This window comes from Natronohydrobacter thiooxidans, assembly GCF_001884735.1.
GTDB classification, from domain to species: Bacteria; Pseudomonadota; Alphaproteobacteria; order Rhodobacterales; family Rhodobacteraceae; genus Roseinatronobacter; species Roseinatronobacter thiooxidans_A.
The window spans coordinates 57,672-113,062 of the sequence record NZ_MJAP01000012.1 but is presented as its reverse complement, the minus strand read 5'-3'; the positions used below and the strand labels follow the sequence as shown (position 1 = coordinate 113,062).

Genomic DNA, 55,391 nt, shown 5'->3' with positions numbered 1-55,391 from the left:
GCCAGCGCCCGCGTCTATGGACCGGCACCGGGCAGTTTCGGGTTGGGGATGGGGCAGTTGATGACCGATTACACCGAGGATGCGCGGGCCCGCGCTGGGGCAGCCTGGCTTGCGGCCTCGGCCTATGCGCTGGACGGGGATCAGGCGCAGCAGGATATGGCGGGTTTGCGCGCGCGGGTGGCGGGTGCGGCAGCTTTCGTCCATGCGCAGGATCTGCCCGAAACCGATCTGCTGCTGGCCGAGGATTATGCCAGTCACGAGGCCGGGTTTGCCGCCGCGCAATCCGTCGCGGGGGGCAAGGCCGCACTCTATCATCTGGACAATACCGATCCCGCCCGCCCGCGCCTGCGCGGTCTGAGCGAGGAAGTGGCGCGTGTGGTGCAGGCGCGTGCGGCGCATCCGGGCTGGATTGCGGGCATGAAGCGCCACGGGTTCAGGGGTGCGGCAGAGATCGCGGCGACGCTGGAGAACATGGCCGCTTTCGCCCAGCTTGCGGATGTGGTGGGCGCGCATCTGTTCGATCAGTTCTTTGACGCGACATTGGGCGATGCGGCGGTTGTGGAGTTCCTGCAAGACGCCAACCCGCAGGCCCTTGCGGCGATGCGCGCGCGCTTTGCGGCCTTGCACGCCGCCGGGCTGTGGCAGTCGCGGCGCAATTCCATCCGCGCGGCACTGGAGCAGACACAATGAGCGGGCCGGTGATTCAGGGCTGGTGCCCCGGGGCGCATCGGCCAATGGCTGCGGCTGACGGGCTGGTGGTGCGCATGCGCCCCGCGCTGGGGCAGATCACGCCCGCGCAGGCCCGAGGCATCGCGGATCTGGCGCTGCGGTTTGGCACCGGTCTGATCGAACTGACCAGCCGCGCCAATCTGCAATTGCGCGGTGTTGCGGATCATGCCGGGCTGATGCTGGCGCTTGATGGGCTGGGTCTGATCGATGCCGACCCCGCTTTCGAGGCGCGGCGCAACATCACGCTTACGCCATTTCGCGCGGCAGGCGGGCGCGAGGAACAGATCGCAGCCGCGCTGGAACAGGCCTTGCGCGATCCGGGATTGGCGTCGCTGCCGGGGAAATTCGGTTTTGTCGTGGATACCGGCGCTGTTCGCAGGCTGGCCGCCACGAGCGGCGATATCCGGCTGGAGGCGGCAGGCGGGGATCTGGTGGTTCGTGCCGATGGCAGCGATACCGGCATGGCTGTTGCCAGCATTTCTGACGCCGTTGAGGCCGCTGTGGCGCTCGCGCGCTGGTTTCTCGGCAGTGGGGGTGTGGGTGCGGATGGGCGCGGGCGGATGGCGCGGCATCTGGCGAGCACACCCTTGCCCGAGGCATTGAAGGGCGCGGCCCAGCCCAATGCGCCCGAAGTCCCGGCCCGGCCCGGTTTTCACGATGGGCTGGCCCTCTTTGCCGCCCCCTTCGGTCAGATGGCAGCGCAGGATTTGCGCGCGTTGGCCGATACCGCCCCCGAAAGCTTGCGGGTGACGCCGTGGCGGATGCTTGCCCTGCCCGGTCTGCGCCATATGCCCGCATTGCCCGAAGGGCATGAGCTGATCGTGAGCCCTGACGACCCGCGCCTGCGGGTTCTGGCCTGCACCGGGGCGCCCGGATGTCCGCAAGCCAGCGTCGAGACCAGACAGCTGGCGGCACGGCTTGCGCCATATCTGCCCGATGGCGAACTGCTCCATGTTTCCGGCTGCGCGAAAGGCTGCGCGCATCCGGCCCGCGCCACGGTCACGCTGGTCGGGCGCGCAGGCAAATTCGACCTTATCCGCGATGGCGCCCCCTGGGGCAGCCCAGACCAGACCGGGCTTGCGCCCGAAACCCTCACAGACATGATCCGGTGACACCCTATGCCCTATGAATATGAAACCGATGGCGCGGCCATCTATCTGGAAAGCTTCGCCACGATCCGCGCAGAGGCGGATCTGGCACGCTTTTCGCCAGAGGAAGAGCGCGTGGCGGTGCGTATGATCCACGCCGCAGGGCTGGTCGGGCTGGAAGCGCATCTGCGCTTTTCCCCCGGTATGGTCATCGCCGCGCAGACGGCCTTGCAGGCCGGTGCGCCCATCCTGTGCGATGCGCGTATGGTCAGCGAAGGCGTCACCCGCAAACGCCTGCCCTGTGACAACGATGTGATCTGCACTTTGAATGACCCGCGCGTGCCGGATCTGGCCGCGAAACTGGGCACCACGCGGTCCGCCGCAGCGCTGGAACTATGGCGCCCCCGGCTTGAAGGCGCAGTTGTCGCCATCGGCAATGCCCCCACGGCCCTCTTTCATCTGCTGGAGATGCTAGAAGATCCCGATTGCCCGCGCCCGGCCGCCATCATCGGCTGCCCGGTGGGTTTTGTGGGTGCGGCGGAATCCAAGGCTGCGCTCTGGCAGGTTCAGCCCGTCCCTTGCGTGATCGTTGACGGGCGGCTTGGGGGCTCGGCTGTCACGGTGGCGGCGATCAACGCGATTGCGAGTGTGGCGGAATGAGCGCGGGTACTGTCTGGGGTGTGGGGCTGGGGCCGGGGGATCCTGACCTGATGAGCCTGCGCGCCGCGCGACTGTTGCAGGAGGCGCGCCATGTGGCCTTTTTCCGCAAACCGGGGCGTATGGGGCATGCGCGCAAGATCGCAGATGGTCTGTTGACGGGTGCTGCGGTCGAATTTGCCATGGAATACCCTGTGACCACGGAAATTCCGGTCACGGATCCGGCCTATAACCGGGTCTTGTCGGATTTCTATGCCCATTGCGCCGATCATCTGGCAACGCTCGCCCTTGCAGGCGAGGATGTGGTGGTACTCTGCGAGGGGGATCCCTTTTTCTATGGCTCGTTCATGCATCTGCATAACCGCCTGAAAACGCGGGTGCCGGTGCAGGTTGTTCCGGCAATCACCGGCATGTCGGCGGCCTGGACCGCGACAGATATGCCGATCACCTGGGGCGATGACGTGCTGACCGTGCTGCCCGCGACATTGCCCGAGGACGAGCTGGTCGCGCGGATCACGGATGCCGATGCTGTGGTGGTCATGAAGATCGGCACCAATATGCCCAAGCTGCGCAGAGCGCTGGCCCGGACCGGGCGCGGGCCGGAGGCGTGGCTCGTGCGATATGCCAGCATGGCGCAGCAGCAGGCCACGCCCTTCGCCACAGCAGGGGACGGCCCTGTGCCCTATTTCACCATTGCGCTGATCCATGGGCAGGGGCGGCGGCCATGACGGGATGGGTTGTCATTGCCGGTCTGGGGCCGGGCGCGGAAGGGCTGATCACCCCCGAGGTCAGCGCCGCGCTGGATCAGGCCACGGATATCGTGGGCTATATCCCCTATGTGCGCCGTGTGGCCCCGCGCGCGGGCCTGGTACTGCATGAAAGCGACAATCGGGTGGAGCTGGACCGCGCGCGCCATGCACTGGAAATGGCGCGGGCGGGGCGTCGGGTGGTGGTTGTCAGCTCCGGCGATCCGGGCGTTTTTGCCATGGCCTCGGCGGTGTTCGAGGCGGTTGAGGAAGGGCCGGAAATCTGGCGCGCGCTTGATATCCGCGTGCTGCCCGGCATCACTGCGATGCTGGCCGCAGCCGCCAGGGCCGGTGCGCCGCTGGGCCATGATTTCTGCGCGATCAACCTGAGTGACAATCTGAAGCCATGGGCCGTCATCGACAGGCGCTTGCGACTGGCGATAGAGGCCGATTTCGCAATGGCCTTTTACAATCCGCGCTCGAAGGCACGACCTGACGGATTTGGCATGGTGCTGGACCTGCTGCGCCAATGCTGTGCCCCGGATCGCGTGATCATCTTCGCCCGCGCCGTCAGCACAGCAGAGGAGAACCTGCAGATCTGCAGATTGGAGCAGGCCCGCCCCGAAATGGCGGATATGCGCACGGTGGTACTGGTGGGATCATCGGCCACCCGCATCATCGAACGCGCAGGCCAGCCTTTCGTCTATACGCCCAGATCGGTGCCCGCATGATCGAGCCATGCCATGACGCCCGCGACATCATGCACCTCATGGCGCGGCGGCACATGGGGCCGGTCGATCATGATCACCGGCAGGCCAAGCTGTCGCGCCGCGATGATCTTGGCATAGGCCCCGGTGCCGCCTGCATTCTTGGATATGATCAGGTCGATCTGATGCGCGGCCATCAGCGCCTGATCCTGCTCTGCGGTGAAGGGGCCGCGATCAACGATCACATGGGCTCGCGGCAAGGGCAGTGGCGCGGAGGGCGCATCGACCAGCCGCAGCAGATAGAAATGCTGCGGGCAGGCGGCAAAGGCGGGCAGGTTCTGCCGCCCGATGGCCAGCATCACGCGCCGGGGCGCGCCGTCCAGCGCCGCGACAGCACCGGGGATGTCGGCCACATGCACCCAGAGATCACCCTCCTGCGCGACCCATGGCGCGCGGCTCAGGGCCAGCAGCGGCACGCGCGCGGCACTGCAGGCGGCGACCGCATTGCGGCTCATCTGCGCGGCAAAAGGATGGGTCGCGTCGATCACATGGGTAATGGCATTGTCGCGCAGATAGCTGCGCAGCCCTTCAACCCCGCCAAACCCGCCCACGCGCTGCGGCAAGGGCTGGCGCAGGGGGCGCTCGACCCGGCCCGCAAGCGAGAGCGTGCCCTGCCAGCCGCGCGCCGCAATCGCAGCACCCAGTTCGCGCGCCTCCAGCGTTCCGCCCAATATCAGAAGGTTGCGCGTCATGGCTGATCCCTGGCTGACGATCATCGGTCTGGGCGAAGATGCACCGGATGGTCTGCCCCCTGCAAGCCTTGCCGCGTTGCAGGAGGCCCAAATCATCATGGGGGCCGCGCGGCATCTGGCGCTGTTGCCCCCCGTCACGGCGCGGCTGATCACCTGGCCGGTGCCTTTCGCCGATGGTCTGCCGCTGCTGGAAGAGTTGCGCGGGGCGCGTGTGGTGGTGCTGGCCTCGGGCGATCCGTTCTGGTTCGGGGCAGGCAGTGTCATCGCGCGCCGCCTGCAGCGGGATGAATGGACGGCGCTGCCCGCGCCTTCCAGCTTCGCGCTGGTCGCGGCGCGGCTGGGCTGGCCGCTGGAGGCGACGATCTGTCTGGGCCTGCATGCCGCGCCTCTGCAGCGGTTGCGGCCCCATCTCGCGTCGGATCAGCGCGCGATTGTGCTGTTGCGCGACGGCGATGCCGTGGCGCAACTGGCGCGCTATCTGACCGATCAGGGCTTTGGGGACAGCCAGCTTCATATCTGCGAGGCGCTTGGCGGGCCGCGCGCGCGGCTGCGCGTGGCATTGGCACGGGACTACAGCTTCGGCGATGTGCAGCATCCCGTGGCCGTCGGGGTGGAATTCGCGGGTGATGGCCAAGTCCTGACTCTGGCCAGCGGGCGGGCGGACGCGCTGTTTGCCCATGACGGCCAGATCACCAAACGCCCGATCCGCGCGCTTGCCCTGTCCGCTCTGGCCCCGCGCCCGGCAGAGATGCTGTGGGATATTGGCGGCGGTTCCGGCTCGGTCGCCGTGGAATGGTGCCTGTCCCATCCCAGCCTGACCGCCTGCTGTATCGAACCGCGCGAGGATCGTGCCGCCAATATCCGCGCCAATGCCGCGCATTTCGGGCTGGACAAGCTGCAGGTGATCGCGGGAAGCGCCCCCGATAGGCTGGCCGGTCTGCCCCGGCCCGATGCGATCTTTATCGGCGGGGGGCTGTCGCAGGATTTGCTTGAGGCGCTGGCGCCCCTGCGGGGGGTACGGATCGTGGCGCATGCTGTCACGCTGGACTCCGAGGCCCTGCTGACCACGGCCCATGCGCGTTTCGGCGGCAGTCTGATGCGGATCGAGATTGCCCATGCCGAACCGCTGGGGGCGAAACAGGCCTGGGCCTCGGTTCGGCCCATCGTCCAGTGGCAGGGGATATTATGATCGTTGCAGGGTTCGGGTTTCGGGGGAGCGCGCGGGCGGAAAGTCTGGCCTCCGCGCTGGCGCGGTGTCGGGGTGCGGTGCCCGATATGCTGGCCAGTGCGGACGACAAGGCGCAAAGCCCGGTTTTTCGCGCCTTTGCCGCGCGACTGGGCCTGCCGGTGATCGCCGTCACCGAGGATGCTCTGGTGGCCCAGAGCACGCTCACCCAATCCGCGTTCAGCCTGCGCGCGCGCGGCACCGGATCTGTTGCAGAGGCCGCAGCCCTTGCCGCCGCTGGTCCGAATGCGCGGCTGATCGGCCCGCGCGAGATCTCGGCGGATGGTCTGGCGACCTGCGCGCTGGCAGAAGGAGACACGCCATGACAGTGCATTTCATCGGCGCAGGCCCCGGCGCGCCCGATCTGCTGACCCTGCGCGGGCGCGATCTGATCGCCGCCTGTCCGGTCTGCCTCTATGCCGGGTCATTGGTGCCAGAGGCTGTTCTGGCGCATTGCCCGCCCGGGGCGCGGATCATCAATACCGCGCCGCTGGATCTGGACGCGATCATGGCAGAGATCGCGCAGGCGCATGCGCAGGGGCAGGATATCGCAAGGCTGCATTCAGGGGATCTGTCGGTCTGGTCGGCCATGGGCGAACAGTTGCGCCGCCTGCGCGCGCTGGACATCCCTTATACGGTCACCCCCGGCGTTCCCGCCTTTGCCGCAGCGGCCGCCGCATTGGGGAGCGAGTTGACCCTGCCCGGCGTGGCGCAATCGCTGGTGCTGACGCGCACCTCTGGCCGTGCCTCGGCCATGCCGGAGCATGAAACACTCGCAGGTTTCGCGGCCACGCGCGCAACATTGGCCCTGCATCTGTCGATCCAGAACCTTGGGCAGATCGTCGCGGAACTGACGCCCTATTACGGGCCGGATTGCCCGGTGGCGATTGTCTGGCGGGCAAGCTGGCCCGATCAGCGCATCATCCGCGCGACACTTGCCAGTGTTGAAGCCGCCTTGCCCGACGGGGTGACGCGCACCGCACTTATCCTTGTCGGGCCTGCCTTGGCCGCGACAGGATTTGCAGAGAGCTGCCTATATGCGCCGGATTATGACCGCCGCTATCGTCCGCAAACTGCGCAAAGCCCCTGGTCGGAATGGAAGGACGGAGATGACTGAGAGTTTCCCACCCGGACTGATGATCTCGGCCCCGGCCTCTGGCACCGGCAAGACCACGGTGATGCTGGGCCTGCTACGCGCATTGGCCGAGGACGGGCTGAAGGTTCAGCCGTTCAAATCCGGCCCGGATTATATCGACCCGGCATTCCACCGCGCGGCCTGTGGGCGGGCGTCCTATAATCTGGACCGATGGGCGATGGGGCCGGACCTGTTCGGCGCCATCGCCTCGCAGGCGGAAGGCGCGGATATCTGCGTGGCCGAAGGGTCCATGGGGCTGTTTGACGGCGTGGCCTCGCGCGGGCTGTCGGGCTTCGGGTCATCGGCGGAAACCGCGCAGGCGATGGGCTGGCCGGTGGTGCTGGTGATCGATGTCAGCGGTCAGGCGCAATCGGCGGCGGCCACCGCCCTGGGGTTCGCGCGCTATGATCCCGACTGCCATGTGGCGGGCGTGATCCTGAACCGCGTCGCCAGCCCCCGGCACGAGCGGTTGACGCGGCTGGGCATGGAACGCGCGGGCATGCCCGTGCTGGGCGCCCTGCCCCGCCGTGGCGATCTGGTCCTGCCCGAGCGGCATCTGGGGCTGATACAGGCGGTCGAGCACCCCGATCTTGATGCGGCGATTGCCGGATATGCCGAATTCCTGCGCGCCCATGTCGATCTGCGCGCCTTGCGTGATCTGGCCCGCGCCGGGGCGATACCGGCAGGCGGGCTCCTGCCCACCCCACCCGCGCAGCGGATCGCTTTGGCACAGGATGCTGCCTTTTCCTTCACCTATCCGCATGTGCTGGAAGGCTGGCACCGCGCAGGCGCAGAGATCCTGCCTTTCTCGCCCTTTGCGGATCAGGCCCCGGATCCGAGCGCCGATCTGGTCTGGCTGCCCGGAGGCTATCCTGAACTTCACGCGGGCAAGATTGCTGCGGCAGGACAATTCCTTGACGGGCTGCGCGCCCATGCAAGGAGCAAACCGGTGCATGGCGAATGTGGTGGCTACATGGTGCTGGGGGCCGCGCTGATGGACAAACAGGGCCTGCGCCATGAGATGGCCGGGCTGCTGGGGCTGGTCACAAGCTATGCGCAGCGCAAGCTGCATCTGGGCTACCGGCAGGCGCGACTTTTGTCACCGCTGCCCGGCCATGCGCCGGGGGCACGGCTGCGCGGGCATGAATTCCATTATTCGACAATTCTGGAACAACCCGATGCGCCCCTTGCCGAAGTCTGCGACGCGGATGGCGCCCCCGTGCCCGAGACCGGCTCGCACAGGGGCCATGTCAGCGGCACCTTCTTTCACCTGATTGCCGCGGAGGGGGTATGAGCGGATTTGTCAGTTTCGTGGGCGCGGGGCCGGGCGATCCGGAATTGCTGACGCTCAAGGCGCTCGACCGGCTCGGGCGCGCGGATGCGGTGCTCTTTGATGATCTGGCGGCGGGGCCGATCCTGTCGCATGTGCGCGCGGGCGCGGATCTGGTGGGGGTGGGCAAACGCGCCGGGCGGCCATCCCCCAAGCAGGACCATGTGAGTCGCCTGCTGGTGGATTATGCGCAATCCGGAGGGCGCGTGGTGCGGCTGAAATCGGGTGACGGGGGCGTGTTCGGGCGGCTGGAAGAGGAAATCACCGCGCTGAAGGCTGCGGGCGTGGCATTCGAGATCATTCCCGGCATTCCCTCGCCGCTTGCGGCTGCAGCCTCTGCCGGTATTCCGCTGACGCGGCGGCTGACGGCGCGGCGGGTTCAGTTCGTGACCGGCCATGACGTGACAGGACAACTGCCGCCCGATCTGAACATGGCCGCGCTGGCCGACCCCAATGCCTGCACTGTGGTCTTCATGGGCAAACGCACTTTTCCGCAACTGGCCAAGGCACTGGTCGCGCATGGGCTGTCGCCCGACACCCCGGCGCTGCTGGCGGAATCCGTGGCCAGCCCTGACCAGAAGCTGACCCGCAGCACTGTGGCGGGTTTGGCGGAAGTGCTGGCGCAGGATCCGGGGGTGACACCTGCACTGATCTTCTATGGCCCGCTGGCGGAGGGTACGGATGATTGATCTGTGGCTCATCGGCATCGGCACCGGCAACCCCGATCATGTCACGCTGGAGGCCCGCACTGCGCTGCGACAGGCCGCGCTGATCATGGTGCCGCGCAAAGGGCCGGGCAAGGGGGATCTGGCAGATCTTCGGCATCAGATCCTTGCGGCCCTTGAGTGCCAGGCCCGCGTCGTGGAATTCGACATGCCGCTGCGTGACGAAAGCTTGCCCTATGGCGAACGTGTCCAGCGATGGCATGATGAAATCGCCGCGCTCTGGGCCGCGACGCTTGCGCGCGAAACCCCTGACGGGCCGGTCGCGCTGCTGGTCTGGGGCGATCCGGGGCTCTACGATTCAACCCTGCGCATTGCCGCGCGGCTGAGCCCTGCGCCGCGCCTTCGGGTGGTGCCCGGCATTACCGCGCTGCAGGCCCTGACCGCTGCCCATGCCATTCCGTTCAACACGGTGAACGGCACGGTCATCGTCACCACAGGACGCCGGCTGCGCGATCAGGGTTGGCCCGACGGGGCCGAAACCGTGGTGGTGATGCTGGATGGGGAGTGCAGTTTCCAGCGACTGGAGGTGCCGGGGCTTCATATCTGGTGGGGCGCCTTTCTGGGCATGCCGGAACAACTGCTGGTCAGTGGCCCTTTGGCGGAGGCTGCACCGCGTATTGTCGCTGCCCGCGCAGAGGCGCGTTTGCAGCATGGATGGATCATGGATACCTATCTGCTTCGAAGCGTTTGACCGAGGCGCAGTTGCGACAGGTGAGGGCAGTTTTCCCGCGCTCAGGCCCGGAATGTGCTGCTGACATTGTGGATGATCTCGCGCAGCCAGATATGCTTGGGTGACATATGTGTGCTTGAGGCCCAGACGAGCGACAAGCGAAACCGGCTTCTGACCGGGCAATCCATCAGGGTCAGTCCGCCCGCGATCTTGCGCCCAAGGCGCGACGGGATCGTGGCGACGAGGTTCGAGCCTGAAATCAGTTCCGGCAGACCCGCAGGGCTGGGCACGGTCAGGGCCGGTGTGATGCTCAGCTTTGCGGCTTCGAGTTCCTCCAGATAGGCGGATTTCCAGTTGCCGCCATAGTTGATCAGGACATGCTGGAACGCGAGATAATCGTCCAGCCCGACCGGCTTTGCGGCGAAGGCATGGGCGGGGTCCATCAGACAGGCATAATGTTCAACCAGCAAAAGCCGGCTCTGAAACCCCGTTTCAGTGCGGGCAAAAGGACCGATCAGCATATCGGCCTGACGGTTGAGAAGCAGGGAATGCCCTTCGGCAAAGGCATTGATGATCTTGACCTGAAGGCTGTCGCTCTGGCGGCGGATTTCGGCGAGGATGGCGGGGATCAACAGGATCCGCTCGTAATAGTTGCAGGCGATGGTGACGCTTTGACCCGGCTCTCTCGGGTCGAACTCTGCGGGTTGCGCCATATGCTCCAGCAGGTCCAGAATTTGCCCTGACGCTTCCAGAAGTTGACGGCAGCGCTCGGTTGCCGCCTGTTTGCCCGCTTCACGCACGAAAAGCGGATCGCCAAATGCCTTGCGCAGTTTGGAAATCGTGTAGCTGACGGCGGATTGGTTCACATCCAGCCGCTCGGCAGCGGCGGTGAACGATCCAAGCTGGTGCACCAGTTGCAGCGTTTCCAATGACAGAAAATCGAGTGTTCTGGGATCGGGCTTCGCGCCCATGGCACAACTCCATCAAATTTTTTGATGGCATATAGTAATTACATCGTCTGGAGTGACAATAGGGCGCGGGCTATTCTTCCCATCACTGTTTGGGAGGAAGATATGCCACTGGCCCCGCTGGACGAGACAATCACGATCACGCAACTGATCGACGATCCCTATCCGATCTATCGCAGGCTTCGTGCCGAAGCGCCGGTCATGCGTGTGGCCTCGGTCAAGCGCACGCTTCTGACCAAGGCCGACCTCACCCGCGCGGTGAAGGACAACCCGCTGCTGTTCAGCAGCAACGATCCGAATACACCGATGCGCCCTGCGCTGCGGGCGCATACGCTGATGCGCAAGGACGGGCCGGAGCATATGGCCGAGCGCATGGCCATGATGCCCGCTTTCTCGCCCAAGCGGATTCAGACGGATTGGGCACCGCTTTACGAGCAACTGGCGCAGGATTACATCGCGCGGCTGCCGCGCGGCGAAGTGGTGGATCTTTTCGCCACGCTGTGCGGCCCGCTTGCCGCGCGCATTCTTGCCCATATTCTCGGGATTCCCGAGGCGACGGATGCGGAAATGCAGCGCTGGTCGCAGCGGATCATTGACGGCGCGGGCAATTTTGGCTGGAAACCCGAGCTGTTCGCCCTGTCGGATGAGGCCAATGACGAAATGGATGCGCTGTTCGACCGGCTTGCGCCGCAGCGGATCGCGGATGCGGACGGGACGGCCTATTCGGTGATGCTCACCGCCGCGAACCCGATTCCGATGAGCCAGATCTACGCCAATCTGAAGATCGCCATCGGCGGCGGGATCAACGAGCCGCGCGACGCGCTGGCGACCGTGCTCTTCGGGCTCTTGGACAATCCTGACCAGCTGGCCGAGGTACGCGCGCAGGAAGCCTGGGGCAAGGCATTCGAGGAAGCCATCCGCTGGGTCGCGCCGATTCAGGTCAGCTCGCGCCTTGTGACCGAGGATACGGAACTGGGCGGTTTCGACATTCCCAAGGGCGAGACAGTGATGACCGTGCAGGCTTCGGCCAACCGCGACGAAGACCTCTACGAGAATGGCGAAGAATTCTTCGTTTTCCGCGACAAGAATCCGCATCAGGCTTTCGGCAACGGGCCGCATCATTGCGCCGGGGCCCATATCGCGCGGCGGACGGTGGGCAAGATCATCCTGCCGATGCTCTTTGACCGCTTTCCTGACATGCGGCTGGTGGATCGGGATCTGGTCGCTTGGAAGGGCTTCGGCTTTCGCGGGCCGATCAATCTGCCGGTCATCTTGAACTGAAGGCAATGCAGGGAAGACAGAAATGGTAAAAGTCATCTATATCGCCGCTGACGGCACACGCACGGAAATCGATGCGCCGGAAGGCGAAAGCGTCATGCGCGTGGCATTGGCCAACGATGTCGAGGGGATTGTCGGCGAATGTGGCGGGGCGATGATGTGCGCAACCTGTCACTGCTATGTCGAGCCCGATTGGGCCGGGCGCACCGGTGAGCGCGTATCCGGCGAGGAAGACATGCTGGAAGGGGCCGCATCAGAGGTAACGCAATATTCACGCCTCTCGTGTCAGATCCCGCTGACCGGGGCGCTGGATGGTCTTGTCGTGCGCCTGCCCGAGGATCAGATTTGACCCTCGCGTCGGTCATCATCATCGGTGCGGGTCAGGGCGGGTTGCAGGCGGCGATCAGCCTGCGGCAAGAGGGGTTTTCCGGCGCGATCACGCTGATCGGTGCTGAACCCGGCCTGCCCTATCAGCGTCCGCCCCTGTCGAAAGCCTATCTGCTGGAGGGCAAGGCAGAGGCCCTGACGCTGCGCCCGGAGAGCTTCTTTCGCACGAAGGATATCACCTATCTGACCGAGACGCGGGTCGAAGGGATCGACCGGGCGGCAGGCCAAGTGATCGCGTATGGCCCGCAAGGGACGATGCGGCTGGGCTATGACGCGCTCGTGCTGGCGACCGGCGCGCGCAATCTGCGCCCCCCCATCGAAGGGCTGGAGCATGCGCTGGATCTGCGCACTCTGGCGGATGCCGCGCGATTGCGTGCAGCCCTTGCCACCAAGCGCCGGATCGCTGTGATCGGGGGCGGGTTCATCGGGCTGGAATTTGCCGCCATGGCCCGCAAGCTCGGGCATGGCGTGAGCGTGATCGAGGCCGCGCCCCGGCTGATGGCGCGGGCGGTGTCGCCTGCGATCTCGGCGCATTTCGCGCGTCTGCATCAGGATTGGGGCACAGAGCTAATCCTTGGTCACGCCGCCACCCGGATCGCGCCGGATGCGGTCACATTGGCCAATGGCGGAACGGTTCCGGCCGATCTGGTGCTTCTGGCCGCCGGGGTGCGCCCGAATAGCGATTTGGCGGAAGCGGCAGGGCTGGTGGTGGAGAACGGCGTCCGGGTTGACGCGACGCTGCGCAGCTCGGATCCGGCCATCTTTGCCCTGGGCGATTGTGCGTGTTTCCTCGATCCGCGTACGGGGGCGCATATCCGGCTTGAAAGCGTGCAGGCGGCAACCGATCAGGCTAGGCTGATCGCGGCCAATCTGGTGCGGGGGACAAGCACCGCATATGGCGCCTTGCCGTGGTTCTGGTCTGATCAGGCCGATATCAAACTGCAGATCGCCGGATTGGGCGGGAATGATTGCACCGATATCCTGTTGCAGGACGGGGTGGTCGCGCGCCTGCGCGGGCCAGATGTGGTGGCTGTCGAAACCCTCAACAAACCGGGTATCCATATCAGGGCGCGCAAGCTTCTGGCCGGGAATGACCCTGTTGCGCTTGATCAGATCAGCGCAATCGCCGCGCCTCAGGCAGCGGGCGCAGCCTGACACGGACCAGAGGATGATAGCCATGATCGCCGCCCGGACAGGTACCTGTCCGGGCGTTTTGCCTTGGTTGGTCAGAGAACCCGGCTCACCTGAATGCGTCCAGAACCCAGACCAGCCCCAGCGTGATCGAGGGGAAGGCCACGAGGATGACCACCCGGATCAGATCCGTCGCCACGAAGGGCAGCGCCCCGATGAAGGTTTCGCGGATCGGCGTGGCGCGGTCCATCGAGTTGATGATGAAGAGATTCATCCCCACCGGTGGCGTGATCAGCCCGACCTCGACCACGATCAGAACAAGGATACCAAACCACAGGCCGAATTCTGCCGGGGTCATCCCGAAATCGAGTGCCAGCATGATCGGGAAGATGATCGGCACAGTCAGGAGTACCATGGACAGCGAATCCATGACGCAGCCCAGCAGCAGATACATCACCAGCACGAGGGCCAGCACCAGCCAGGGCGACAACCCTTGTCCCGCCATCCAGGCCGAAGCCAGACTGGGCAATTGCGTCAGCGACAGGAAGCTGTTGTAGAGCGCGGCGCCAAGGATGATCAGGAAGATCATTGCCGTGGAGGAGGCCGTTGACAGGATCGCATCACCGAGCCGCGCCCAGGTCATCTGTCCCGAGGCCAGCGCGATTATCCCCGTGCCCGCCGCGCCGATTGCCGCAGCTTCTGTCGGGGTGAAAATACCGGTATAGATGCCGCCTACAACCGCCACAAAAACCACCATGACCGGCCAGATTCTGGCCAGCGCGCGCAACCGCTCTGGCCAGGCGACGCGTTCGCGTACGGCGGCGCTGTTCGGATAAACCCGCACCCAGACCGAAATCGCAAGGATGTAGCCCAGTGCCGCCAGCAGCCCCGGCACGATGGCGGCGATGAAGAGCTTCTCGATATTCTGTTCGGCGAGGATCGCATAGATGACCAGAATCACCGAGGGCGGGATCAGGATACCCAGCGTGCCGCCTGCCGCCAGCGTGCCGGTGGCCAGCGAGCCGGGATAGCCGTAGCGGCGCAGTTCTGGCAGGGCGACCTGCCCCATTGTGGCCGCTGTGGCCAGTGACGAGCCGCAGATCGCCCCGAACCCGGCGCAGGCGCCGATAGATGACATCGCCATACCGCCTTTGCGATGGCCCAGAAAGCTCTCTGCGGCGCGGAACAGTGCCGAGGACATGCCCGAGATCGTCGCGAATTGCCCCATCAGCAGGAACAGCGGAATGATCGAGTAGGAGTAATTGGAAAACGTCCCGAAGGTCAGCGTCTTGAGCTGGTTGAGCGTCATCAGCGGTGTGCCCATGACCATCCAGGTGCCGCCGATGCCCAGCGAGATCATCGCCAGTGCGATCGGCATGCGCAGGAAGACCAGAATCAGCAGGACCGGAAAGGACCACAGCGCGAGTTCGATATTGGACATGAGTCTTTCCTAATCCGGCAGACCGGCCAGCCGACGCCCTGACCGCAGCACGCAGAAAGCGGCTACAAGCACAAAACCGCAGCCCCCCAGCAGACTCAGCGCATAGGCCTGCCAGATCGGGATCTGCGCGATAACCGAGGTATCACCAAAGCGCATACGGTCCAGCATCCCCAGATAGAGCCGCCAGGTGCCGACCGCAGCCACGACCAGCATGCCGATATTGAACAGCAGATCGAAGAACCGGTTGAGCCGGTCCGGCATCGCCTTCTCGAACAGATCGACGCGGGCATGGATCTCGCGCATCTGTGCAATGGGCAGAAAGGCGAAGATCGCCACGGCCATGCCGATCTCGGTATAGTCATAGATGCCGCGCAGGGGCCGCAGCCCGATATCGAGCCACATCAGCGCGCGACCGGCGATCGACACGCAGGTAAGCACGATCAATACCAGAAGGACGGCGCCCCCCAGCAATGCCAGCCCGCGCGCCAGCCCGTCAACAACTCGCGTGAGATGCCGATACATGCCTCTCTCCCCGGCACGAGGACGCGCGACAATGCCGCGCGTCCGGCTTCTGCTCAGCCTGGCTTAGCCGCCATGCGCCGCGATCAGTTCGCGCGCCCGCTCGATCAGCGCGGCCCCGTCGATGCCCTGACGCTCCATATCCGCCACCCAGCGATCATAGACCGGGGTTGCCGCTTCTTTCCAGCGGTCGATTTCCGCATCATCCAGTGTGACAATGTTGTTACCCTGCTCCACCGCGGCCTCGCGGGCGGGCGCATCCATGTCCCACATCACCTGCGACGCGAATGCCGACAGCTTCTCGCCCGATTCCGCGTCGATGATCGCGCGCAGATCCTCGGGCAGGGCTTCGTAGCGGTCCTTGTTCATCGCGAGGATGATCGTCGCAGTGTAGAGCGATTCACTGCTGGCGAATTCGGTGTGATGCCCGACCAGCTCTGCCAGCCGGATCGAGGTGGTCACTTCCCAGGGCAGCACGGTCGCCGCGACCACGCCGCGCGACAGCGATTCCGGGATCGCGGGCAAGGGCATGCCCACCGGCTCTGCGCCCAGTTCGGCCAGCAGGTCATTGATGATACGGGTCGGTCCGCGCAGGCTGAGGCCGCGCATGTCTTCCAGTTTCTCGACCGGAGTCCGTGAATGGATCATGCCGGGGCCGTGGTTCCAGGCACCAAGGATTTTCACATCCTCGAATTCGTTGTTCTGAAAGTCGGTTTCGACCATTTCCCAGAATGCTTTCGCCGTGGCCACGGGGCTCGTCATCATGAAGGGCAGCTCAAACACTTCCGAGCGGGGGAAGCGGCCGGGCGTGTACCCCACCAGCGTCATGGACAGGTCAACCACGCCGTCACGCGCCTGATCAATCAGTTCCGCAGGACGCCCGCCCAGCGACATGGAGTCGAAATGCTGGATATGAATGCGCCCTTCAGAGGCTTCCTCGATCGCATCGGCCCAGGGGCGCAGGATCATCGCAGGCACCGGCGCATAGGGCGGCAGGAACTGGTGCAGGCGCAGCGTCACCTCCTGCGCCGATGCAACGCCCGGCATTGCGAGTGCAGCCCCGAGCGCGAGGCTTGCGAGCAACTGTCTTCTTTTCATGGTTCTCCTCCCAGTTTGTGATCTTTCGGTAAAATCAAGGGGTCTCCGGCCCCCTGTATTCGCCGGATCAATCCGGTCGAAACTTGGGCGGCCTTTTCTCCAGAAAGGCCCGCAATCCTTCTTTCGCGCCATCCGAGGTCTGCACCAGCGCGGCGGCCAGACTTTCGGTGAACAGCCCGTCTCCGCGGGACATGTCGTTGATGCGCGAGATCGCGTTGATCATCAGGTAATTCGAGAAAGGCGCATTATCCGCGATCTTGCGCGCGAGTTTCTGCGCCAGCGCGAGCCCCTCGCCCTCGCCCACGGCATAATGCGCAAGCCCCAGAGCAAGTCCTTCTTCCGCGCCATAGCTGCGCCCTGTCAGCATCATTTCGCGCATCCGGTCAGCGCCCAGAATACGCCCCACGCGCACTGTGGCACCCCCGCCGACGAAGATCCCGCGCAGCCCTTCGGGGAGCTGGAAACGGGTGGAGGGCTCGGCAATCCGCACATGGGTCGAGGCGGCGATCTCCAGCCCGCCGCCGATGACCGCGCCGGTCAGCACCGAAATGACCGGCAGCGGCCCGAACTCGATCAGTTCCGACACGCGGTGCCAGTTGCGGGAATGAAAGACACCCTCGATCGGCGCGCGATGCTCATGTTCGGCAAGGTCGAGCCCGGAACAGAAATGCCCGCCCTCGCCGCGCAGGATCACCACACGCACCCCCTCGGGCGGATTCGAGAAAAACGCGTCCAGTTCATCCACCAGCGCGTCATTCATGGCATTGCGCTTTTCCGGCCGGTCAAAGACCAATGTCGCGATATCGCCATCCCGCTCCAGGCGGATGACGCGGTTGCCGGGCTGTGCGCTGTCCTTCATCATGGGCCTTCCGATCTGCTGCCACTTTTTGTTGTAATGCTAAACAGTTTTTCTGTATAGCATTATTTTCGAGATGTTCCAGAATCCATGCGAGGGCGCGCGATGATTGACCTTTCCAAAGTGCAAGCCATTGATTTTCATACACATGCCGAAGAGCCCTGCAATCATTGTCGCGATGATGGCTATAACGAATTTCAGGCCGGGATGGCGGCCTATTTCAGGAATCCGGCCGGTGTGGATGGCATGTTGCCCACAGTGCAGGATACCGCGAATTATTACCGCGCGCGCAATATTGCCGCCGTGATCTTTCCGGTGGATGCCGAGCGCGAGACCGGTTTCCGGCGCTACAGCAATGAGGAAGTCGCCAAGATATGCGCAGAGAATGCGGATATCCTGATCCCCTTTGCCAGTGTTGATCCGCATAAGGGCCGCGCCGGTGCGCGCGAGGTGCGCAGGCTGGTGCGTGATTTCGGAGTGCGTGGTTTCAAGTTTCACCCGACGATGCAGGGCTTTTTCCCGAATGACCGCGAAACCGCCTATGCGGTCTATGAAGCGGTCGCCGAGGAAGGGGCTATCGCCTTGTTCCATACCGGGCAGACCGGTGTCGGCTCGGGGATGCGCGGGGGCATGGGCATGCGCCTGAAATACTCGAATCCGATGCATCTGGATGATGTGGCGGTTGATTTCCCGGATATGCCCATCGTGCTGGCCCATCCTTCCTTCCCATGGACCGAAGAGGGGCTGGCGGTTGCCCAGCACAAGCCCAATGTCTATTACGACATGTCCGGCTGGTCGCCCAAATATTTCCCGGAAACCTTCATCCGCTACGCGAATTCGATCCTGAAGAAAAAGATGCTCTTCGGCTCTGACTGGCCCGCGATCACGCCCGACCGGTGGCTGAAGGATTTCGCCGACGCCCCGTTCAAGGACGAAGTGCGCCCGCTGATCCTGAAGGAGAACGCCGCGCGCCTGCTGGGGATGTCCGGGTAACGCCGACTTGCACGACAGATGACACTCGCAGCACAGGCTGATTATTGTTTACTAGATTAACAATTTGCGCTATGCCAAATCTTGCAACCGGGGCAGGAGCCAGGAATGACACGGGAAAAACGGACATCGGACGCTGACATTGTTCCGGCGCAGCCTGAACTGGAAGAATTCATCGGCTATAATCTGAAACGTGCCTATGTAATCGTGCAGTCCGATTTCCGGCGCGTCCTTGGCGAGGATGGTTTCAGCCCGCGTGCCTTTTCGGCTTTGTCGCTGGTCGTGCAATACCCCAACATCACGCAGACAGGGCTGGCCAAGATGCTGGGCATTGAACGCTCGGGTCTTGTGGCGATCGTCGATGATCTGGAACAGCGCGGCTTTGTTCGTCGCACCCATGTTCCCAGCGATCGCAGGGTTCAGGCGCTGCTGCCAACAAAGGCAGGCGCAAAGGCCATTGCCGACGCGACCGATGCGGTCCGTGCCCATGAGAACACGCTTTTCGCCAGTTTTACGCCGGAAGAGCGCAGCACGCTGATGGCGCTTCTGCTGCGCGTGCGTGAACTCGGAGAATGAGCTTGCGCAGCTGGGAGGGACATGGCGCCATCGTGACAGGGGGCGCCTCCGGTCTGGGCGCCGCCACGGCGCAACACCTGGCGCAGGACGGGCTGCGCGTCGTGATTTTCGACAGGAACGAAACCGCCGGAACCGAACAGGCCAGGGCCATCGGCGGCAAATTCGTGCAAGTCGATGTCGGCGATCCTGCATCCGTCACGCAGGCCGTGGCGCAAGCCGAAGAACTGGTCGGAATGCCCCGTGTGCTGGTCAATTGCGCAGGTATTGGCGGCGCGGCCAAGACTGTCTCGCGCGGGGCGCCGCATGACCCGGATCTCTTTGCGCGTATCCTGCGGGTCAATCTGATGGGGGCATTTCTCTGCGCCTCGACCGTTGCCGCGCGCATGGTCTCGGCCGAACCGCTGGATGCCGATGGCGCGCGCGGGGTGATCGTCAACACCGCTTCTGTCGCGGCCTTTGACGGGCAGGTCGGGCAAGTCGCCTATGCCGCGTCCAAGGGCGGCATTGCCGCGATGACGCTGCCGATGGCGCGCGATCTGGCAGACAAGGGCGTGCGGGTCTGCACCATCGCGCCGGGCCTGTTCCTGACGCCGCTGCTGCATGAACTGCCCCCAGAGGTGCAGGCGTCGCTTGGCGCGCAGGTGCCCTTCCCCTCGCGACTGGGGGATCCGGGCGAATATGCGGCCCTTGTCAGCCATGTCACGCAGAACCCGATGCTGAATGGCGAGATCATTCGTCTTGACGGTGCCATACGGATGGCCCCGCGCTGAATCCCATTGCTGGAGGTCAAACCATGCTTACGACCGCTGATTTCTGGTGTCCTGAATTCGACTATGAGCGCCACGCGGATGGCACGATCCTGATGCGCCAGCGCGGCGAGCTTCCGCCCTATTTGCCCACGCTGAGCGATTATCTGGACCGCTGGGCCGATGCGACCCCGGACCAGTGCTGGATTGCGCGGCGCGGCCCCACCGGCGACTGGGACAGGATCACATATGGGCAGGCGCGGGCGCAGGCGCAGGCCATCGGCGGCGCGCTGCTGGCGATGGGGCTGGGGCCGGACAGGCCGCTGATGATCCTGTCGGGCAATTCGCTGGAACATGCCCTTCTGGGGATAGCCTGCCTCTATGCAGGGATCCCCTATGCGCCCCTGTCACCGGCCTATTCGCTGGTGTCGCAGGATCACGCCAAGCTGAAAGCCATCGCGGATCTGCTGAAACCCGGCGCAATCTTTGCCGAGGACAGCACGGCCTATGCGCCCGCCTTTGCCTCGGTCGCCCGGCACAATGCGATGCTGATCACGCTGGACGCTTCCGCCACGACGACGGGGTTTCACCGCCTGCTTGAGGGCGATCCCTCGCTTGCGCAGCAGGCCCGCGCGCGTATCGGGGCGGATACGGTGGTGAAATACCTCTTCACCTCTGGCTCGACCGGAACGCCGAAGGCGGTGATCAACACCAATGGCATGATCTGCGCCAATCAGGCCATGATCCGCGACTGCTACCGCTTCATGCAAAATGAACCGCCCGTTGTGCTGGACTGGGCGCCCTGGAATCATACAGCGGGCGGCAACAAGGTCTTCTACATGGTGATGACCAATGGCGGGACGCTCTATCTTGATGATGGCAAACCGGTGCCGGGCAAATTCGACGACACCCTGCGCAACCTGCGCGAAATCGCCTGCACTTGGTATTTCAACGTGCCCGTGGGCTGGGAAATGGTGGTCGAGCATCTGGAGCGCGACCCGGAACTGGCGCAGGTGTTTTTCAGCCGTCTGCGCATGATGTTCTATGCCGGCGCAGGCATGGCACAGCATATCTGGGACCGTCTGCGCGCGGTGGCGCAAGCGACGACGGGGCGCGATGTGCTTCTGTCCACCTCGCTCGGCTCCACGGAAACCGCCCCTTTTTCGATTTCCTGCACAATGGTGCAGGAAAAAGCCGGAAATGTCGGCGTGCCCGCACGGGGCATCACGATGAAACTGGTGCCCAGCGGCGGCAAGCTGGAATTGCGGCTGAAGGGTCCGAACATCACGCCCGGCTATCTGGGTGATCCCGAGAAGACCGCTGAAGCCTTCGATGAGGACGGATTCTACTGCATGGGCGATGCCTTGCGCCCGGCTGATCCCGAGGACTTTGCGAAGGGCTTCTTTTTCGACGGCCGCGTCGCCGAGAATTTCAAGCTGAATACTGGCACATGGGTCGCAGTCGGCGCCGTGCGGGCGGGGCTCGTGGATGCGATGGGCGGGCTGATCCGCGATGCTGTGATCACCGGCGAGAATGAAGCCGAGCTTGGCGCGCTGCTCCTGCTCTCGCGCGAGGCCCTCGCCATGCCCGCCGCAGATCTGGATGCCGCCTTGCGCCCCCGGCTTTCGACCCATGCAAAGGCCGCCACAGGATCGGCAAACCGGGTGCGGCTGGCTGTGGTTCTGCACGAGGAGCCCAGCTTCGACCGTGGCGAGATCACCGAGAAAGGCTCGCTCAACCAACGCGCCCTGCGCGGAACCCATGCAGCGCTGATTGCCAGCCTACATGCAGGACATGCGGACGGTATGATCCGCGTCTGAACCGGGACGGGGCGGAGCATCGGCGCATGCAACCTGCGCGCAGCCGATCCTATGGTCGCCGAGAGGCTGGCCGCCTCTGGCCTGCGGGGGCAGTTGCCCGAGATTTTCAATATACCGTTGAAATAGTCTGCCAGACTCAACCAATTTATTGAAAGTGGATTCTGTGTCAGGTTGGCTTCAGGGACATTCTGGTCCCGGCCAATGCTGCGGAGGAATTCATGGCCCATGGCAAGAAGACCCGGCGTCGTTTCGCGTAGATGCAAACAAGGCCCGGAGATGTTGCCGGATATCGCATCAGGCAAAGGGGCGGTTGACGCGCTGTCATAGATGGCCGGAGGCCCAGACAGATATCGCGATTATGCGCGTCCGGTTGGAAGCCGCACATCCGTGGAAAACAGATGGCGCAGACGAGGTGCAGCACGTTCACGCGAAACGGGCAGCACCGTCCAATGGCCCGCGTCATCAGGCATGACAAACCGCTCAGAGGGCAAACCGGATCCCCGGCCAGTAATCTGGCCAGAAAATCGCTGCGGCGAAGGAATACTCGTGCCCCGCGCGAGAATCTGGCGCGTTTTCGCGTCGTTTGAGGGAGGAGGCGGCACGCGGGGAAGTGCCGCCCTATGGCAAACCACGGAGGAAACACAATGCGCACAGAGGGAATGCCGTACCGGCTTGTCTCGCGCGGGGATTACAGTGCGTTCTGGGCATTGTTCACCGACAACCTGATCAACCTGATGGTGCTGGCGGGGATCTGCCAGTTCGTCTTTCAGATGCCCGCCGAAATCGTCTATGGCCGGATCGTGCCGGGGGCGGCAGTGGCGATCATCGCCGGGATCGCGGTCTATGTGGCTCTGGCGCGCCATGTGGCGGGCAAGACCGGGCGCGACGTGACCGCCCTGCCTTACGGCATTTCGACACCGGTGATGTTCGTCTATCTGTTCGGCGTCATCGGCCCGATCTACTGGGCCACGAATGATGCCGTTCTCGCCTGGCAGGTCGGTATCGGCGCCGGTTTCATGGGCGGCATCGTGGCCGCGCTTGGCGCGATCATTGGCCCGTTCCTGAAGCGCGTCACGCCCCGCGCGGGCATGCTGGGCACGCTCTGCGGGATTGCGCTGGTCTTTATCGGCACGGTTCCGCTGGCCACGATCTTCGAGAATCCGTTCATCGGTTTTGCCTCACTCATCATCATCCTCTGGGGTCTGGTGGGGCGGTTCCGCTTGCCGGGCAATGTTCCCGCGGGTCTGCTGGCGCTGATCGTGGGCACGGTGGTCGCGCTGATCACCGGTCAGGCGACGATTTCGGCCGAAGGTGTGGGCTTCTACCCGCCCATGCCCTATTTCGGCGATCTGGCCGTGGGGATTCAGCATCTGTTTGCCAACCCGGAATTGTTCCTCGTGCTGGTCCCGGTCCAGATCTACAATTTCATCGAGACCATGAACAATGTCGAATCCGCCGAGGCCGCCGGGGATCGCTATCCGGTTGCAGTCTGTCAGCTGACCGATGGCGCCGGCACGATGATCGGTGCGCTGTTCGGCTCGCCCTTCCCGACCACCGCCTATATCGGCCATCCTGCCTATAAGCGGATCGGTGCGCATGCGGGCTATGTCATCGGGGTGGCCGTGATCATACCCTTGGGTGCCTTCTTCGGTCTGCTGGCCTTCCTCAACAATCTGATCCCGGTGGCCGCCGCCGCGCCGGTGCTGGTCTTCGTCGCGCTCAGCCTGATCACCAATACGGCGCAATCGGTCAAGAGCGAGCATATGGCCGCGATCACCATCGCCATGATGCCGCATGTCTCGGCTTTCCTGCTGATCCAATGGGGCGCATTGGCCGGAGCCCTGGCCGCGACAGGTGCCGCCGGAATGCTCTCGCTTGGCGATCCGGCCCTGACAGCGGCGCTGGCCATGGAGGGGGTTCCTTTCGCAGGCCATCTTGCGCTGTCGCAAGGGGCGATCCTGACCGGCCTGATCTGGGGCGCGATTGTCGCCAGTGTCATTGACGGGCGCTTCGTGAATGCGGGTGGCTTTGCCGCCGCCGCTGCCGCGATGGCGATGGTGGGGATCATCCATGCGCCGGGGCTGCATTGGCCGGAAGTCAATGGGATCACCGCCGGATACATGATCACGGCTGCGTTCCTGCTGATCTACCCCCGTGTCAGCAGCCGCAGCTGCGAGCGCGAGGATGATCCGAGTTCGGATTCAGGAGCCGAACAGGCCCGGCCTGCGGAATAGCCCGGAAAACACTGGCAAAGGGCGCGGTTGCGCCCTTTGCCCATTCTGGTTTGCCTAGGCCCGTTGCGCACTGAGGGGCGAGGCATTGTAGCTCGCCATCAGGTCATTGAACTTGCCGCCCTGAACCGCAACATGATCGCGCAGGGCTGTGGCAACTTCTTCTGCATGACCCTTTTCGAGCGCGTCGAGGATCACCCGATGTTCTGCCAGCGATTGTTCCAGCCGCCCGCGCACGCGCAGTTGCAACCGGCGGAACGGTTTCAGGCGCGCATGTAGCCGACTGGCCTGATCGGCCAGAAAACTGTTGCCGGAGGCGCTATAGAGCAGATGATGAAAGCGCTCGTTCTCATGATAGTAGCAATCGTGATCATTGGCGCGGACCGCCTCTTCGCAGGCCACGACCGTTTCCTGCAGCGCGGCGAGATCGGCATTTGTCACACGCCGCGCAGCCAGACGCCCGCAAAAGGCTTCCAGCTCCGCCATGACCTCGAACATCTCGACCATCTGGGTCAGGCTCGGATGGCGCACAAAGGCCCCGCGATGCGGCAGCAATTCGATCAGACCAGAGGCCGCCAGCGCCTGAAACGCCTCGCGCAGCGGGGTGCGCGAGCAGCCGAAACGCTCTGACAGGGCGGTTTCATCCAGCCTTTCGCCATTGGCCAGTGCGCCTGTGACGATCATCTGCTCCAGGGATTCGCGAATGATATCTGCGCGGCGCGAGGTCATGACGTCGGTCCTGATGGAATGGCAAACCGACGCTAGGCCATAGGTTTGTATTTTGCAACGCAATAATTGTATACAATATGGTTGACTCTGGATGCAACATGCCGTTTCATTCCGCATGTCATTGTTGAGGAGCAATGCGCTTTCAGGGCGTGCAGCCCGGATCATATGTCAGGGAGGACATCATGAAGTTTTTCGCATTCGCAGCGGCCTCGGTGGTCGCGCTTGGAACGGCGTTTTCGGCACAGGCCCAACAGCTTCGCCTGTCCCATCAATGGTCAACCGCCGATGTGCGCCACAAGGTCGCGGAAATGATCGCCGAAGAGGTCGAGGCCGCCGATGTCGGTTTGTCGATCCGGATTTTCCCCTCGGCCTCGCTGTTTTCGGCCACCGAGCAGTATCAGCCCGTCAGCCGTGGCCAGTTGGACATGACCGTCTATCCCCTGTCCTATGCGGGCGGACTGCGGCCCGAATTCAATCTGACGCTCATGCCCGGCATCGTGCGCAACCATGACCATGCCGCGCGGCTCAACAAATCCGAGTTCATGCAGCGGCTCGAAGACCTGATGGCCGAAGATGACATCATGGTTCTGGTGCATGGCTATCTTGCGGGTGGGTTTGCGTCAAAAGGTGACTGCATCACCCGCCCCGAGCATATGGAAGGCCGCACAGTGCGCGCCGCCGGACGTGGGTTCGAGCAGATGCTCGCGGCTGCGGGCGCCTCGATCTCGTCCATGGCCTCGTCCGAGATCTATAACGGGATGCAGACCGGCGTTCTGGATGCGGTGAACACCTCTTCTTCGTCTTTTGTGTCCTTCCGGCTATACGAGCAGGTCGACTGCTACACCCCGGCAGGCGATATCGCCCTGTGGTTCATGTATCAGCCGCTTCTGATGAACAAATCCACTTTTGAGGGACTGTCGCAGGAACAGCAGGAGGTGCTGCTGGCCGCATCCGCCCGCGCGGAGGAATGGTATCTCGAACAGGCTAAGATCGATGATGAGCGCTCGGTCGAGGTTTTCAGCAACAATGACGTGCAGATTGCCGAGATGACAGCCGAGGATTTCGAGGCCTGGCGCATGCTGGCAACCGAGTCCGCATATCAGGATTTCCTGAGCCAGGTTCCGAACGGTCAGGAATTGCTGGATCTCGCTTTCTCGGTGGAATGACCCATCCGCATCGGGCGCAGCGGTGCTGCGCCCGATCCACTCCTTCCATCGACATTCAGGAGCCGGCATGATGCCCAAGACAACAGCAGAGGCCGGGTGGCGACGCGGCGCAGGAACTCTGATCCGCGCGATTGGCGGGATATCGACCCTGTGCGGCTGGATCGCCGCCGCGATGATCCTTGCCTCGGTCCTCATCACCTGCCAGATGATTTTCGTGCGTTTCATGCTGCGCCAGTCCACGATCTGGCAGACCGAAACCGTTATCTATCTGATGATCGCGGCCACGATGCTGGGCCTGCCCTATGTGCAGAAACTGCGCGGGCATGTGAATGTCGATCTGCTGCCCATGTGGCTTCGCCCCGTGCCCCGCAAGATCCTTGCCGTGATCGTCCTGCTCTCGGGCATCGTGGTTCTGTCGGTGATGGCCTTCTATGCCTATGAGCACTGGCATCTCGCCTATCAGCGCGGCTGGCGCACCTCGACTGTCTGGGGCCCGAAACTCTGGGTGTCGCTGATCGCAATGCCGGTTGGCTTTGCCCTCTTCATCCTGCAACTGCTTGCCGATCTCCTGGCATTGCTGATCGGGCGGGACACCGCCTTCGGACTGGAGGCCGACTGATGGACCCGCTCATCCTTGGCGCGCTTGTCGCCTTCGTCACCATCGCCGTGCTCTTCTCAGGCGTGTCGGTCGCCACCGGGCTACTGATCGTTTCGGCCGTCTTCCTTGCCCTGTTCGAGGGGATGTGGGCGCTGGAACTGATGCCCGACAAGTTCTTCGGCAAGCTCAATTCCTTCGCGCTCTTGTCGATCCCGATGTTCATCATCATGGGCTCGGCGATTTCCTCGACCCGCGCGGGCGCCGATCTCTATGAAGCGCTGGAACGCTGGCTGACCCGCGTTCCGGGGGGGCTGGTCATGTCCAATCTCGGGGCCTGTGCGCTGTTTTCGGCCATGTCCGGCTCCAGTCCCGCCACATGCGCCGCCATCGGCAAGATGGGCATCCCCGAGATGCGCAAACGCGGCTACCCGGATACGGTTGCTTCTGGCTCGATCGCGGCGGGGGGCACGCTGGGCATCCTGATCCCGCCCTCGGTCACGATGATCGTCTATGGCATCGCGACCGAGACTTCGATCGGGCGGCTGTTTCTGGCAGGCGTGCTGCCGGGGCTGATGCTGGTGGGGCTGTTCATGGCCTGGTCGGTCTATTCGACCTGGCGCGATACCGGGCTTTCGGTGATGTCAGCCAAACGCTACAGCCTGCGCGAGAAATTCGAAATCCTGCCCCGCGTGATCCCTTTCCTGCTGGTCATCATCGGCGTGCTCTACGCCATGTATGGCGGCATCGCGACGCCATCGGAAACCGCCGCTGTGGGCGCGCTCTTGTGTCTGCTGATGGCGATTGTGATCTATCGCATGTGGTCGCCCAAATCGCTCTGGGTGGTGCTGCGCGATTCGACGCGGGAATCGGTGATGATCCTGTTCATCATCGGTGCGGCGGGGGTGTTCAGCTACATGCTGTCCTCGCTCTATATCACACAATCCATCGCCATGTGGATCACTGCGCTCGACGTCAATCGCTGGGTGCTGATGGGCGCAATCAATGTCTTCCTGCTGATCGCGGGGTTCTTCCTGCCCCCCGTGGCGGTGATTCTGATGGCCGCGCCGATCCTGCTGCCGATCATCCTGGCTGCGGATTTCGACCCCTACTGGTTCGCCGTGATCCTGACGATCAATATGGAAATCGGGCTGATCTCGCCGCCGGTGGGGCTTAATCTCTATGTGATCAATTCCATCGCACCCGATATCAAGCTCAAGACCATCCTCAAGGGCTCGCTGCCCTATGTCGGTTGCATGGTTCTGGCCATCGTGATTCTGTGCTTCTTTCCGGGTATTGCGACGTGGCTGCCGGATATCGTGATGGGTCCGGTGCGGTAAAAGGGTCGGAACAATGAACAGAACCGGATATCTGGGCGATCTGCTGGGCCAGCTTGTCGAGCGGCGTTTCGCACCGCTGCGCGGCAGTTCCGGCAAACCTGTGACCGAGATGTGTGCGAACCTGCTCGCGGGCGCGGGCGAGGTCTCGACAATGCGCCTTGCGCGGGAAATCCTCGGGGCCTATGCCCGTATGGATGATGCCGCAAGGCGGGACTTCTTCCAGCATCTGGCGCAGGATTACGACCTTCATCCGGATGCGGTGGTTCAGGCAGCGCTGAGCTATGCGGCGTCGCGCGATGCGCGGCAGTTGCGGTTGCTACTGCAGACCGCAGAGCCGCGCCGACAGGAATTGCTGCGCCGCCTGAACCACGCGCCCGGTGCCACGAAGGAACTCGTGCGGATGCGCAGGGATTTGCTGGCACTCCTGCCCGAGATCCCCGAACTGGCCCGCGTGGATCTCGATTTCGCGCATCTGTTCCAGTCCTGGTTCAACCGGGGTTTCCTTGTGCTGCGACAGATCACATGGGAAAGCCCGGCGAGTTTGCTGGAAAAGATCATCGAATATGAAGCCGTCCATGAAATCGGCGACTGGGAAGCCCTGCGCGCGCGCGTGGACCCCAAGGACCGGCGCTGCTTTGCCTTTTTTCACCCGGCCATGCCCGACGAGCCGCTGATCTTTGTCGAGGTGGCGCTGGTCAAGGGGGTGCCGGGCTCTGTGCAGGCGCTGCTGGCCGATGGGCGCAAGCCGCTGGATCCCGCACAGGCGGATACCGCCACCTTCTATTCGATCTCGAATTGTCAGAAAGGGTTGCAAGGGATCAGTTTCGGCAATTCTCTGATCAAACAGGTTGTGGCCTTGTTGCAGCAGGAATTGCCCCATCTGCGCCAATTCGTGACCCTGTCCCCGATTCCGGGCCTGTCGGGCTGGTTGCGCGACCGCGCCGAGGGGGGCGACAGCAGTATCCAGGCACTTCTGGACGGCCCGGATAGGCTCGACGAGGCCGGACAGATGCGCTTGCGCCGACTGGCCGCGCATTACCTGCTGGATGTCAAGGACAAGCGCGACCGCCCGCGCGATCCGGTTGCGCGCTTTCACCTGAATAACGGCGCGCTGGTTCATGAAATTCACGCGACTGCGGATATCTCGCCGCGCGGGTTGAAACAGTCCTGCGGCGCGATGGTCAATTATCTCTATGACCTTGATCAGGTCGAGACCTATCACGAAAGCTATGCCGCACAAGGCAAGGTCGCCGCAACCAGAGCCATGCGCCAGCTTGCGCGCGCCGGACAGGACTAACCGCTCTCGCGAAGCGATGGCAGGAAGGAGGAACATTTCGATGACCAACCCCATGTATGAGACGCTGTTCGCGCCACTGGCTGACGCGCCAAGACCGTTTCTGACGCTTGCCGATGGCAGGAAGATCAGCGCGGCCGCGTTTCATGACCTGATCGCGCGCTTCAGTCATACGCTGAGGGCCTGCGGGCTGGAACCCGGCGACCGGGTTGCGGTTCAGGCGTCGAAAACGCCGCAGATGCTGGCGCTTTACGGGGCAGCCATGGCCTCGGGCATCGTGTTCCTGCCACTGAACACCGCCTATACGCCTGACGAACTGGAATACTTTGTCAGCGATTGCGGGGCGCGGCTTTTGCTGGTCGATCCGGGCCGCGTGGATGCGCTTGCGCCGCTGGCCAAGCGGCTGGGAATCGCCTTGCAAAGCCTTGGCCCCGGCGGCAGCTTTGACGCCCTCGCCGCGGGGCACCCCACCCGGATCACACCGGCCGCGCGCAGCGGCGATGATCTGGCCGCCCTGCTCTACACTTCGGGCACGACCGGGCGCTCCAAGGGCGCCATGCTCAGCCAGAACAATCTGCTGTCGAATGCCGAGACGCTGGTCGAGCTCTGGCGCTTCACCGAGAAGGATGTCTTGCTGCATGCCTTGCCGATCTTTCACACGCACGGGCTTTTTGTGGCCTCGAATGTGATCCTGCGTGCCGGCGCGCAGATGATCTTCCTGCCGAAATTCGATCTGGATCAGGTTTTCGATCTGCTGGATCAGGCCACAACCATGATGGGTGTGCCCACCTTCTACACCCGTCTGCTGGGCGATCCGCGTCTGAGCCGCGAGACTGTCGGCCATATGCGGCTCTTCGTTTCCGGATCCGCACCGCTCCTGGCAGAAACGCATCTGCAATGGTCCGAGCGCACGGGCCATGCGATTCTGGAACGCTACGGGATGACCGAGACCAATATGCTGACCTCAAACCCCTATGATGGCGCGCGCAGGCCCGGCACGGTCGGCTTTCCGCTGCCCGGTGTCGATCTGCGCATTGCCGATCCGGCGAGCGGAACCGAGATGCCGCAGGGCGAAACCGGCATGATCGAGGTCAAGGGACCGAATGTCTTTCAGGGCTATTGGCAGATGCCCGAAAAGACCGCCGAAGAATTCCGCGACGACGGGTATTTCATGACCGGCGATCTGGGAATGATCGACGATCAGGGCTATGTGAATATCGTTGGACGCGCGAAGGATCTGATCATCTCGGGGGGCTATAATGTCTACCCCAAGGAAGTCGAACTGACGCTTGATGACATGCCCGGCGTTCTGGAAAGTGCCGTTATCGGCCTGCCGCATCCTGACTTCGGCGAAGCTGTCGTCGCAGTTCTTGTTCCGACCGGAGAGGGGCCGGACGAGCGGCAGATCCTAGGGGAACTCTCGGAAAAGCTGGCCCGCTACAAACAGCCGAAAGCGTTCATCATCCTGCCGGAACTGCCCCGCAACACCATGGGCAAGGTCCAGAAAGCCGAGTTGCGTAAAACCTATAAGGCGTATTTCAAAGACACGGCAGCATGACCTTTGTCGCGCGTCCTTGGGGCGATCCGTATTCAGTTCCTGAGCAGATCGGGAACTGACGTCATCCACGGTTGCTTCCCGGTTCTGCGGCGGCTTATGCGGCGCGCCACCGTGGAAAGCCACGCGAAATAACAGTATTCGAGATGTATTTTTCGGCACTTGCGCTGTTGTGAACCCGTGGCTAATTTCAACCCGAGATTGCGATTAACCGCGCCCGCGCACGGTCTTACTCCAGAATGGAACTGGCAGATGCGGAACGAACGCGACAAAATACAGGATGCGACCTTGTACAGAACAGGCCATGCTGAATCCGCAGAAGAAGCCGCCCGAACTCAGGCCCGGCTTCAACGTATCATCACCCAGATGCCTGCAGGGCTGATAGAGACAGATGCGCATGGGCGTATCACATTGGTCAACCCGCGCCTGTGCGAGATGCTCGGCTACCGGGAAGATGAGTTGATGAGCAAAACCATCTGGGAATTGACAGCCCCCGACTGCCTGACGGAAACCCGGGCGATTGTGGCAGATTTGGTGGCGGGTGCAGATCACGCGCAACTCGAAAAACAGTATCTGTGCAAGGATGGCACCCGGCTTCAGGCCAGCAGCACCAAGAACGCCTTGCGCGATGCTTCCGGGCAGTTTCTGGGCATATCGTCAATTGTGGTCGATATATCGGCGCGGCTGCAAACTGAAGCGAAGCTGCGTCAGATACTTGACCATACCAATTCGTTGATCGGTGTGCTCGCACCTGATGGCACGTTGATCGAGATAAATCGTCCAGCGCTGGACCTTGGGGGGATGTCGCGCGACGTTGTGGTCGGACGGAAATTCTGGGAGTGTTTCTGGTGGTCTCACGATCCGGAAGAAGTCGCACGGCTGAAAGATGCTGTTGCGGCTGCTGCGCGCGGCGAATTGCAGCGCTATGATGCCTCTGTCCGGGTCAGCGCAGAAGGGCGGATGGCGATAGATTTCAGCCTGTCGCCGGTACTGGATGACGATGGCAACGTCGCCTTTCTTGTTCCCTCGGCCTATGACATCACCGCGCGCAAGCGCAGCGAGGAACGGCGGGCCTTTGCCATGCGCGAGGTCAATCACCGCTCGAAGAATCTGCTCGCCGTCGTACAATCAATGCTGCGTCAGATGCAGCCTTCGGATGTATCCGATTTCGTGCGTGATTTTGGCGGGCGGTTGCGGGCGCTGTCAGCCTGTCAGGATTTGCTGGTTCATTCACCATCGGAAAAACTTGATCTCGAATCGCTGATCCGGGCGCAACTGGCGTATTTCGATGCGGATCTGGAGCAGCGCCTGCAACTTGGCGGCCCTGCGCTGGACGTGACCCCCGAAGCCGCCCAGAGCCTTGGCATGGCCATTTACGAACTGGCCACCAATGCCGCCAAATATGGTGCGCTTCTGACCCCGGAGGGGCGCGTCACTGTCGGCTGGTCTATATCCGGCGATGACAACAGAAGATTGCACCTGCACTGGCGCGAATCCGGCGGCCCCGCCGTCGTCGCCCCACAGCGCCGGGGCTTCGGTTCAGTCGTGCTTGAGGACATGCTGGCCATGGCCTTGTCGGCGCAGACGGAAGTCAGGTTCCGCCAGACCGGGCTGGAATGGTGGCTGGATAGCCCGCTGGAGCAGGTTACCGCAACCTGACTCTACGTTACCTATGTCGTAGTTTATAGCGCCGCTTCACAACTCTGTGCAGACCGGAGTCTTTCACGGAAGAGGTGGCGAAGCATATGGGAAGCAGTTTTCTGGTTTGCGTGAATTTTGCTCTGGTCGCGAAGGATGTGACCGCGACATTGCAGCAGAAGGGACTCGGCATACCGCTGATTGTCACCACCCCGGAGGAGGCGCTTGTCGCGCTCGGATCCCTCGCCGATGATTGCATGCTGCGTGTCGCGGTCGTGCAGATGCCAGCCGCGCAGTTTGCAGCCAGTTCATTATGCGCTGCTTTGCGCAATCGGAGTGTACCTGTCATTATTCTGGATGACGGACCGCCGGACGCAGCGGCAGATCTGGCCTTTCCGATCCTGGCGCTGCCCTTCTTTACCGAAGATCTTGAGCGTATTCTGGAAAAGCTGGTGCAAAACTCATAGCAGAGGGCGGTCGGGCGGCAAGGCGCAGTCGGTCATCGCGATTTCGGCGAGCGCTTCGGCATCCGAGATCCACAACCGGCCGTTTTCCCATCTCGCCAAGGGGCGCAGCCGTGCCAGCGTCTTGTTGGTATGCACCAGCGACAAGCCCATGGCATCGGCCAGATCGCGCTGCCGCAAAGGCAGCGGCACATCTCCAGCCTCCTGCGCCAGACCGACCGCACTCAGACGGTTGTAGATCTTGAGCAGGGCCCAGGCCACGCGCTGCGTGGCGTCGCGCTGGCCCAGAGTGGCGATGGTCTCGCCAAGGAAATGTTCCTCGACCGCAGCGATCCAGGTCAAGGCATAGGCGCGATCCGGACTGGAGCAGTAGAGCTCGTGCAATCTGCGTTTTTCGAAACGACACAGCACCATCGGGCTTGAGGCAATCGCCGTGCTTGATGCGCCGCCGGCCAAGCTGGCCTGCAAGCCCACAACATCGCCCGGAAAGATGAGATTGACCACTTGTCGCTCGCCATTGAGCAAGTGCTTCACCCGCACACCCTGCCCTTCCAGCGCAGTGTAGAAATACGCGCTTTCATCGCCTTCATGGAATAATACCTCTCCCGGCGCGAGACGCACTTCGCCCGAGCGGAATTTCATCATGAAAGAAAGCTCTTCTGCGCTGAATGGCATGAACAGGTCATGGCGGCGCAGAGGGCATGTCTGACAGGGATGCATTCGAAGACGCCTCACCGAGAGAGCAAAACGACAGCGGGCGCGCGAAGGCGCGCCCGTCATTCGTCAGGTTGCATGCTTTACCAGCAAAGCATCAATGTCGGCCATATGTTGGCGCAGCATGGCATTCGCCTCGACCGTCTGGCCGATATCTCGGGCTTCGGCATAGCCTTCCAGCACGTGCTTTTCGCCTTCCTTCACCCGGTCCATCACGCCTTCATCGACGTTCTCGATCCATGACCGGGCTTCGATCAGGGCGCGATTCACAGTGCCGAAAAACGTGCCATGCTCCGAGGCTTCGCGTCCGGCGCGCTCCAGATAGGCCGCAAGCTCGCGATCATGCCTGCGGTGCATTATCAGAAAGGCTTCGGCGACCGGGCGGAACGAGGGCTCTGCCTTTTCGACCAGCTTGTCGAATCCTTCGATCACATCCGCGACGCGGCGATGCGCCTCGGCGATCCTTTCAAGCGGTTCGTCATCCGGGTCAAGCGGCTGCGCGGGGCGGTCCTTTACCTCTCCCGGTGACGGTCCGAAAAAATTGGAATGCAACTGCTCCAGCTCTTTATCAGCCATCACATACTCCTTTCTTCCGCTCCGGTCAGGAGTGGTCAGACCGGCGGTCTACCCTGCACGGCGCGCGCGACCATCGCGACCAGAAAGAGCACGAGGAAAACGACGAACAGGATCTGCGCGATCGAAGAGGCAGCGCCTGCAATCCCCGTGAAACCAAGCGCTGCGGCAATCAGCGCGACGATGAGAAACGTGAGTGCCCAACCAAGCATGATATGTCCTTTCAGTTTCGGGCGTCGCAGATTTGCGACCATTGAAGAAACAACAGGTCAGGACATGAATGGTTCCGGTTCTTGTCGTTCAGATGCGCAAACGTGAACACGCGGGACGCATTATGAAAAACCCGAGCCAATGGCGCGGGTCAGTGTCGGCTGGCTGACAGAAAGATCAGGCGTGCAGTGTCTGGGTCGAGGCGAAGAACATCGCCTGAGAGACTGCAGAGCGGACCTGTTCCTCGTCGAAAGGCTTGGGGATCAGAAAGGCCGGTTCGGGTTTCTCACCGGTCAACAGGCGCTCGGGATAGGCGGTGATGAAGATCACCGGCGTATCGGGACTGTCGCGCAGCAAGTCGACGACAGCATCCACGCCAGAACTGTCATCGGCCAGGTGAATGTCGGCCAGGATCAGATCGGCCTTCTCGCGCTTGCCAAGCGCGATCGCCTCGGCGCGCGTGCGGGCGATGCCCGTCACCTCATGGCCCATCTCGGTGACGATACTCTTGATATCCAGCGCGATCAGCGGTTCATCCTCGATGATCTGGATACGACCGCGCACCGATCTCGACATTTCACGATAGGCAATCGCCACGAGTTCCTGCGCCTCGTCAACCGAGATCTGAATGATCTGCGCAATCTCTTCAAAGGAAAACTCTTCCAGCGCGCGCAACAGAAGCGCTTCGCGGGTGTTGGTGGTCAAATCAGCCAGCATGGACTGCGCCCGCGCTTCGATGCCTTCCACCGGCTCGCTTCCGACAGGTGCACCAGTGCTTTGCCACACAGTATGAAACGCCCGGAAAAGCCCCAGCTTGGGCGACAGGTCGTCATTCAGAAGGCTGCGATCATCCAGAATGGCTTCCAGTGTCGCGGCGGCGTAGCGGTCGCCGGTATGCTGCGACCCGGTAAGCGCGCGCGCGTAGCGACGCAGAAACGGAAGCTGTTGGGCGATTTGCATCGATGTCGACATTTTGTCCTCAAGGCTTGTTGCGTGGTGATCTTATCGGTAACTCTGCAGATGATGCCGGAACTGAAAAAATCCACGGGTTTTGCGATTTCATCGGAACCGAACCTGCAGAAACGTGTTTGGTTCCATTGAACGGTGGAAAAATGCCAACCGGCACCATTTCGGAATGCCCGGTTGATACAAATATGAGAACATGATGGCAATGCGACGCGGTGAGCCCAAGAACGACCAAGATGTACCCATTGAGGTGGCCCGGCAGATAGATGAGAACCTGAAGCGGCTTTACGGTCCTTCGGCTGAAGATGAGCTTCCGCAAGATCTGGAGCGGCTTATCGCGTCCCTGCGCGCGGGCGAAGGGAGTCCCGACAACGGGGCCCAAAGCAAATGAGTTCCTCACATTCTGCTGAAACCGATCCGCGTGAGGAGATCGTGACACATCTGGCTGCGCTGCGCGCATTTGCGCGCGGCCTGACCGGCAATGTCAGCAGCGCAGATGATCTGGTGCAAGAGACCGTCCTCAAGGCATGGGGAAAGTTCGATCAGTTTCGCGCCGGCACCAATCTGCGCGCCTGGCTTTTCACCATCATGCGCAACACCTTTCTGTCCGCCCGGCGCAAGAGCGTGCGCGAAGTGGCTGATCCCGAAGGCAGTTTCACAGCGCAGCTCGCCAGCAAGCCCGATCATGACGGGCGGCTTGCCATGCAGGAACTGAATAGTGCGATGCGCGAGCTGCCTCTGGAGCAGCGCGAGGCGCTTTTGCTTGTGGGCGCGCTCGGATTTTCGATCGAGGAAGCGGCGGAAACCTGCGGCTGTGCGCCCGGAACGATCAAGAGCCGTGCCAATCGCGGCCGCGCCGCGCTGGCCAAGCGGCTGGGACTGGACAAGGATGAGGAGGTGCTTCCGACGGACAAGACCGTGACCGGGGTGCTCTCTTCCGCGCCTGTAGCCTTCTGATAGCAACGCAAACGAGGCGACGTGCCAAAACGCGTTTTCAGCAACAGACTTGTCACCCGCCTCTCTGTGGTTCTCACGCTGGCGCTGGTGCCTTTGGGTGCGATTGCGATCTATTCCGAATATGACGGCTGGCAGCGCCAGAGATCTGACATGGAAACCCGCCTGATCTCGCGCACGAGCGATGCGGTTCAGGGCCAACGGGCCCTTCTGGGAAGCGCCATGGACGCTGCGCGGATGCTGGCACCCACCCTGCTGGAATTGGCCGACGATCCTGTGGCCTGTTCGGAATATCTGGCAGAGTTCATCGATGAGGCGGGGCTCTATGCATTTGCTGGCTTCATCACGGCACAGGGGCAGATGGCGTGCGTGTCCACTGGCGAAGAGCAGGACTTCAGCGAGTCTGATGATCTGGCGCAAATGACCGAAGACCCGCGCCCCAGTTTCAGTTTTCAGCCGCTGGGCAGCGCCACCCGTCAACCTGTCGTGCTGGCCAATTTTCCGGTCGTGGAAGAGGGCACGTTTCAGGGGATCGTCTCGGTTTCGATCTCGCAAGCGACTTTTCGGCTGATCTCGACCCCGAGTGACCCCGATAGCGGGCTGATCAGCGTGGTGCTGGTCAATGCGAAAGGGCACACCCTGGCGACATCGGGGGCGGATGACAGGACAGAAATCCTGCCGGACGCGGAACAGACCACAAGGTTCATCGCCAGACGTCAGGGTATTTTCATAGCGCCCAGTGTCAGCACGAGTGAACGCGTTTACACGATGGTCGAACTCGCGCCCCGACAGCTTTTCGCGCTTGGCAGTTGGTCGTCAGAAGTGACCCGCGCAAGTCTGACGCCCGATCTGTGGCGGATCGCTTTTCCGGTGCTGATGTGGGTTGCGTCGGTCGGTGCACTGATCCTGTCGCTGCATTATCTGGTGGTGCGGCATCTGCGTCACGTAAATGTCCAGTTACGCCGCTTCGCCCTTGGCAATCGCGCGGATTTCCAGCGCTTGCCGGAAGACGCACCTTTGGAATTGCGTGAGATCGACTCCACATTTTCCAAGATGGCTCGGCTGATCCGGCGCGATGAGATCGAGCGTGAAACCGTGCTGCAGGAAAAGACCGTCCTGCTCAAAGAGGTGCACCACCGGGTCAAGAATAACCTGCAACTGATCGCGTCGATCCTCAACCTTCAGATGCGGCGGCTCAAGGACGATCAGGCGCGCACCATCCTCAGGGGTGTGCAAACCCGCGTCCGGGCGCTCGCGTCGATTCATCGGACATTATACGAGGAAACCAATGTGTCGAATCTCGATGCCACCATGTTCCTTGAAAGTATCATGCGCGACACTCTGGCTTTGGCGCCTATGCAAACAAGCAGAATACAGATCAGCACGCAGCTTGATACCGTCACAATCTCGCCAGACAAGATCGTACCGGTCGCACTGCTGTTTTCCGAGGCGCTGACCAATGCACTGAAATACGCAACCACGGATGCACAGGAGGATCGCGCAAGCCTGTCGATTACGCTCACTGCCGATGGACCGGGGATCGAACTTTGCCTGCGCAACTCCTGTGCACGGCCCGAGGATGCCACGACCGACAGCGGTCTGGGACGGGAATTAATGACAGCTTTTGCCCTTCAGATCGGGGCAGAGCTGGATATGGGCGCGGTGGAGGACGAACAGGGTTCGGGCTGGCAAATCCGTTTGCGCTTGAACGGCGGTCATGCCAGCGCCGATACGCCCGCGCCCAATGCAAATGAAAGGGCGTTGTCATGAGCGAAACAGAGCAAGAGCTTGTCGATCCGGTCGAGGAGCGTCGCGCCCTGCACGAGACTGAATCTAAGATCGCCATTGCGGGCCATCCCTTGCACGCAATGCTGGTGACCTTTCCGATTGCGCTGACCATGTCGGTCCTGGGTGCGGACCTGCTGTACTGGTGGAGCGGCGATGTGTTCTGGGCGCGTGCTGCTGGTTGGGCGAGTTTCGGGGCCTTCGTGATGGGGGTCATCGCCGGGATCACCGGCACCGTCGAGTTGCTGATGGTACGCGGCATCCGCAACCGGTCGGCAAGCTGGACGCATTTCATTCTGGCCGTGATGCTTCTGTCGCTTCTGGGAATGAACTGGGCATGGCGCATCGGAAACCACGTCGAGGCGGTGCTGCCTCTGGGTCTGATCCTGTCGCTGGCGGCGGCAGCACTGACCGCGGCTACAGGCTGGCACGGCGGGAAGCTGGTCTTTGACTACCAGATCGGGACAAAGCCTCAGAAGTGACGCCGGAAGATGGAACTATTCCGCGCCCTGCGCATTGAAGCGGGATGAACCAGACGACACGGTCGGCGAAAATCCGGGCCGAGAAACACCAGCCCCTGCATGATCGCCCAGCCCTTGTGTTGGCGCATGGAGCAGCGATTCTGATGCTCGGTATGCTTGCGCTCGCGGCGCCATTCGCGGTGCTGCTATGGGCGATGCCAGTGTCATCAGGCGGCGCGATCTGGGATTTCAGCATGGGTCTGGGATTCGGCGCGCTGGCGCTGGCGGCATTGCAATTCGCGCTGACAGGGCGGCTGCGCTGGATCACCCATCCTTTCGGGGCAGATATCGTCTATGTGACGCATCGCTATCTCAGCTGGAGCGCCGTAGTGCTGATGCTCGCGCATTTCGCATTGCTTTATGTGTTTCATCAGCCCGCGCTTGGCGTGCTGAACCCGCTTGAGGCGCGCTGGGAACTGACCGCCGGTCGTGTGGCGCTTCTGTGCTTTGTGGGATTGATCGTCAGTTCCGAGTTTCGCAAACGCTTGCATTTGCGCCATGAATGGTGGCGCGCACTGCATCTGATATTGGCAATGCTGGGGATGCTGGCCGCGATTGCGCATGTGCTGGGTGTCGGCAATCTGACCGACACGCCGCAAAAGCGGCTGCTATGGCTGGGCGTGACGCTGGGTTTCATGGCTGTTCTCATTCACACGCACCTGATCCGACCCATGTGGATGGCGCGGAACGGCTGGCGCGTGATCGCAAACACGCCCGAGCGCGGCGATGTGCACACATTGGAGCTTGCCCCCGAGGGACAGGCGCTGAAACGCTGGAAACCGGGCCAGTTTGCCTGGCTGAAAGTCGGGCGTTCGCCCCTATCGCTGGTGGAGCATCCGTTCACCATCTCGACCGCGCCGGAAACCGGTTCGAACCTCGCGTTTTCGATCAAGCCACTTGGGGATCATACCGAAGCGCTGGTCAAGACGCCGGTCGGGACCCGCGCCTATGTTGACGGGCCCTATGGCGCGTTTTCGGTAGATCGCGCGGCCGACGCCGATGGTTTCGTGATGATCGCAGGGGGCATCGGAATCACGCCGATCCTGTCGAATCTGCACGCCTTGGACGCGCGGGGCGACCCGCGGCCCGTGATCGTGATCTATGGCAGCCCGACTTGGGAGACGGCGAGTTTCCGGGAAGAGCTGAAAGCGATGAAGCAACGCCTGAACCTGACCTTGGTGCATGTGATCGACAGGCCGCCCGACGACTGGCAGGGCGAAAGCGGCAGGATCGACCGTGATCTGCTGCTGCGCCACCTGCCCGCCGACACGCGCCACTGGCCGCATCTGCTCTGCGGGCCTGCGCCGATGCTCGATGCCCTCCGCCGCGATCTGGCGGATCTGGGCGTCCCGCTCCGTCATATCGACTATGAAATTTTCGAACTGGTCTGAAAGATGCGCCCACGGCTTGCCCTGATCTTCACTCTGTTTCTGACGGCCTTTGCCATCGCACTGGCCGCCTGGCTGGCTTTTTCGCTGGCCTGACAAACAAGAGACGGCCGCGCCGTACAGGTAAAGCCGCAAATACCGTTGGGATTCCTGCCCGTCGCTGCTATAGCGCGGCGTTGATCGGCACAGAGCCGGGAACCGAACGGTGTTCTGCGCGTTGAGCGTCAGACAAATCCGCATAACAATCGAGGGACCATATGAATACTAATTTTACGGGCGTTATTGGAATACTGCACCTTGCTCTTGTGATTTGGGCCGCTGTGTCAATCCTGAATTCGCGCGCATCACAGGGAAAAAAGGTGCTATGGATATTGTTGGTTCTGGTTTTTCCGGTTGTCGGTCTTATTATCTGGATCATTGCGGGGCCGAAAAAATATTGAAAGCACGTCTCTCCCTGCGACGCGCATTTATCAATAATAGGAAGCCTTCATTGAATCCTTGAGTTAATTCTTCTTCATTGCTTCCCGTAAAATATCGCATTTATTTCTTTGAATCTAAATGAAAAACTTTTACTGGTCGCCGCTATATCTGCGGCTACAACACTGGGTTCTTCTGCCTGTGCGGTCAGGTATGCCGTCCTGCTGTGCAGATAGAAATGGAGAGCCTGCCTGAATATGAAGGCCAAGGTTCCGCGATTGTGAGCGTAGCGAGTAATATGGCCCGCCGGAAGGTGGGCCATTTTCTCTTCTGCACGGAACAAGAACGCCACCAGGTGGTTCTATATCTGACAGATCCATGTCAGAAACAGGAGGTTGATATGCGTGGCATTCTTCTTTGGCTTATTGGTATCCCGATACCAATCATTATTCTACTCTTTCTGTTCGGAGTATTTTGAAACGCCGCCTGAGGCAGCGCCCCTCCCCGGCGCTGTCCTTTTCTCTGGAACCGTTCCCTGACGAATGCGTTATCGGGGCATGAGCGCTGCGACACATCCAGACATGCCCTATTGCGGGCCGCCGCCCACACCGGCAGATTGGCTCGGAAGCTGGAATCTGGATCCGGTCCTGATCGGCGCATTTCTTGCCCTGGGCATTTGCGGCGCCTGGTGGCTGCGCGGGGCTGCCAAGGCCCGCAAGGCAGGGTTCGGGCTCGCGGCCTTTGCCGCCGCGATTGCCTTCATTTCTCCGCTCTGCGCGCTGAGTGTCGCGCTTTTCTCCGCGCGGACCGTGCATCATCTGGTGGTTATGGCAATTCTGGCCCCGGCACTGGCGCTCGCCTTTCCGTGGCGCCGCGCAGCGACCATGCCCGCATTCCTCGGCCTATCGGGGGCGCTCTGGGCCTGGCATATTCCGCAGCTATATTCGGCGGCCTGGGATTATGCGGCGGTCTATTGGGCAATGCAGGCGGCGTTGATCCTTCCTGCCTGGGTGTTCTTTTCGGCGCTCTTTCAGGAGCGCAGCCCGGCCCCCATCCTCGGCCTGATGACACTGGTGGCACAGATGGGCCTGCTGGGTGCGCTTCTGACCTTCGCCCCGCACCCCTTCTATCCGGAGCATCTGGCCCATGCGCCGGTCTGGGGACTGAGCGCGCTTCAGGATCAGCAACTGGCAGGGCTTATCATGTGGGTGCCCGGAATGATCCCGCTTGCCCTGCTCGCAGGGGTTCTGGCGTGGCGCCTGTTGCGGCGGGATCAGCCTGCATGATCGCGATCCTGAAAGCAGTTCACATCGCGTCACTCGTGATCTGGTGCGCCGGGCTGATCCTGTTGCCGATCCTGTTGCATCTGCACGGGCGGCATGATCGGTTCCAGACACAGGCCGGGTTCACCGAGTTTCGCTGGCTGACGCATTTCAGCTATACGCGGCTGGTCTCGCCTGCAGCCGTCATCGCTGTGGCCGCCGGAACGATGCTGATCTTCTGGCTGGAAGTGCTGGATGCATGGATGGTGAGCAAATTGCTGGCGGTGACGGGCATGGTGGTGCTGCACAGCTGGTTCGGCTATATGATCGAGCAGTCGGGCGAGCGGCGCGGTGCCTATGCCACGCCTCCGGTCGCTCTGTCGCTGATCGCGCTCTTGCCACTGATCGGTCTTGTCCTGTGGCTGGTTCTGGCCAAACCTGAACTGGCCCGGCTGCTGAGCCTGTTGCCGGAAATCATTCAGGAACCGCGCAGCATCACCATTCCCGCATGGATCGACCCGCTATGAGGTGCAGGATACTGAGTGCCACATTGCTGCTTGCGGGCTGCGGGGGGCCGCTCTCGACGCTTGCCCCTTCCGGGCCCGTGGCTGCAGAGATTGCCTGGCTGTGGTGGGCAATGCTGGCGGGCGCAGGGGTGATCACGCTCTTCGTGCTGGGTCTGCTTGCGCTTGCTTTCGGGCGTCCCCGCGAAACATCGACCAGACGCTGGACGCATGGTCTGGGCCTGTGGTTCTCGCTCGGGGTGCTGACGCTCCTGCTCGGCGCGGGGCTGGTGGTGGGCGAGCGTATTCTGCCACGCGATGACGGGGCCGTAACCGTGCGGGCCCATGCGTTTCAGTGGGGCTGGAGTTTTACGCATGAGGGGGCGGATGGTGCGCCGGTCGAGAGCGCCGGTCTGATGCATATCCCGGCGGGCCAGCCGGTCGATATATTGATCACCTCCGAAGATGTGATCCATTCCTTCTGGGTGCCGCGACTGGCGGGCAAGATGGATGCGATTCCGGGGCGTACCAACCGGCTGCGGCTGATCGCGGACAGTCCCGGCGTCTATGCGGGGCTTTGCGCCGAATTCTGCGGCAGAGGGCATGCCGGAATGCGGTTCGATGTGCAGGCCCATGCGGATTGGCCCCCGGAAAACTGGCCCCCGGAACCAGAGCGAGGCCGCCAATGACCGACACGACTGCCAGCCCGTCCGAAGCGCAGGCCGCCCCTGCCGATCTGCCCCGCAATCCGCCCCAGCGGGCGCTGCCCTTGAACCGGGAACTGGCCGGCGTCTGGGCCAATGATCGCGGGATCTGGGGGCAGATCACATCGGTCTCGCACACCACCCTGGGCTTGCGCTTTATGGCTACTGCGCTGGTGTTCTTCGCGATCGGCGGCATTCTGGCGATGCTCATTCGCGCGCAGCTTGCCACGCCGGACGGCGCATTCCTCGACACGGAACTCTACAATCAGATCTTCACGATGCATGGAAGCATCATGATGTTCCTTTTTGCCATTCCGATGCTGGAAGGACTGGGCATCTGGCTCTTGCCGAAGATGCTGGGAACGCGCGACATGGCCTTTCCACGCCTGACGGCGCTTGGCTATTGGTGCTATCTGTTCGGTGGCCTGATCATGCTGACGGCGCTTCTCTTCGGTGTCGCGCCGCGCGATGGCTGGTTCATGTATACGCCACTGTCGAGTTCGGCCTATTCTCCCGGAATCAATGCCGATGTCTGGCTTCTGGGCGTGACCTTTGTCGAGATCTCGGCTGTGGCCGCAGCGGTCGAGATCACGGTGACAATCCTGCGCCAGCGCGCGCCGGGAATGAAGCTGACCGAGATGCCGCTCTTCGCCTGGTACATGCTGGGCACCAGCGCCATGATGCTGGTGGGGTTTCCGCCCCTGATCGCCGCGTCAGTCCTGCTGGAACTGGAGCGCGCCTTTGACTGGCCCTTTTTCGACCCTTTACGCGGCGGCGATCCGCTTCTGTGGCAGCATCTCTTCTGGCTCTTCGGCCATCCCGAGGTCTATATCATCTTCCTGCCTGCCGCCGGGGCCTTGTCCACAATCATTCCCGTCATGTGCCGCACGCGAATCCTTGGCTATGGCGCGATTGTGGCCGCGGTCCTCGGGCTGGTCTTCCTGTCCTTCGGGCTCTGGGTGCATCACATGTTCACGGTGGGCATCCCGCATATGGCGCTTGCCTTCTTCTCTGCGGCCTCGGTGCTGGTGGCGGTGCCGACAGCGGTGCAGGTTTTCGCCTGGATCGGAACCATGTGGAAGGGGCGGCCCGAACTGCACCTGCCGATGTATCACATCCTTGGCTTCTTCCTGACCTTCGTGTTGGGCGGGCTGACCGGCGTGATGCTCGCCATCGTGCCCTTCAACTGGCAGGCGCATGACACAGCCTTCGTGACCGCGCATCTGCACTATGTGCTGATCGGCGGATTCGTCTTTCCGATGATGGCCGCGATCACCTACTGGATGCCCCTGGTCACTGGCAAGGCGCGGGTCCGGGGGGTGGGCGAAGCGGCCTTCTGGGTCATCCTGATCGGCTTTCATGGCACATTTTTCGTCATGCATCTGACCGGGCTTCTGGGCATGCCGCGCCGGATTGATGTCTACCCCGATAACCCCGAATGGATATGGCTGAACCTGACCTCTTCCTTCTTCGGCTTTGTCATGACCATCGGCTTTGCCATGTTCGCGCTGGATATGCTGTTGCAGGTGACACTCGGCACGCGCGCGCGGCGCGATCCATGGCGCGCGCCGACGCTCGATTGGGCCATGCCATTGCCCGCACCGAGCTTCAACTTCTCCTCCCTCCCCACAGCGCGGCATCTGGACCGGCCTGCTTCCGAGGTGATGCTGGAACTGGCCTGCGGCGACGGGGCTTTGCCGGGTGCGCCGCGCGGGCAAAGGGAGTTTCTGGTGACCTCTGTCGGCGCGGCACGGCCCGATCATGTGGCGCACCTTCCGGGCAACACTTCGCTGCCCTTTGCGCTCTCGTCCAGTATCGGGGTCTTTGTGCTTCTTGTGCTGTGGCAGCTTTATCTGCTGGCCGGTATGGCGCTGGTCCCGGTGGCGGTGCTGATCTGGGTCTGGGGGCGCGGGCTTGCCCCGCGGGGCCCGCTGCAGCCGATCGAGATCGCCCCTGGCGTCACGCTGCCCGTGCATCACCAAGCCCGCCAGAGCCTCGGGCAAAGCGGCCTTGTGGCCTTTCTCGTGGCCAATGCGGCGCTTTTTGCCTCGGTGCTGTTCGGGCTGGCCTTTCTGTCCGTCGTGACACAGGGCCCCGCCCCGCCCCCGGCCATGATCGATACTTCCCGCATAGCTTGGGCGACAGGTCTGATTGCCGGGGCGCAGCTGTTGGGCATGGCGCTCTCGCGCGGCGGGGCACCCGTCTGGGCCGCACTGGGGCTGTGCGCCAATGCAGTCGCGCTGATCGCCTTGCTGGCGGGCATCGTGCCCGTGCTGGATGACCCCACAGCCCATGCCCGCGACGCGCTGCGCGCCGCGATGGCTGCCTATGTCGGGCTGCACCTGCTGGTGGCCTGTGGCATGGCGGCTTTCGTTCTCGATCAATACCGGCGCGGCGAAATCACCGAACAGATCCGCGGCGCCTGGGCACCCTGGCGCCTTTGGCAGGATTTCACGAGTATCACGACCCTTGTCACCATCCTTGCGCTGATCGCGCAGAAGGGGGGCGCATGAAGTGGCTTTGGTGGGTTCTCGCCGGGCCGACGCTCTGGGCCGTGGTCTTCGTCGCTGTCTATTCCGCGCATGGCGCGGTCTGCGCGCCCATTCCCGGCCCCGAAGGGCTGACCACCGGCGCGCGACTGTTGCTGATCGGGATCTGGATCCTAGGGGTTGTGGCCTTCTGGCCGTTGCTGCGCGCCGTGCCGACGGGGACAGGCCGGGCGGCGCGATTGCCGCGCTGGGGTGCGTGGATCGGATTTTTCGCCACGGTGTTCACCCTCTTTCCGGTTGTCTTCACGACCAGTTGCTAAAGCAATTTCAGAAAAAGCTGATTGAGTTTTCGTTTGTGCGAACCTACGGTTCGGCTCGGATTTGCGTCAGAACAAGAAGCTAACGCGCGTCGACGGTTCAACGAAAAGACCAAACGCTTTGGGACTGCTCGATCGGAAAAATGGACAAGGCCCGCATAGCAGCGGATGCCGGGACCATGCGCAGGACGCGCCATTGACCACAGACTCAATGACGCGCGCGCTCAAGGTTCAACATGGAATCGGGCTTCGGGGACGGCTCTCGCCTGTCCCATCAGCGCAAGAGTGTCTCACTGAGGGGGAGCAGCGGTTGTATCGTCGATCACCTGAGGCTCACCGTCCGGGCCCAGGTCAGTAGGCGCACCCTCGGCTGGGATACCCGTCGTGTCTTCAATCTGCGCCGGAGGGGCCTCTTCTTCGATCAGTGTGGGCGCGGCCTGATCAGCGGTATCTTCGCCCGTGACCATAACACGCGTCAGCATCCAGATCAGCAGCAGACTGCCCACAATGACTGCAAGACTGATTGCCAGCAGCGAGGGCTTGTGGCGTTTGGCCTGTTTCTTGGTATTGGTGTCGGGGGCGCTCATGTCCACTCCTTTCCTTTCATTGCGCGCACCGAAAGAAACGGGTCGCGCGTAGTCAGATACCTAACGCGCAACCCGTGAGGACGGTTCCATCCCGCCCCGAGCGCCTCCCTCAGAGATGCGGTCGCAACACACCCAGAATCGTGTTCTGCGCATGCTCAATCCAGCTCATCCGGTCCAGATCAGAGCCCGTGATCTCGCGCGCACGGGCCATATCCCCTTCGAAGATGCGAATCTGCTGCTGGACAAAATCCCGGTCATGCACATTCAGATTGGCCTCGTCGTTCAGACGGAATGACCGCTCGTCGAAATTGGCCGATCCTATGGACGCCCAGTCCTGGTCAATCAAAACCAGCTTGGAATGCAGGAAAGTCGGCGCATATTCATGGATGCGCACCCCGGCCCCCAGCAAGCGCCGCAGGGGCAGGCGAGAGACGCGCCGCACCACCCAGCTGTCGGTGTGCACACCCGCGAGCAGCAGATCCACTTCCACCCCGCGCGCCCGTGCGGCAAGAAGCTGGGCAACAGCCACTTTGTCGGGCACGAAATAGGGCGTCGAAATTCGGATATGTCGCTGCGCCGAGGCCAGTGCCGTCATCAGCATCAGGTGGATCTCGTTGCGACTGCCGGTGTTGCTCTTGATCATCTGCACCGGCACCTGCCCCACAGGCTCCAGCGGCGGGAAGAAATCCGCGCCGCGCAGCACTTCGCCGCTGGCCTCGACCCAGTTATGCGCGAAGGCATTCTGCATCAGCGCAACCACAGGCCCGCGCACCCGGTAATGCGTGTCGCGCCATTCAGAGGGGTTGCGGGCCTGTCCCCGCCACTGATCGGCAATGCCAACCCCGCCGATGAAGCCGGTCCGCCCGTCGACCACAAGGATCTTGCGGTGCGTGCGGTTGTTCAGGCGCGAGAGCGTACTGGGGCGCATCGGACGGAACATGCGCAACTCGACCCCGCCTTCGTGCATCCGGTCCAGCAGGTCATCCGCCATGGGCAGACCACCGATCCAGTCAATCAGCACCTTGACCCGTACCCCGGCCTGCGCACGTTCCACCAGCGCATCACAAAACCGCTCTGCGATTTCGCCGCTCCAGTAGATATAGGTCTCGAAGGTCACCGAGCGTCTGGCGCCGCTGATTTCATGAAGCATCGCTGCGAAGATCTCGTCCCCGTTCAGCAGCGTGTCGATCTGGTTGCCGGGAACGAGCGGGCTGCCATAAAGCCCGGCCATGTCGCGCGCGAACTGCGGATCCTCGGGCGACGTGCCAGCAGGCAAGGCGTCGCGCAATTCGCGCCTGTAGGGCAAAAGCGCGATCAGCAGGAACCAGAACAGAACCAACCCCAGCACAGCCGCCACAGCAGCCCGCAATTTGCGCCGCACACGATGAGGCAGAAGATGCATGAAAACTGTCTCCGGCAATGTGACAAGGGTCAGAACGCACACTGTCGCCATCGGGTTCCCGAAAGGGGCGGGGAACCCATTTCCTCAACGACAGTTGATCAACAATAGACCATTTGTCCGGGGATCAGGGAACTCAATGTCAGTGCATCCGGGGACCGGGCAGGAATTGCCCAGACGTCAGGTCTCGGCCGCGTCGAATGCTGCGCTTGTCGGGATCTTCATCATCCTGCTCGTCGCTTCTGTGCAGCAGGCGCGCTCCTTCCTGATGCCAGTGTTCTTTTCGCTTCTGCTGTTCTTCGTGTTAATGCCGGTCCATCGTCGCCTGCAGCGTCTGGGCCTCAACGGTCATCTGGTCGCGGGCGGTCTGGTTCTCGGGCTGCTGATCGGTCTGGGGGCGATCCTCGGAATGCTCGCCGGGCCAGTACGTCAGGTGACCGCCAATCTGCCGGAAATCGTCGCACAGATAACCGCACGTCTGTCGGCGGCACGCGATGCCGTGATGGCCATGGCCCAGAGCTTCGGACAGGAGGAACAGGACGATATTCCGACCCTGCGACCACCACTTCCCGACAGCAACGGAGAAAATGGCCGCGAACAACCGCCCGAAGTGACCTTCCTGATGGACAATGCGGGCGATGTGCTGCTGTATCTCGCCGAGGCCCCTGCAATGGTTGCACAACTTGTCTTTGCACTGGTCCTGCTGTTCTTCCTGCTGTCCTCCAGCCGGGTGATCTATCGCAAGATCATACAGTCCTTTTCGACCGTTGCCACCAAACGCGCGGCCCTGTCGGCCCTGCGCGAGACCGAGAACAAGCTCTGTGGCTATCTGGGAGCAATCACGCTGATCAATGCCGGTCTGGGCATCTGTGTGGGGCTTGCGATGTGGTGGCTCGGGATGCCCGTGCCGCTTCTGTTCGGAACGCTGGCCTTCCTTTTGAACTTCATTCCCTATCTGGGCGCAGTCATGGGCATAACCCTTGCCAGTACTGTGGCACTCTTGTGGTTCGACACGCTCGGGCAGGTTCTGGCTGTGGGCCTCACCTATCTCGCACTCACCACGTTCGAGGGACAGCTTGTCACACCCAGCCTGCTCGCTCAGCGCCTGCGCATGACACCGGTCCCGGTCTTCCTGTCGGTGGCCTTCTGGGCATGGATGTGGGGCTTCATGGGCATGTTGATCGCGGTTCCCATTCTTGTTGCGCTCCGTGTCATTGCGGAACAGATAAGGCCCCTGCGCGGTGTGGCGCGTTTCCTCTCGGCGGATTGAACCAAGGCGGTTTTCTGCCTGAAAAGGCAGCGGATATATCGACTATGGCTCGACTGCGCAAAGACGCAGACCGCTCACTCGCGCCTCTTGCGCAATCGAAAATAAGCCTCATATCCCATCAGAAAAGCTTCGAGCAAAGCGGGCCTCTCACCCGGCTCAGGGGCGCGGCGCGACGCGGATGCCTGTCGGCGGTCAAATTCCGCCTTCACCGCCTCGTTCAGTGGCTGAATATCAGGGCGCCTGCCAGCCCCCGCCAGCAGGAGGAACCCGCCCCCTGCCACGAAAAAAACCGCGCTGCAGGCCAGCGAGGCAAGTATGGGCGAGAATTCTGTCGCGAGATAGGCCCAGACAGCGGCCGTCAAGAAACCCAGGCCGATCATCAGCAAGGCAACGCCAAGCGCTAAACGACCCAAACGCCGCGCACGCCATTGCGCGCGGCGCCGGATCTGTTTGAAATACCGCTGCATCAGCGCCGCGAAAGCGTCAGGGCTACGATGAATCCCGCCGCCGCCGCCAGACCCATGGCAAGCGCAGGCCGCTCGCGCGAGAACCTGTCGGCCTGCGCAATGACGTCTTCCGTCTGTTCGGCGGCATCATTCAGCACGCGGCTTGCGTTGCGCATGGCACGGTCACCCTCCTTGCGCAGGGTTTCCTTCCCTGCACGGATGCCCGCTTCACCAAGCCCCGCAACGCGGCCAGAGAGTTCGGACAATTCCGCGCGCAGTTTTTCCAGATGCTCCTGCATGTCAGCCATGGCTGCATCGGCTGCATCCCCTGGATCTTGCGCATCACTGTCAGCGGCTTTCTTCGAAGGTTGACGGGCCATGTGTCCTCCTGACCAGCGGCACCGGATCGGTGCCGCACAAGTTGGTGTGAGCGTTCAAGCCGGATCAGGCTTTTTCCATCCAGTCGTTGACCTGCTTTGCGGCTTCTTCCTTCGCAACGCCGTATTTCTCCTGAATCTTGCCGATCAGGATGTCGCGATTGCCTTCGGCCTCCTTCAGATCGTCGTCGGTCAGCTTGCCCCATTTCTCCTTGATCGAGCCGCTCAGCTGGGTCCATTTGCCTTTGATTTCATCGCGGTTCATACTGATTCTCCTTTTTTGCATTGTGCTGTCTGTTCAACGAGCAAGGCATGGATCGGTTCCGGGATTTCGATACCGCCTCGCCTGTCGCGCCGCATGGTCGCGCGCGGAAATACACGCTTTCCGCACCGGGTCGTCGCGCCTGAACCACTGATGTGCACCGGCAGCCTTTCGTCCTCGCACCAAGAAAAATCGGGCGGCAAATTGCCGCCCGACGGGTTGTTCTGCCAAGCTTGGAACGCGCAAGACGTTACATGTCGAGTGCGGGTTCCTCCATGTCGAGCGGGGGTTCCTCCGGCTCTTCCTGATGCTCGGGCATATTCTCCAGATCCTCGGAGGTGAGCGCCGTGCGCAGCACGATCTCGCCTTCGATATCGGTATCAACCGTCACGTCACTCATCGGGATCACGACAGTGCGCGCCCCGAAGCCAAGGAAGCCGCCGACATTGACAAGCACAGCTTCGACGCCGCCCTGGGCATCGATCACCACATCATCGACCGTGGCGATAGAGTTGCCTTCAAAGTCCACCAGTTCGGCGCCGATCACATCCTCGGCATTCACAGCAGCGGTATCAGGCGCCGCGTCGGTGCCAGGCAGTGGGTCGGTGTCAGGTTGAGTGTCCACCGGATCGTCCGGAAACTCACCGGGTTCAGTGACATCGCCTTCGGGCAGACCCGGCTCAGGTGCGGGCTCTTCCATCACCGGCGGGTCGATCGGGTCATCCGGGGGCGGGGCATCCTGTGCCAGAACCGGCGCGGCCAGCAAAGCACTCAGCGCAGTGGTTGCGAGAATTTTCTTCAGCATTTCAGCCTCCAATACAGAGTTGAGTGGCGCCGCATCGCGACGCCGGATGCAAATGAAATGCGCGAAGCTGGAAACAGGTTTCGCCCGGTTTGACCTTCTGCTCGAAGATGCGCGGTTTCTTGCCGCTGGCCGGGCGCGATCAGCGCGGCCTGACCAGTTGGGAAAGGTAGCTACTAACTTGATACCACAGGATAAATCAGTTCAGTCGAGACAACTTCCCTCCGCGCGTCGGTGCGCCAAGTTGCACGCCGTGCGCCTAGATGATCTGCCCCTCGGGCAGAAAACGCTGGGTCAGAACGGTTTCCTGCAGCTTCATCAGACGATGCGCATTCTGCATGTGATCGGTCAGGATCGCGCGCGCGGCCTCACCATCACCGGCCCGCAGGGCGGCGACAAGGCGCGCCTGATAATCCAGCCCGCTCGACCATAATTCACGGTTCGGCTGGCTGTAGAGCCTGCGCGAGACGGTGATATCGGCCAGCATATTGGCCGTGAAGCGGATCAGGAAACGCAGCAGTGGATTGCCTGACATCTCGGCCAGAAGCGCGTGAAAGCGCAGCGACGCGATATGCTGCTCGCGCTCTTCCTCGGGCGTGCGCGCCGGTTCCGAATAGCAGGTCATCACATCTTCCAGCGCCGCAAGCTGGGTCTCGCTCAACTGCCCGGCCAGATTGGCGGCCAGTTCGGGTTCCAGCGCCTCGCGGATCTGATAGATGTCGTCGATGGTCAGATGCTGGAAGTAAAAGTAATTTCCCAGAAGGGCCGTGGCACGCGCCTCTGAAACCTGATGCACGAATACCCCGCCACCGGGTCCGGTCCGCGATTTGACCAGACCCTGCGCCTCCAGAATGCGGATGGCTTCGCGGATCGTGCCCTTGGCCATGCCGAAGCGCCCGATCAGATCCAGTTCCGATGGCAGCCGATGGCCCGGACCCCAGCCATTCGCCATCACCCAGGACTTGATCGCCTCGGCCACCTGTTGCGGGCGCGACAGGCGCTCAACACTCTCTGGGGTGGTGACAGGCGGCAAACTGGTCTCCTTCAATCGCGCGCAGAAGCGGCACCTCGGCGCGGCACAGATCGGATGCGCGCGGGCAGCGTCCGGCAAAGGCGCAGCCCGGCGGCGGGTTCAGCGGGTCCGGCAGTTCGCCGGACTGCGCCCCGCCGAGCGGGCGGCCCACAACCGGCGCCGAGTCCGCCAGCAGCTTGGTATAGGGATGGCGCGGCGCTGCAAAGACCTTTTCGGCAGGGCCGGTTTCGACCACCGAGCCGAAATAGAGCACGGCAATGCGGTCGCTCACCGCCTCGACCACCGCTAGATCATGGCTGATGAACAGATAGGTCAGATTGAATTCCGCTTTCAGATCCGCCAGCAGGTTCAGAACCTGCGCCTGCACCGAGACATCCAGCGCCGAAACCGGTTCATCAAGGATCAGGATACGCGGGCTTGCCGCCAGCGCGCGGGCAATGCCGATCCGCTGCGCCTGCCCGCCGGAAAACTCATGCGGGTAGCGATCCAGAAACTCGGGCCGCAGATTCACCGCATCGAACAATTCCTCTATCCGCGCATCCAGCGCCGCCCCCCGCAGGCCATGCAGCAGGCGCAAGGGCACTTCCAGAATCTGCCGGATCGTCTTGCGCGGGTTCAGGCTGGAAACCGGATCCTGAAACACATACTGGATCAGCCGCCCGAAGGCCGCAGGGTCAGCGCGATCCAGCGCGCGGCCCTCGATCTCGATACTGCCCGATGTGGGCGGGGTCAGCCCGACCAGCATCCGCGCCAGAGTGGACTTGCCGCAGCCCGATTCCCCGACGATCCCCAGCGTCTCGCCCTGCCGCACCTCCAGCGACACAGGATGCACCGCATGAACCTGCGCGCGCGGCGGGCCGATCAGGCGCTGGCCGATGTCGAATGTCTTGGCCAGATCCATGGTTTTCAACGCAAGCGTCATGATGCCCCCTCGGGATAGAGGCAACGCACCTTGCGCGCCCTGCCCTCCAGTTCGATCTCGCCGCGGCGACAGTCTGGCTGCGCCTTGTCACAGCGCGGCGCAAAAGCGCAGCCGTCGGGCAGCCGGTCCACCGCAGGCGGCAGGCCCGGAATCGCCGCCAGCACCCGCCGCCCGCCGCCCAGTTCCGGCACGCAGGAAATCAGGCGCTTGGTATAGGGATGCGCGGGCGCGGCCAGCACTTCGGCGGTCGGGCCCGCCTCGACGATCCGCCCGCCATACATGACCGCCACCCGGTCACATAGCTGGCCCACCACCCCGAAATCATGCATGATGAACAGGATCGCAAGGCTGCGCGAGCGGCGCAGATCATCCAAGAGCGCCAGAATCTGCGCCTGCACGGTCACATCCAGCGCCGTGGTCGGTTCATCCGCGATAATGATGTCGGGATCATTGGCCAGCGCCATGGCGATGCCGACACGCTGGCGCATCCCGCCCGAAAGCTCATGCGGGAAAGCGTTGATGCGCGCGGCGGCATTGGGGATACGCACATCCTCCAGCAGCCTGACCGCGCGCCTATGCGCCTCTGCATGGCTGACAGGCTCATGCACGCGGATCGCCTCGGTCAACTGATCGCCGATGCGGTAAAGCGGATGCAATGTCGCCAGCGGATCCTGAAAGATATAGGCCACCTTGCGCCCGCGCAGGCTGCGCAACACCTCATAGGGTGCGCCTATCAGATCCTGCCCCTCCAGCCGCACGGCCCCGCCCGTGATCACACCGGGGGGCGAGGCCACAAGCCCCATCACCGACAGCGCCGTCACGGATTTTCCCGACCCGCTCTCGCCGATCAGCCCCAGACATTCACCGGGGCGCAACTCCAGCGAAACCTTGTTCACCGCCTTGTAGACGCGCGGGCCGACATGGAACTGGGTTTCCAGCTCGTCAATGCTCAACAGCCCCTCACCCTTGGGCGCCGGGGTCTGCGCCCGCTCGACCCGCGTGGTCGCCATGGGCCGCGCCAGCGCGCCCGAGCGCAGGCGCGGATCCAGCGCATCGCGGATCCCGTCGCCAAGCAGGTTCACCGACATCACAATGAGCAGGATCATCACACCGGGCACGATCGAGGTATGCGGCGCCGTGATCAGCGCCGAGCGCGCCTCGCCCAGCATCGAGCCCAGATCGGCCTGCGGCGGCTGGCTGCCAAGGCCCAGAAAGGACAGGCCCGCCGTTTCCAGGATCATCCAGCCGATGGTCGTGGACATGGCAATCACCACCACCGGCACGATATTGGGCACCACTTCGGTCAGCAGGATCCGCGTATGCCCCATGCCCGCCAGTTTCGCCGCATCAATGAATTCGCGATGCGCAATCCCCACCGTCACGCCGCGAATATTCCGCGCGAAGAACGGGATATTCACCACCGCGACCGCGATCAGCGCATTCAACAGCCCCGGCCCCAGCACCGCGACAATCGCCAGCGCCAGCAGGATATAGGGGAAGGCCATGAGCATATCGACGCCGCGCATGGTCACATTATCCGTGCGCCCGCCGAAATAGCCCGCCATCACCCCGATGGCCGCCCCCACCAGCCCCGCGACCAGTGCGGCGGCGAACCCGACCGCAAGCGACAACCGCGTGCCCCAGAGCAGTCGGGACAACAGATCGCGGCCCAGATGATCGGTGCCCAGCAGATGGCCCTCGGACAAGGGGCGCAGAAAGCGGCTGGCAGTGTTTGTCGCATTGGGCGGATGCAGCGGCAGAATGGGGGTCAGCAGGGCCAGCAGCACGATCACGCCCAGCACGACCGCGCCAAGCCCCGCCAGCTTGTTGCGAAACAGAAGACGCAGAAACAGGCTCATGTCGTGATCCCCATCATGTCTTGATCCGGGGGTCCAGCCAGGCCTGCGCCACATCGACCACGATATTGAACCCGACATAGCAGGCGGCGATAAACACGACGCCCCCCTGCACCAGCAGGATATCGCGCTTCAGGATCGCATCGACCAGCATCCGCCCCACTCCGGGCCATTGAAACACCATCTCGATATAGACCGCCCCCGACAGCACAAAGCCCGCCTGAATACCCAGAACGGGGATGATGCTGACCATCGCCGCGCGCAGCGCGTGGCCCCAGATCACGCGGCGTTCATGCACGCCCTTGGCGCGCGCGGTGCGGATGAAATCCTGCCGCAGCACCTCCAGCATCGCGCCGCGCGACAGCCGCGCAATCACCCCCGTTGCCACCACCGACAGCGCCAGCGCGGGCATGGTCAGATGCCGGATCAGATCGGGCAGATCGCCGCCGCCCCAGATCGAATACATGCCCGAGACCGGAAACCAGCGCAGCTGCACCGCGAAGAGCAGGATCATCATCATGCCCAGAAAGAACGAGGGCACCGAGATGCCAAGGATCACCACGAAGGTGATCGCCTTATCCGCCAGCCCGTATTGCCGCGCCGCAGAGATCACGCCCGCCAGAATCCCCATGAGTGCGCAGAGCACGAACGCCGTGCCCGCGAGGATCAGCGTGGCCGAAAACCGGTCCAGAATCTCATCCAGCACCGGACGGTTCAGCGCGAAGGAGCGCCCGAAATCGCCCTGCATGAGATTGCCCAGCCAGATGAAATACTGCCGCCACAGTGGCTCATCCAGCCCCAGATGGCGGTTCAGCCGCGCCACGTTTTCAGGCGTGGCATAGCTGCCCAGAATGGCGGTCGCCGGATCACCGGGGATCATCGCCATGATCAGAAACACGATCACCGTGATGCCCAAGAGCACCGGAATGGCCGAGAGAAGCCGTTTCAGGATATAGCCGCCCATCGCTCCCCCTGCTCATTTTCTTGCTGAAAATACTCGAAAACAGGGCGCGCGGTAGCGCGCCCTGTCCCTGATCTCAGTTCTTCA

General features: G+C 62.6%; 58 protein-coding genes (2 of these 58 cut by a window edge). 37 read left to right on the top strand and 21 right to left on the bottom strand.

The features are described from left to right. The 5 genes in view from cobN to cobJ are tightly spaced (at most 6 nt apart) and all read left to right on the top strand, a layout consistent with a single transcriptional unit that may run on beyond the window. A protein-coding gene (gene cobN / locus BG457_RS08330; RefSeq protein WP_071796627.1) for a cobaltochelatase subunit CobN crosses the window boundary here: on the top strand, positions 1-690 show its 3' end. The gene continues 2,586 nt to the left of window position 1, outside the view; only the last 690 of its 3,276 coding nucleotides appear in the window; its start codon lies off the left edge, out of view; it ends in the stop codon at positions 688-690. After that, positions 687-1,841 carry a precorrin-3B synthase gene (cobG, locus tag BG457_RS08325; RefSeq protein WP_071796626.1) on the top strand — a complete coding sequence of 385 codons (1,155 nt, stop codon included), beginning with the start codon at positions 687-689 and terminating at the stop codon, positions 1,839-1,841. The genes cobN and cobG overlap by 4 nt, the downstream gene beginning before the upstream one ends. A 6-nt stretch (positions 1,842-1,847) precedes the next feature. Further along, positions 1,848-2,477 (top strand): precorrin-8X methylmutase, encoded by a 630-nt coding sequence (locus BG457_RS08320; protein WP_071796625.1) that lies wholly within the window; start codon positions 1,848-1,850, stop codon positions 2,475-2,477. Beyond that, a complete protein-coding gene (gene cobI / locus BG457_RS08315) occupies positions 2,474-3,202 on the top strand; it encodes a precorrin-2 C(20)-methyltransferase (RefSeq protein ID WP_071796624.1) in 729 nt (242 codons plus the stop codon). The genes BG457_RS08320 and cobI overlap by 4 nt, the downstream gene beginning before the upstream one ends. Next, entirely contained in the window at positions 3,199-3,951 is a 753-nt protein-coding gene (gene cobJ / locus BG457_RS08310; RefSeq protein WP_071796623.1) for a precorrin-3B C(17)-methyltransferase, read from the top strand. The genes cobI and cobJ overlap by 4 nt, the downstream gene beginning before the upstream one ends. On the opposite strand, the gene BG457_RS08305 is transcribed toward cobJ, so the two are convergent. After that, positions 3,924-4,679, bottom strand: a complete 756-nt coding sequence (locus BG457_RS08305) for a cobalt-precorrin-6A reductase (RefSeq protein WP_071796622.1) — start codon at positions 4,677-4,679, stop codon at positions 3,924-3,926. The genes cobJ and BG457_RS08305 overlap by 28 nt on opposite strands. On the opposite strand from BG457_RS08305, the gene cbiE reads away from it, so the two are divergent. From cbiE to cobF, 6 genes are read left to right on the top strand one after another with little or no spacing between them, the layout of a single operon-like run. After that, the gene (gene cbiE / locus BG457_RS08300; RefSeq protein ID WP_071796621.1) at positions 4,678-5,868 is read left to right on the top strand and encodes a precorrin-6y C5,15-methyltransferase (decarboxylating) subunit CbiE; all 1,191 of its coding nucleotides are present in this window, start codon (positions 4,678-4,680) and stop codon (positions 5,866-5,868) included. The two genes, BG457_RS08305 and cbiE, sit on opposite strands and share 2 nt — an antisense overlap. Continuing rightward, entirely contained in the window at positions 5,865-6,230 is a 366-nt protein-coding gene (locus BG457_RS08295) for a cobalamin biosynthesis protein (RefSeq protein WP_071796620.1), read from the top strand. Before cbiE ends, BG457_RS08295 begins: the two co-directional genes overlap by 4 nt. After that, a complete protein-coding gene (cobM, locus tag BG457_RS08290; protein WP_071796619.1) occupies positions 6,227-7,021 on the top strand; it encodes a precorrin-4 C(11)-methyltransferase in 795 nt (264 codons plus the stop codon). Before BG457_RS08295 ends, cobM begins: the two co-directional genes overlap by 4 nt. Then, entirely contained in the window at positions 7,014-8,333 is a 1,320-nt protein-coding gene (locus BG457_RS08285) for a cobyrinic acid a,c-diamide synthase CobB (protein ID WP_071796618.1), read from the top strand. The genes cobM and BG457_RS08285 overlap by 8 nt, the downstream gene beginning before the upstream one ends. After that, positions 8,330-9,058: a uroporphyrinogen-III C-methyltransferase gene (gene cobA / locus BG457_RS08280; protein ID WP_071796617.1), complete on the top strand. Its 729-nt coding sequence runs from the start codon at positions 8,330-8,332 to the stop codon at positions 9,056-9,058. Before BG457_RS08285 ends, cobA begins: the two co-directional genes overlap by 4 nt. After that, complete coding sequence (gene cobF / locus BG457_RS08275; protein WP_071796616.1) at positions 9,051-9,785, top strand: precorrin-6A synthase (deacetylating); 735 nt, start codon at positions 9,051-9,053, stop codon at positions 9,783-9,785. Before cobA ends, cobF begins: the two co-directional genes overlap by 8 nt. Positions 9,786-9,826: 41 nt before the next feature. Here cobF and BG457_RS08270 read toward each other — a convergent pair whose 3' ends face one another. After that, on the bottom strand, positions 9,827-10,735 hold the full coding sequence (locus BG457_RS08270; protein ID WP_071796615.1) for a LysR family transcriptional regulator: 909 nt from the start codon (positions 10,733-10,735) through the stop codon (positions 9,827-9,829). 102 nt (positions 10,736-10,837) lie between these two features. Between BG457_RS08270 and BG457_RS08265 the strand changes: the two genes are divergently transcribed. From BG457_RS08265 to BG457_RS08255, 3 genes are read left to right on the top strand one after another with little or no spacing between them, the layout of a single operon-like run. Further along, positions 10,838-12,013 carry a cytochrome P450 gene (locus BG457_RS08265; protein ID WP_071796614.1) on the top strand — a complete coding sequence of 392 codons (1,176 nt, stop codon included), beginning with the start codon at positions 10,838-10,840 and terminating at the stop codon, positions 12,011-12,013. A 22-nt stretch (positions 12,014-12,035) separates the two neighbouring features. Continuing rightward, entirely contained in the window at positions 12,036-12,359 is a 324-nt protein-coding gene (locus tag BG457_RS08260) for a 2Fe-2S iron-sulfur cluster-binding protein (RefSeq protein WP_071796613.1), read from the top strand. After that, entirely contained in the window at positions 12,356-13,552 is a 1,197-nt protein-coding gene (locus BG457_RS08255; protein WP_071796612.1) for an NAD(P)/FAD-dependent oxidoreductase, read from the top strand. The genes BG457_RS08260 and BG457_RS08255 overlap by 4 nt, the downstream gene beginning before the upstream one ends. 85 nt (positions 13,553-13,637) lie before the next feature. Here the strand turns inward: BG457_RS08255 and BG457_RS08250 are convergent, their stop codons facing one another. The 4 genes from BG457_RS08250 to BG457_RS08235 all read right to left on the bottom strand — a co-directional run bounded on the left by BG457_RS08250 (position 13,638) and on the right by BG457_RS08235 (position 17,448). Continuing rightward, a complete protein-coding gene (locus BG457_RS08250) occupies positions 13,638-14,969 on the bottom strand; it encodes a TRAP transporter large permease (RefSeq protein WP_071796611.1) in 1,332 nt (443 codons plus the stop codon). A 9-nt stretch (positions 14,970-14,978) separates the two neighbouring features. Then, positions 14,979-15,491 carry a TRAP transporter small permease gene (locus tag BG457_RS08245; protein ID WP_071796610.1) on the bottom strand — a complete coding sequence of 171 codons (513 nt, stop codon included), beginning with the start codon at positions 15,489-15,491 and terminating at the stop codon, positions 14,979-14,981. Between the two features lie 63 nt (positions 15,492-15,554). Next, complete coding sequence (locus tag BG457_RS08240; RefSeq protein WP_071796609.1) at positions 15,555-16,586, bottom strand: TRAP transporter substrate-binding protein; 1,032 nt, start codon at positions 16,584-16,586, stop codon at positions 15,555-15,557. A 67-nt stretch (positions 16,587-16,653) separates the two neighbouring features. Next, positions 16,654-17,448: a crotonase/enoyl-CoA hydratase family protein gene (locus BG457_RS08235; RefSeq protein WP_071796608.1), complete on the bottom strand. Its 795-nt coding sequence runs from the start codon at positions 17,446-17,448 to the stop codon at positions 16,654-16,656. 99 nt (positions 17,449-17,547) lie between these two features. On the opposite strand from BG457_RS08235, the gene BG457_RS08230 reads away from it, so the two are divergent. From BG457_RS08230 to BG457_RS08210, 5 genes are all read left to right on the top strand, one after another. Next, positions 17,548-18,435: an amidohydrolase family protein gene (locus tag BG457_RS08230; protein WP_281249227.1), complete on the top strand. Its 888-nt coding sequence runs from the start codon at positions 17,548-17,550 to the stop codon at positions 18,433-18,435. Positions 18,436-18,540: 105 nt separating this feature from the next. After that, entirely contained in the window at positions 18,541-19,008 is a 468-nt protein-coding gene (locus BG457_RS08225; RefSeq protein WP_071796607.1) for a MarR family winged helix-turn-helix transcriptional regulator, read from the top strand. After that, positions 19,005-19,778 (top strand): SDR family NAD(P)-dependent oxidoreductase, encoded by a 774-nt coding sequence (locus BG457_RS08220; RefSeq protein WP_071796606.1) that lies wholly within the window; start codon positions 19,005-19,007, stop codon positions 19,776-19,778. The genes BG457_RS08225 and BG457_RS08220 overlap by 4 nt, the downstream gene beginning before the upstream one ends. A 23-nt stretch (positions 19,779-19,801) precedes the next feature. After that, on the top strand, positions 19,802-21,574 hold the full coding sequence (locus BG457_RS08215) for a feruloyl-CoA synthase (RefSeq protein WP_071796605.1): 1,773 nt from the start codon (positions 19,802-19,804) through the stop codon (positions 21,572-21,574). Positions 21,575-22,218: 644 nt separating this feature from the next. Continuing rightward, the gene (locus BG457_RS08210; protein ID WP_071796603.1) at positions 22,219-23,808 is read left to right on the top strand and encodes a xanthine/uracil/vitamin C permease; all 1,590 of its coding nucleotides are present in this window, start codon (positions 22,219-22,221) and stop codon (positions 23,806-23,808) included. A 54-nt stretch (positions 23,809-23,862) separates the two neighbouring features. On the opposite strand, the gene BG457_RS08205 is transcribed toward BG457_RS08210, so the two are convergent. Beyond that, the gene (locus tag BG457_RS08205) at positions 23,863-24,534 is read right to left on the bottom strand and encodes a GntR family transcriptional regulator (RefSeq protein ID WP_071796601.1); all 672 of its coding nucleotides are present in this window, start codon (positions 24,532-24,534) and stop codon (positions 23,863-23,865) included. Between the two features lie 182 nt (positions 24,535-24,716). On the opposite strand from BG457_RS08205, the gene dctP reads away from it, so the two are divergent. The 7 genes from dctP (at position 24,717) to BG457_RS08170 (ending at position 32,589) form a co-directional block, all read left to right on the top strand. Next, a complete protein-coding gene (gene dctP, locus BG457_RS08200; RefSeq protein ID WP_071796852.1) occupies positions 24,717-25,700 on the top strand; it encodes a TRAP transporter substrate-binding protein DctP in 984 nt (327 codons plus the stop codon). A 70-nt stretch (positions 25,701-25,770) separates the two neighbouring features. Next, complete coding sequence (locus tag BG457_RS08195; RefSeq protein ID WP_071796851.1) at positions 25,771-26,319, top strand: TRAP transporter small permease subunit; 549 nt, start codon at positions 25,771-25,773, stop codon at positions 26,317-26,319. Continuing rightward, the gene (locus tag BG457_RS08190; RefSeq protein ID WP_071796599.1) at positions 26,319-27,635 is read left to right on the top strand and encodes a TRAP transporter large permease; all 1,317 of its coding nucleotides are present in this window, start codon (positions 26,319-26,321) and stop codon (positions 27,633-27,635) included. The genes BG457_RS08195 and BG457_RS08190 overlap by 1 nt, the downstream gene beginning before the upstream one ends. Positions 27,636-27,648: 13 nt before the next feature. Beyond that, complete coding sequence (locus tag BG457_RS08185) at positions 27,649-28,932, top strand: malonyl-CoA decarboxylase (protein WP_071796597.1); 1,284 nt, start codon at positions 27,649-27,651, stop codon at positions 28,930-28,932. A 40-nt stretch (positions 28,933-28,972) separates the two neighbouring features. Then, a complete protein-coding gene (locus BG457_RS08180; protein WP_071796595.1) occupies positions 28,973-30,487 on the top strand; it encodes a malonate--CoA ligase in 1,515 nt (504 codons plus the stop codon). 249 nt (positions 30,488-30,736) lie between these two features. Continuing rightward, on the top strand, positions 30,737-32,143 hold the full coding sequence (locus tag BG457_RS08175; RefSeq protein WP_071796593.1) for a PAS domain S-box protein: 1,407 nt from the start codon (positions 30,737-30,739) through the stop codon (positions 32,141-32,143). A gap of 137 nt (positions 32,144-32,280) precedes the next feature. Further along, positions 32,281-32,589 carry a hypothetical protein gene (locus BG457_RS08170; RefSeq protein ID WP_175546768.1) on the top strand — a complete coding sequence of 103 codons (309 nt, stop codon included), beginning with the start codon at positions 32,281-32,283 and terminating at the stop codon, positions 32,587-32,589. Here the strand turns inward: BG457_RS08170 and BG457_RS08165 are convergent. The 4 genes from BG457_RS08165 to BG457_RS08150 all read right to left on the bottom strand — a co-directional run bounded on the left by BG457_RS08165 (position 32,584) and on the right by BG457_RS08150 (position 35,055). Further along, on the bottom strand, positions 32,584-33,261 hold the full coding sequence (locus tag BG457_RS08165) for a Crp/Fnr family transcriptional regulator (protein WP_139257620.1): 678 nt from the start codon (positions 33,259-33,261) through the stop codon (positions 32,584-32,586). The two genes, BG457_RS08170 and BG457_RS08165, sit on opposite strands and share 6 nt — an antisense overlap. Positions 33,262-33,369: 108 nt before the next feature. Next, on the bottom strand, positions 33,370-33,876 hold the full coding sequence (locus BG457_RS08160) for a DUF2383 domain-containing protein (RefSeq protein ID WP_071796587.1): 507 nt from the start codon (positions 33,874-33,876) through the stop codon (positions 33,370-33,372). A gap of 35 nt (positions 33,877-33,911) precedes the next feature. After that, positions 33,912-34,085 carry a DUF1328 domain-containing protein gene (locus tag BG457_RS08155; protein ID WP_071796850.1) on the bottom strand — a complete coding sequence of 58 codons (174 nt, stop codon included), beginning with the start codon at positions 34,083-34,085 and terminating at the stop codon, positions 33,912-33,914. A 175-nt stretch (positions 34,086-34,260) separates the two neighbouring features. Beyond that, a complete protein-coding gene (locus BG457_RS08150; RefSeq protein ID WP_071796585.1) occupies positions 34,261-35,055 on the bottom strand; it encodes a response regulator in 795 nt (264 codons plus the stop codon). Positions 35,056-35,436: 381 nt separating this feature from the next. On the opposite strand from BG457_RS08150, the gene BG457_RS08140 reads away from it, so the two are divergent. The 10 genes from BG457_RS08140 to BG457_RS08090 all read left to right on the top strand — a co-directional run bounded on the left by BG457_RS08140 (position 35,437) and on the right by BG457_RS08090 (position 45,392). After that, entirely contained in the window at positions 35,437-36,006 is a 570-nt protein-coding gene (locus BG457_RS08140; protein WP_071796581.1) for an RNA polymerase sigma factor, read from the top strand. A gap of 21 nt (positions 36,007-36,027) precedes the next feature. After that, positions 36,028-37,773, top strand: coding sequence for a histidine kinase dimerization/phosphoacceptor domain -containing protein (locus tag BG457_RS08135; RefSeq protein ID WP_139257619.1), 1,746 nt, complete (start codon positions 36,028-36,030; stop codon positions 37,771-37,773). After that, entirely contained in the window at positions 37,770-38,270 is a 501-nt protein-coding gene (locus tag BG457_RS08130) for a DUF2231 domain-containing protein (RefSeq protein ID WP_071796577.1), read from the top strand. The genes BG457_RS08135 and BG457_RS08130 overlap by 4 nt, the downstream gene beginning before the upstream one ends. Positions 38,271-38,314: 44 nt before the next feature. After that, complete coding sequence (locus BG457_RS08125; RefSeq protein ID WP_084657551.1) at positions 38,315-39,700, top strand: ferredoxin reductase family protein; 1,386 nt, start codon at positions 38,315-38,317, stop codon at positions 39,698-39,700. A 254-nt stretch (positions 39,701-39,954) separates the two neighbouring features. After that, complete coding sequence (locus tag BG457_RS08120; protein ID WP_071796575.1) at positions 39,955-40,137, top strand: PLD nuclease N-terminal domain-containing protein; 183 nt, start codon at positions 39,955-39,957, stop codon at positions 40,135-40,137. 534 nt (positions 40,138-40,671) lie between these two features. After that, entirely contained in the window at positions 40,672-41,400 is a 729-nt protein-coding gene (locus BG457_RS08110) for a cytochrome c oxidase assembly protein (protein ID WP_071796848.1), read from the top strand. Next, entirely contained in the window at positions 41,397-41,903 is a 507-nt protein-coding gene (locus tag BG457_RS08105; RefSeq protein ID WP_071796571.1) for a CopD family protein, read from the top strand. Before BG457_RS08110 ends, BG457_RS08105 begins: the two co-directional genes overlap by 4 nt. After that, entirely contained in the window at positions 41,900-42,568 is a 669-nt protein-coding gene (gene coxB / locus BG457_RS08100; protein ID WP_071796569.1) for a cytochrome c oxidase subunit II, read from the top strand. The genes BG457_RS08105 and coxB overlap by 4 nt, the downstream gene beginning before the upstream one ends. Then, entirely contained in the window at positions 42,565-45,096 is a 2,532-nt protein-coding gene (ctaD, locus tag BG457_RS08095) for a cytochrome c oxidase subunit I (protein WP_071796567.1), read from the top strand. Before coxB ends, ctaD begins: the two co-directional genes overlap by 4 nt. Beyond that, positions 45,093-45,392 (top strand): hypothetical protein, encoded by a 300-nt coding sequence (locus BG457_RS08090; protein ID WP_071796565.1) that lies wholly within the window; start codon positions 45,093-45,095, stop codon positions 45,390-45,392. Before ctaD ends, BG457_RS08090 begins: the two co-directional genes overlap by 4 nt. A 287-nt stretch (positions 45,393-45,679) precedes the next feature. Here the strand turns inward: BG457_RS08090 and BG457_RS08085 are convergent, their stop codons facing one another. Next, positions 45,680-45,976, bottom strand: a complete 297-nt coding sequence (locus BG457_RS08085; protein WP_071796563.1) for a hypothetical protein — start codon at positions 45,974-45,976, stop codon at positions 45,680-45,682. Between the two features lie 109 nt (positions 45,977-46,085). Beyond that, a complete protein-coding gene (locus tag BG457_RS08080; RefSeq protein WP_175546767.1) occupies positions 46,086-47,378 on the bottom strand; it encodes a phospholipase D-like domain-containing protein in 1,293 nt (430 codons plus the stop codon). A gap of 136 nt (positions 47,379-47,514) precedes the next feature. Between BG457_RS08080 and BG457_RS08075 the strand changes: the two genes are divergently transcribed. Further along, positions 47,515-48,645: an AI-2E family transporter gene (locus BG457_RS08075; RefSeq protein ID WP_071796560.1), complete on the top strand. Its 1,131-nt coding sequence runs from the start codon at positions 47,515-47,517 to the stop codon at positions 48,643-48,645. 466 nt (positions 48,646-49,111) lie between these two features. Here the strand turns inward: BG457_RS08075 and BG457_RS08065 are convergent, their stop codons facing one another. From BG457_RS08065 to BG457_RS08030, 8 genes are all read right to left on the bottom strand, one after another. Beyond that, a complete protein-coding gene (locus BG457_RS08065; protein ID WP_071796556.1) occupies positions 49,112-49,471 on the bottom strand; it encodes a DUF883 family protein in 360 nt (119 codons plus the stop codon). 64 nt (positions 49,472-49,535) lie between these two features. Next, entirely contained in the window at positions 49,536-49,733 is a 198-nt protein-coding gene (locus tag BG457_RS08060) for a CsbD family protein (protein ID WP_071796553.1), read from the bottom strand. A 247-nt stretch (positions 49,734-49,980) separates the two neighbouring features. Further along, positions 49,981-50,535, bottom strand: a complete 555-nt coding sequence (locus BG457_RS08055; protein WP_071796552.1) for a PRC-barrel domain-containing protein — start codon at positions 50,533-50,535, stop codon at positions 49,981-49,983. Between the two features lie 256 nt (positions 50,536-50,791). After that, positions 50,792-51,565, bottom strand: a complete 774-nt coding sequence (locus BG457_RS08050) for a FadR/GntR family transcriptional regulator (RefSeq protein WP_245770962.1) — start codon at positions 51,563-51,565, stop codon at positions 50,792-50,794. Then, on the bottom strand, positions 51,534-52,487 hold the full coding sequence (locus BG457_RS08045) for an ABC transporter ATP-binding protein (protein ID WP_071796548.1): 954 nt from the start codon (positions 52,485-52,487) through the stop codon (positions 51,534-51,536). The genes BG457_RS08050 and BG457_RS08045 overlap by 32 nt, the downstream gene beginning before the upstream one ends. Further along, positions 52,484-54,346, bottom strand: a complete 1,863-nt coding sequence (locus BG457_RS08040; protein ID WP_071796546.1) for a dipeptide/oligopeptide/nickel ABC transporter permease/ATP-binding protein — start codon at positions 54,344-54,346, stop codon at positions 52,484-52,486. Before BG457_RS08040 ends, BG457_RS08045 begins: the two co-directional genes overlap by 4 nt. 13 nt (positions 54,347-54,359) lie before the next feature. Beyond that, complete coding sequence (locus BG457_RS08035; protein ID WP_071796545.1) at positions 54,360-55,307, bottom strand: ABC transporter permease; 948 nt, start codon at positions 55,305-55,307, stop codon at positions 54,360-54,362. A 73-nt stretch (positions 55,308-55,380) separates the two neighbouring features. Further along, positions 55,381-55,391, bottom strand: partial view of an ABC transporter substrate-binding protein gene (locus BG457_RS08030; protein ID WP_071796542.1) — the final stretch only. It continues 1,567 nt past the right edge of the window; 11 of the gene's 1,578 nt are visible here — the last part of the coding sequence; its start codon lies off the right edge, out of view; its stop codon occupies positions 55,381-55,383.

What these genes read in the sequence shown, in the direction of transcription:
- BG457_RS08075 (WP_071796560.1), top strand. Translation starts at nt 47,515, where the DNA reads ATGTCAGTGCATCCGGGGACCGGGCAGGAATTGCCCAGACGTCAGGTC.
- cobM (WP_071796619.1), top strand. Translation starts at nt 6,227, where the DNA reads ATGACAGTGCATTTCATCGGCGCAGGCCCCGGCGCGCCCGATCTGCTG.
- BG457_RS08150 (WP_071796585.1), bottom strand. Translation starts at nt 35,055, where the DNA reads ATGTCGACATCGATGCAAATCGCCCAACAGCTTCCGTTTCTGCGTCGC.
- cobI (WP_071796624.1), top strand. Translation starts at nt 2,474, where the DNA reads ATGAGCGCGGGTACTGTCTGGGGTGTGGGGCTGGGGCCGGGGGATCCT.
- BG457_RS08065 (WP_071796556.1), bottom strand. Translation starts at nt 49,471, where the DNA reads ATGGCCCGTCAACCTTCGAAGAAAGCCGCTGACAGTGATGCGCAAGAT.
- BG457_RS08175 (WP_071796593.1), top strand. Translation starts at nt 30,737, where the DNA reads ATGCGGAACGAACGCGACAAAATACAGGATGCGACCTTGTACAGAACA.
- cbiE (WP_071796621.1), top strand. Translation starts at nt 4,678, where the DNA reads ATGGCTGATCCCTGGCTGACGATCATCGGTCTGGGCGAAGATGCACCG.
- cobJ (WP_071796623.1), top strand. Translation starts at nt 3,199, where the DNA reads ATGACGGGATGGGTTGTCATTGCCGGTCTGGGGCCGGGCGCGGAAGGG.
- BG457_RS08155 (WP_071796850.1), bottom strand. Translation starts at nt 34,085, where the DNA reads ATGCTTGGTTGGGCACTCACGTTTCTCATCGTCGCGCTGATTGCCGCA.
- BG457_RS08305 (WP_071796622.1), bottom strand. Translation starts at nt 4,679, where the DNA reads ATGACGCGCAACCTTCTGATATTGGGCGGAACGCTGGAGGCGCGCGAA.
- BG457_RS08035 (WP_071796545.1), bottom strand. Translation starts at nt 55,307, where the DNA reads ATGGGCGGCTATATCCTGAAACGGCTTCTCTCGGCCATTCCGGTGCTC.
- BG457_RS08085 (WP_071796563.1), bottom strand. Translation starts at nt 45,976, where the DNA reads ATGAGCGCCCCCGACACCAATACCAAGAAACAGGCCAAACGCCACAAG.
- BG457_RS08105 (WP_071796571.1), top strand. Translation starts at nt 41,397, where the DNA reads ATGATCGCGATCCTGAAAGCAGTTCACATCGCGTCACTCGTGATCTGG.
- BG457_RS08245 (WP_071796610.1), bottom strand. Translation starts at nt 15,491, where the DNA reads ATGTATCGGCATCTCACGCGAGTTGTTGACGGGCTGGCGCGCGGGCTG.
- BG457_RS08120 (WP_071796575.1), top strand. Translation starts at nt 39,955, where the DNA reads ATGAATACTAATTTTACGGGCGTTATTGGAATACTGCACCTTGCTCTT.
- coxB (WP_071796569.1), top strand. Translation starts at nt 41,900, where the DNA reads ATGAGGTGCAGGATACTGAGTGCCACATTGCTGCTTGCGGGCTGCGGG.
- BG457_RS08220 (WP_071796606.1), top strand. Translation starts at nt 19,005, where the DNA reads ATGAGCTTGCGCAGCTGGGAGGGACATGGCGCCATCGTGACAGGGGGC.
- cobG (WP_071796626.1), top strand. Translation starts at nt 687, where the DNA reads ATGAGCGGGCCGGTGATTCAGGGCTGGTGCCCCGGGGCGCATCGGCCA.
- BG457_RS08080 (WP_175546767.1), bottom strand. Translation starts at nt 47,378, where the DNA reads ATGCATCTTCTGCCTCATCGTGTGCGGCGCAAATTGCGGGCTGCTGTG.
- BG457_RS08205 (WP_071796601.1), bottom strand. Translation starts at nt 24,534, where the DNA reads ATGACCTCGCGCCGCGCAGATATCATTCGCGAATCCCTGGAGCAGATG.
- BG457_RS08235 (WP_071796608.1), bottom strand. Translation starts at nt 17,448, where the DNA reads ATGATGAAGGACAGCGCACAGCCCGGCAACCGCGTCATCCGCCTGGAG.
- cobA (WP_071796617.1), top strand. Translation starts at nt 8,330, where the DNA reads ATGAGCGGATTTGTCAGTTTCGTGGGCGCGGGGCCGGGCGATCCGGAA.
- BG457_RS08265 (WP_071796614.1), top strand. Translation starts at nt 10,838, where the DNA reads ATGCCACTGGCCCCGCTGGACGAGACAATCACGATCACGCAACTGATC.
- BG457_RS08285 (WP_071796618.1), top strand. Translation starts at nt 7,014, where the DNA reads ATGACTGAGAGTTTCCCACCCGGACTGATGATCTCGGCCCCGGCCTCT.
- BG457_RS08185 (WP_071796597.1), top strand. Translation starts at nt 27,649, where the DNA reads ATGAACAGAACCGGATATCTGGGCGATCTGCTGGGCCAGCTTGTCGAG.
- dctP (WP_071796852.1), top strand. Translation starts at nt 24,717, where the DNA reads ATGAAGTTTTTCGCATTCGCAGCGGCCTCGGTGGTCGCGCTTGGAACG.
- BG457_RS08270 (WP_071796615.1), bottom strand. Translation starts at nt 10,735, where the DNA reads ATGGGCGCGAAGCCCGATCCCAGAACACTCGATTTTCTGTCATTGGAA.
- BG457_RS08125 (WP_084657551.1), top strand. Translation starts at nt 38,315, where the DNA reads ATGAACCAGACGACACGGTCGGCGAAAATCCGGGCCGAGAAACACCAG.
- BG457_RS08165 (WP_139257620.1), bottom strand. Translation starts at nt 33,261, where the DNA reads ATGCCATTCAGCGCAGAAGAGCTTTCTTTCATGATGAAATTCCGCTCG.
- BG457_RS08045 (WP_071796548.1), bottom strand. Translation starts at nt 52,487, where the DNA reads ATGACGCTTGCGTTGAAAACCATGGATCTGGCCAAGACATTCGACATC.
- BG457_RS08215 (WP_071796605.1), top strand. Translation starts at nt 19,802, where the DNA reads ATGCTTACGACCGCTGATTTCTGGTGTCCTGAATTCGACTATGAGCGC.
- BG457_RS08190 (WP_071796599.1), top strand. Translation starts at nt 26,319, where the DNA reads ATGGACCCGCTCATCCTTGGCGCGCTTGTCGCCTTCGTCACCATCGCC.
- BG457_RS08160 (WP_071796587.1), bottom strand. Translation starts at nt 33,876, where the DNA reads ATGGCTGATAAAGAGCTGGAGCAGTTGCATTCCAATTTTTTCGGACCG.
- BG457_RS08320 (WP_071796625.1), top strand. Translation starts at nt 1,848, where the DNA reads ATGCCCTATGAATATGAAACCGATGGCGCGGCCATCTATCTGGAAAGC.
- ctaD (WP_071796567.1), top strand. Translation starts at nt 42,565, where the DNA reads ATGACCGACACGACTGCCAGCCCGTCCGAAGCGCAGGCCGCCCCTGCC.
- BG457_RS08130 (WP_071796577.1), top strand. Translation starts at nt 37,770, where the DNA reads ATGAGCGAAACAGAGCAAGAGCTTGTCGATCCGGTCGAGGAGCGTCGC.
- BG457_RS08055 (WP_071796552.1), bottom strand. Translation starts at nt 50,535, where the DNA reads ATGCTGAAGAAAATTCTCGCAACCACTGCGCTGAGTGCTTTGCTGGCC.
- BG457_RS08260 (WP_071796613.1), top strand. Translation starts at nt 12,036, where the DNA reads ATGGTAAAAGTCATCTATATCGCCGCTGACGGCACACGCACGGAAATC.
- BG457_RS08240 (WP_071796609.1), bottom strand. Translation starts at nt 16,586, where the DNA reads ATGAAAAGAAGACAGTTGCTCGCAAGCCTCGCGCTCGGGGCTGCACTC.
- cobF (WP_071796616.1), top strand. Translation starts at nt 9,051, where the DNA reads ATGATTGATCTGTGGCTCATCGGCATCGGCACCGGCAACCCCGATCAT.
- BG457_RS08060 (WP_071796553.1), bottom strand. Translation starts at nt 49,733, where the DNA reads ATGAACCGCGATGAAATCAAAGGCAAATGGACCCAGCTGAGCGGCTCG.
- BG457_RS08110 (WP_071796848.1), top strand. Translation starts at nt 40,672, where the DNA reads ATGAGCGCTGCGACACATCCAGACATGCCCTATTGCGGGCCGCCGCCC.
- BG457_RS08180 (WP_071796595.1), top strand. Translation starts at nt 28,973, where the DNA reads ATGACCAACCCCATGTATGAGACGCTGTTCGCGCCACTGGCTGACGCG.
- BG457_RS08295 (WP_071796620.1), top strand. Translation starts at nt 5,865, where the DNA reads ATGATCGTTGCAGGGTTCGGGTTTCGGGGGAGCGCGCGGGCGGAAAGT.
- BG457_RS08090 (WP_071796565.1), top strand. Translation starts at nt 45,093, where the DNA reads ATGAAGTGGCTTTGGTGGGTTCTCGCCGGGCCGACGCTCTGGGCCGTG.
- BG457_RS08225 (WP_071796607.1), top strand. Translation starts at nt 18,541, where the DNA reads ATGACACGGGAAAAACGGACATCGGACGCTGACATTGTTCCGGCGCAG.
- BG457_RS08230 (WP_281249227.1), top strand. Translation starts at nt 17,548, where the DNA reads ATGATTGACCTTTCCAAAGTGCAAGCCATTGATTTTCATACACATGCC.
- BG457_RS08210 (WP_071796603.1), top strand. Translation starts at nt 22,219, where the DNA reads ATGCGCACAGAGGGAATGCCGTACCGGCTTGTCTCGCGCGGGGATTAC.
- BG457_RS08140 (WP_071796581.1), top strand. Translation starts at nt 35,437, where the DNA reads ATGAGTTCCTCACATTCTGCTGAAACCGATCCGCGTGAGGAGATCGTG.
- BG457_RS08040 (WP_071796546.1), bottom strand. Translation starts at nt 54,346, where the DNA reads ATGAGCCTGTTTCTGCGTCTTCTGTTTCGCAACAAGCTGGCGGGGCTT.
- BG457_RS08250 (WP_071796611.1), bottom strand. Translation starts at nt 14,969, where the DNA reads ATGTCCAATATCGAACTCGCGCTGTGGTCCTTTCCGGTCCTGCTGATT.
- BG457_RS08195 (WP_071796851.1), top strand. Translation starts at nt 25,771, where the DNA reads ATGCCCAAGACAACAGCAGAGGCCGGGTGGCGACGCGGCGCAGGAACT.